Annotated in this window: 63 protein-coding genes, 2 pseudogenes and 1 riboswitch (1 of these 66 only partly in view); of the genes and pseudogenes, 53 read left to right on the top strand and 12 right to left on the bottom strand. The window is 41.0% G+C overall.

The genetic code is table 11. The features are described 5' to 3' along the window. The 6 genes and pseudogenes from IGI67_RS18365 to IGI67_RS18340 form a co-directional block, all read left to right on the top strand. Positions 1-1,442 carry the 3' portion of a glycoside hydrolase family 65 protein gene (locus IGI67_RS18365; protein WP_429958754.1) on the top strand. 694 nt of this gene lie to the left of the window's left edge, so only the last 1,442 of its 2,136 coding nucleotides appear in the window; its start codon lies off the left edge, out of view; the stop codon is at positions 1,440-1,442. Beyond that, a complete protein-coding gene (gene pgmB, locus IGI67_RS18360) occupies positions 1,442-2,092 on the top strand; it encodes a beta-phosphoglucomutase (RefSeq protein WP_429959806.1) in 651 nt (216 codons plus the stop codon). The genes IGI67_RS18365 and pgmB overlap by 1 nt, the downstream gene beginning before the upstream one ends. 119 nt (positions 2,093-2,211) lie before the next feature. After that, the gene (locus tag IGI67_RS18355) at positions 2,212-2,472 is read left to right on the top strand and encodes an AbrB/MazE/SpoVT family DNA-binding domain-containing protein (protein ID WP_207110609.1); all 261 of its coding nucleotides are present in this window, start codon (positions 2,212-2,214) and stop codon (positions 2,470-2,472) included. Next, on the top strand, positions 2,473-2,814 hold the full coding sequence (locus IGI67_RS18350) for a type II toxin-antitoxin system PemK/MazF family toxin (protein WP_429958753.1): 342 nt from the start codon (positions 2,473-2,475) through the stop codon (positions 2,812-2,814). Between the two features lie 119 nt (positions 2,815-2,933). After that, a pseudogene (locus tag IGI67_RS18345) lies at positions 2,934-3,065 on the top strand (family 1 glycosylhydrolase); the annotation flags it as partial. A 147-nt stretch (positions 3,066-3,212) separates the two neighbouring features. After that, the gene (locus tag IGI67_RS18340; protein ID WP_429958752.1) at positions 3,213-4,361 is read left to right on the top strand and encodes a cation:proton antiporter; all 1,149 of its coding nucleotides are present in this window, start codon (positions 3,213-3,215) and stop codon (positions 4,359-4,361) included. A gap of 216 nt (positions 4,362-4,577) precedes the next feature. On the opposite strand, the gene IGI67_RS18335 is transcribed toward IGI67_RS18340, so the two are convergent. After that, positions 4,578-5,732 carry an ROK family transcriptional regulator gene (locus IGI67_RS18335; RefSeq protein WP_207110606.1) on the bottom strand — a complete coding sequence of 385 codons (1,155 nt, stop codon included), beginning with the start codon at positions 5,730-5,732 and terminating at the stop codon, positions 4,578-4,580. 254 nt (positions 5,733-5,986) lie between these two features. Between IGI67_RS18335 and xylA the strand changes: the two genes are divergently transcribed. The 6 genes from xylA (at position 5,987) to xylB (ending at position 14,299) form a co-directional block, all read left to right on the top strand. Next, positions 5,987-7,294 carry a xylose isomerase gene (gene xylA / locus IGI67_RS18330; RefSeq protein WP_207110605.1) on the top strand — a complete coding sequence of 436 codons (1,308 nt, stop codon included), beginning with the start codon at positions 5,987-5,989 and terminating at the stop codon, positions 7,292-7,294. Between the two features lie 123 nt (positions 7,295-7,417). Next, the gene (locus tag IGI67_RS18325) at positions 7,418-9,028 is read left to right on the top strand and encodes a glycoside hydrolase family 43 protein (RefSeq protein ID WP_429958751.1); all 1,611 of its coding nucleotides are present in this window, start codon (positions 7,418-7,420) and stop codon (positions 9,026-9,028) included. Between the two features lie 49 nt (positions 9,029-9,077). Continuing rightward, a complete protein-coding gene (locus IGI67_RS18320) occupies positions 9,078-10,586 on the top strand; it encodes a sugar ABC transporter ATP-binding protein (protein WP_207110603.1) in 1,509 nt (502 codons plus the stop codon). 64 nt (positions 10,587-10,650) lie between these two features. After that, a complete protein-coding gene (locus tag IGI67_RS18315; protein ID WP_207110602.1) occupies positions 10,651-11,619 on the top strand; it encodes an ABC transporter permease in 969 nt (322 codons plus the stop codon). 53 nt (positions 11,620-11,672) lie between these two features. Next, positions 11,673-12,725, top strand: a complete 1,053-nt coding sequence (locus IGI67_RS18310) for a sugar ABC transporter substrate-binding protein (protein ID WP_429958750.1) — start codon at positions 11,673-11,675, stop codon at positions 12,723-12,725. Positions 12,726-12,796: 71 nt separating this feature from the next. Continuing rightward, complete coding sequence (gene xylB / locus IGI67_RS18305) at positions 12,797-14,299, top strand: xylulokinase (protein WP_429958749.1); 1,503 nt, start codon at positions 12,797-12,799, stop codon at positions 14,297-14,299. Between the two features lie 147 nt (positions 14,300-14,446). Here xylB and IGI67_RS18300 read toward each other — a convergent pair whose 3' ends face one another. Next, complete coding sequence (locus tag IGI67_RS18300) at positions 14,447-15,046, bottom strand: YczE/YyaS/YitT family protein (protein ID WP_207110615.1); 600 nt, start codon at positions 15,044-15,046, stop codon at positions 14,447-14,449. Positions 15,047-15,137: 91 nt separating this feature from the next. Here IGI67_RS18300 and IGI67_RS18295 point away from each other — a divergent pair, with 91 nt between their 5' ends. From IGI67_RS18295 to IGI67_RS18215, 17 genes are all read left to right on the top strand, one after another. After that, on the top strand, positions 15,138-15,806 hold the full coding sequence (locus tag IGI67_RS18295; RefSeq protein WP_429958748.1) for a cyclic nucleotide-binding domain-containing protein: 669 nt from the start codon (positions 15,138-15,140) through the stop codon (positions 15,804-15,806). A gap of 356 nt (positions 15,807-16,162) precedes the next feature. Next, entirely contained in the window at positions 16,163-18,796 is a 2,634-nt protein-coding gene (locus tag IGI67_RS18290) for a pectate lyase-like adhesive domain-containing protein (protein ID WP_429958747.1), read from the top strand. 8 nt (positions 18,797-18,804) lie between these two features. Next, positions 18,805-19,197: an LPXTG cell wall anchor domain-containing protein gene (locus IGI67_RS18285; RefSeq protein ID WP_429958746.1), complete on the top strand. Its 393-nt coding sequence runs from the start codon at positions 18,805-18,807 to the stop codon at positions 19,195-19,197. Between the two features lie 40 nt (positions 19,198-19,237). After that, the gene (locus IGI67_RS18280) at positions 19,238-19,897 is read left to right on the top strand and encodes a WxL domain-containing protein (RefSeq protein WP_429958745.1); all 660 of its coding nucleotides are present in this window, start codon (positions 19,238-19,240) and stop codon (positions 19,895-19,897) included. A 31-nt stretch (positions 19,898-19,928) separates the two neighbouring features. Continuing rightward, a complete protein-coding gene (locus IGI67_RS18275) occupies positions 19,929-20,708 on the top strand; it encodes a WxL domain-containing protein (protein ID WP_429958744.1) in 780 nt (259 codons plus the stop codon). A gap of 135 nt (positions 20,709-20,843) precedes the next feature. Next, the gene (locus tag IGI67_RS18270; protein ID WP_429958743.1) at positions 20,844-21,581 is read left to right on the top strand and encodes a WxL domain-containing protein; all 738 of its coding nucleotides are present in this window, start codon (positions 20,844-20,846) and stop codon (positions 21,579-21,581) included. A 67-nt stretch (positions 21,582-21,648) separates the two neighbouring features. Next, positions 21,649-22,734 carry a DUF916 and DUF3324 domain-containing protein gene (locus IGI67_RS18265; protein WP_429958742.1) on the top strand — a complete coding sequence of 362 codons (1,086 nt, stop codon included), beginning with the start codon at positions 21,649-21,651 and terminating at the stop codon, positions 22,732-22,734. After that, positions 22,712-23,470 (top strand): class A sortase, encoded by a 759-nt coding sequence (locus IGI67_RS18260; protein WP_429958741.1) that lies wholly within the window; start codon positions 22,712-22,714, stop codon positions 23,468-23,470. Before IGI67_RS18265 ends, IGI67_RS18260 begins: the two co-directional genes overlap by 23 nt. Before the next feature lie 18 nt (positions 23,471-23,488). Beyond that, positions 23,489-24,079 carry a hypothetical protein gene (locus IGI67_RS18255; protein ID WP_429958740.1) on the top strand — a complete coding sequence of 197 codons (591 nt, stop codon included), beginning with the start codon at positions 23,489-23,491 and terminating at the stop codon, positions 24,077-24,079. After that, positions 24,063-25,505 (top strand): helix-turn-helix domain-containing protein, encoded by a 1,443-nt coding sequence (locus tag IGI67_RS18250; protein WP_429958739.1) that lies wholly within the window; start codon positions 24,063-24,065, stop codon positions 25,503-25,505. Before IGI67_RS18255 ends, IGI67_RS18250 begins: the two co-directional genes overlap by 17 nt. A gap of 114 nt (positions 25,506-25,619) precedes the next feature. Continuing rightward, positions 25,620-26,090 (top strand): MarR family winged helix-turn-helix transcriptional regulator, encoded by a 471-nt coding sequence (locus IGI67_RS18245; RefSeq protein ID WP_429958738.1) that lies wholly within the window; start codon positions 25,620-25,622, stop codon positions 26,088-26,090. A 5-nt stretch (positions 26,091-26,095) separates the two neighbouring features. Then, a complete protein-coding gene (locus IGI67_RS18240) occupies positions 26,096-26,812 on the top strand; it encodes a B3/B4 domain-containing protein (protein WP_429958737.1) in 717 nt (238 codons plus the stop codon). Positions 26,813-26,859: 47 nt separating this feature from the next. Further along, on the top strand, positions 26,860-27,048 hold the full coding sequence (locus IGI67_RS18235) for a hypothetical protein (protein WP_429958736.1): 189 nt from the start codon (positions 26,860-26,862) through the stop codon (positions 27,046-27,048). Between the two features lie 120 nt (positions 27,049-27,168). Continuing rightward, entirely contained in the window at positions 27,169-27,459 is a 291-nt protein-coding gene (locus tag IGI67_RS18230) for an ArsR/SmtB family transcription factor (RefSeq protein WP_429958735.1), read from the top strand. Between the two features lie 10 nt (positions 27,460-27,469). Further along, entirely contained in the window at positions 27,470-27,886 is a 417-nt protein-coding gene (gene arsC, locus IGI67_RS18225; protein WP_429958734.1) for an arsenate reductase (thioredoxin), read from the top strand. 12 nt (positions 27,887-27,898) lie between these two features. Continuing rightward, positions 27,899-28,885, top strand: a complete 987-nt coding sequence (locus IGI67_RS18220; RefSeq protein WP_207109934.1) for a permease — start codon at positions 27,899-27,901, stop codon at positions 28,883-28,885. A gap of 19 nt (positions 28,886-28,904) precedes the next feature. Beyond that, a complete protein-coding gene (locus IGI67_RS18215; RefSeq protein WP_207109935.1) occupies positions 28,905-29,135 on the top strand; it encodes a thioredoxin family protein in 231 nt (76 codons plus the stop codon). A gap of 47 nt (positions 29,136-29,182) precedes the next feature. Here IGI67_RS18215 and IGI67_RS18210 read toward each other — a convergent pair whose 3' ends face one another. Beyond that, complete coding sequence (locus IGI67_RS18210) at positions 29,183-30,016, bottom strand: Cof-type HAD-IIB family hydrolase (protein ID WP_429958733.1); 834 nt, start codon at positions 30,014-30,016, stop codon at positions 29,183-29,185. A 303-nt stretch (positions 30,017-30,319) separates the two neighbouring features. Here IGI67_RS18210 and IGI67_RS18205 point away from each other — a divergent pair, with 303 nt between their 5' ends. The 4 genes from IGI67_RS18205 to IGI67_RS18190 all read left to right on the top strand — a co-directional run bounded on the left by IGI67_RS18205 (position 30,320) and on the right by IGI67_RS18190 (position 32,971). Then, positions 30,320-31,237, top strand: a complete 918-nt coding sequence (locus IGI67_RS18205) for a PhzF family phenazine biosynthesis protein (RefSeq protein ID WP_429958732.1) — start codon at positions 30,320-30,322, stop codon at positions 31,235-31,237. 166 nt (positions 31,238-31,403) lie between these two features. Next, complete coding sequence (locus IGI67_RS18200) at positions 31,404-31,841, top strand: hypothetical protein (protein WP_207109938.1); 438 nt, start codon at positions 31,404-31,406, stop codon at positions 31,839-31,841. 9 nt (positions 31,842-31,850) lie between these two features. Next, entirely contained in the window at positions 31,851-32,480 is a 630-nt protein-coding gene (locus IGI67_RS18195) for a TetR/AcrR family transcriptional regulator (RefSeq protein WP_207109939.1), read from the top strand. Between the two features lie 5 nt (positions 32,481-32,485). Continuing rightward, the gene (locus IGI67_RS18190; RefSeq protein ID WP_207109940.1) at positions 32,486-32,971 is read left to right on the top strand and encodes a flavodoxin domain-containing protein; all 486 of its coding nucleotides are present in this window, start codon (positions 32,486-32,488) and stop codon (positions 32,969-32,971) included. A gap of 56 nt (positions 32,972-33,027) precedes the next feature. Here the strand turns inward: IGI67_RS18190 and IGI67_RS18185 are convergent. After that, positions 33,028-33,123 (bottom strand): annotated as a pseudogene (locus IGI67_RS18185). Positions 33,124-33,490: 367 nt separating this feature from the next. Between IGI67_RS18185 and IGI67_RS18180 the strand changes: the two are divergent. The 5 genes from IGI67_RS18180 to IGI67_RS18160 all read left to right on the top strand — a co-directional run bounded on the left by IGI67_RS18180 (position 33,491) and on the right by IGI67_RS18160 (position 37,915). Continuing rightward, on the top strand, positions 33,491-34,195 hold the full coding sequence (locus tag IGI67_RS18180) for a GntR family transcriptional regulator (RefSeq protein ID WP_429958731.1): 705 nt from the start codon (positions 33,491-33,493) through the stop codon (positions 34,193-34,195). A 165-nt stretch (positions 34,196-34,360) separates the two neighbouring features. Then, positions 34,361-35,701 (top strand): PTS sugar transporter subunit IIC, encoded by a 1,341-nt coding sequence (locus IGI67_RS18175; protein WP_429958730.1) that lies wholly within the window; start codon positions 34,361-34,363, stop codon positions 35,699-35,701. Positions 35,702-35,748: 47 nt separating this feature from the next. After that, positions 35,749-37,116 carry a glycoside hydrolase family 1 protein gene (locus tag IGI67_RS18170; RefSeq protein WP_429958729.1) on the top strand — a complete coding sequence of 456 codons (1,368 nt, stop codon included), beginning with the start codon at positions 35,749-35,751 and terminating at the stop codon, positions 37,114-37,116. Positions 37,117-37,124: 8 nt separating this feature from the next. Further along, positions 37,125-37,355: a hypothetical protein gene (locus IGI67_RS18165; protein ID WP_429958728.1), complete on the top strand. Its 231-nt coding sequence runs from the start codon at positions 37,125-37,127 to the stop codon at positions 37,353-37,355. Beyond that, positions 37,346-37,915 carry an ROK family protein gene (locus tag IGI67_RS18160; RefSeq protein ID WP_429958727.1) on the top strand — a complete coding sequence of 190 codons (570 nt, stop codon included), beginning with the start codon at positions 37,346-37,348 and terminating at the stop codon, positions 37,913-37,915. The genes IGI67_RS18165 and IGI67_RS18160 overlap by 10 nt, the downstream gene beginning before the upstream one ends. Before the next feature lie 200 nt (positions 37,916-38,115). Here the strand turns inward: IGI67_RS18160 and IGI67_RS18155 are convergent, their stop codons facing one another. Beyond that, on the bottom strand, positions 38,116-38,883 hold the full coding sequence (locus tag IGI67_RS18155; protein WP_429958726.1) for a DeoR/GlpR family DNA-binding transcription regulator: 768 nt from the start codon (positions 38,881-38,883) through the stop codon (positions 38,116-38,118). A 212-nt stretch (positions 38,884-39,095) separates the two neighbouring features. Here IGI67_RS18155 and rpiB point away from each other — a divergent pair, with 212 nt between their 5' ends. From rpiB to IGI67_RS18105, 10 genes are all read left to right on the top strand, one after another. Next, positions 39,096-39,545 carry a ribose 5-phosphate isomerase B gene (gene rpiB, locus IGI67_RS18150; RefSeq protein ID WP_429958725.1) on the top strand — a complete coding sequence of 150 codons (450 nt, stop codon included), beginning with the start codon at positions 39,096-39,098 and terminating at the stop codon, positions 39,543-39,545. 15 nt (positions 39,546-39,560) lie between these two features. After that, positions 39,561-40,205, top strand: coding sequence for a fructose-6-phosphate aldolase (gene fsa / locus IGI67_RS18145; protein ID WP_429958724.1), 645 nt, complete (start codon positions 39,561-39,563; stop codon positions 40,203-40,205). Between the two features lie 35 nt (positions 40,206-40,240). Beyond that, positions 40,241-41,014, top strand: coding sequence for a triose-phosphate isomerase family protein (locus IGI67_RS18140; protein WP_429958723.1), 774 nt, complete (start codon positions 40,241-40,243; stop codon positions 41,012-41,014). 3 nt (positions 41,015-41,017) lie between these two features. Beyond that, complete coding sequence (dhaM, locus tag IGI67_RS18135) at positions 41,018-41,401, top strand: dihydroxyacetone kinase phosphoryl donor subunit DhaM (protein WP_429958722.1); 384 nt, start codon at positions 41,018-41,020, stop codon at positions 41,399-41,401. A 25-nt stretch (positions 41,402-41,426) separates the two neighbouring features. Beyond that, complete coding sequence (locus IGI67_RS18130) at positions 41,427-41,849, top strand: Lin0368 family putative glycerol transporter subunit (protein ID WP_429958721.1); 423 nt, start codon at positions 41,427-41,429, stop codon at positions 41,847-41,849. 18 nt (positions 41,850-41,867) lie between these two features. Beyond that, a complete protein-coding gene (locus IGI67_RS18125) occupies positions 41,868-42,209 on the top strand; it encodes a Lin0368 family putative glycerol transporter subunit (RefSeq protein ID WP_429958720.1) in 342 nt (113 codons plus the stop codon). A gap of 30 nt (positions 42,210-42,239) precedes the next feature. Continuing rightward, entirely contained in the window at positions 42,240-43,232 is a 993-nt protein-coding gene (locus IGI67_RS18120) for a dihydroxyacetone kinase subunit DhaK (protein WP_429958719.1), read from the top strand. Between the two features lie 83 nt (positions 43,233-43,315). Continuing rightward, the gene (gene dhaL, locus IGI67_RS18115; protein WP_429958718.1) at positions 43,316-43,960 is read left to right on the top strand and encodes a dihydroxyacetone kinase subunit DhaL; all 645 of its coding nucleotides are present in this window, start codon (positions 43,316-43,318) and stop codon (positions 43,958-43,960) included. Between the two features lie 19 nt (positions 43,961-43,979). Further along, positions 43,980-44,792 carry a transketolase gene (locus IGI67_RS18110; RefSeq protein ID WP_429958717.1) on the top strand — a complete coding sequence of 271 codons (813 nt, stop codon included), beginning with the start codon at positions 43,980-43,982 and terminating at the stop codon, positions 44,790-44,792. Between the two features lies 1 nt (position 44,793). After that, positions 44,794-45,717 (top strand): transketolase family protein, encoded by a 924-nt coding sequence (locus IGI67_RS18105; RefSeq protein WP_429958716.1) that lies wholly within the window; start codon positions 44,794-44,796, stop codon positions 45,715-45,717. 40 nt (positions 45,718-45,757) lie between these two features. Here IGI67_RS18105 and IGI67_RS18100 read toward each other — a convergent pair whose 3' ends face one another. The 3 genes from IGI67_RS18100 to IGI67_RS18090 all read right to left on the bottom strand — a co-directional run bounded on the left by IGI67_RS18100 (position 45,758) and on the right by IGI67_RS18090 (position 47,563). Next, on the bottom strand, positions 45,758-46,213 hold the full coding sequence (locus tag IGI67_RS18100; RefSeq protein WP_429958715.1) for a pyridoxamine 5'-phosphate oxidase family protein: 456 nt from the start codon (positions 46,211-46,213) through the stop codon (positions 45,758-45,760). After that, positions 46,213-46,812, bottom strand: a complete 600-nt coding sequence (locus IGI67_RS18095) for an ECF transporter S component (RefSeq protein WP_207109942.1) — start codon at positions 46,810-46,812, stop codon at positions 46,213-46,215. Before IGI67_RS18095 ends, IGI67_RS18100 begins: the two co-directional genes overlap by 1 nt. A gap of 128 nt (positions 46,813-46,940) precedes the next feature. After that, positions 46,941-47,055: riboswitch (FMN riboswitch) on the bottom strand. 88 nt (positions 47,056-47,143) lie between these two features. After that, positions 47,144-47,563, bottom strand: coding sequence for an N-acetyltransferase family protein (locus tag IGI67_RS18090; RefSeq protein ID WP_429958714.1), 420 nt, complete (start codon positions 47,561-47,563; stop codon positions 47,144-47,146). A gap of 282 nt (positions 47,564-47,845) precedes the next feature. On the opposite strand from IGI67_RS18090, the gene IGI67_RS18085 reads away from it, so the two are divergent. The 4 genes from IGI67_RS18085 (at position 47,846) to IGI67_RS18070 (ending at position 52,359) form a co-directional block, all read left to right on the top strand. Continuing rightward, positions 47,846-48,139 carry a PspC domain-containing protein gene (locus tag IGI67_RS18085; protein ID WP_429958713.1) on the top strand — a complete coding sequence of 98 codons (294 nt, stop codon included), beginning with the start codon at positions 47,846-47,848 and terminating at the stop codon, positions 48,137-48,139. 209 nt (positions 48,140-48,348) lie between these two features. Next, entirely contained in the window at positions 48,349-50,076 is a 1,728-nt protein-coding gene (gene liaX, locus IGI67_RS18080; RefSeq protein WP_429958712.1) for a daptomycin-sensing surface protein LiaX, read from the top strand. Between the two features lie 16 nt (positions 50,077-50,092). Continuing rightward, positions 50,093-50,383, top strand: coding sequence for a PspC domain-containing protein (locus tag IGI67_RS18075; protein ID WP_207109946.1), 291 nt, complete (start codon positions 50,093-50,095; stop codon positions 50,381-50,383). 419 nt (positions 50,384-50,802) lie between these two features. Then, on the top strand, positions 50,803-52,359 hold the full coding sequence (locus tag IGI67_RS18070) for a helix-turn-helix domain-containing protein (protein WP_429958711.1): 1,557 nt from the start codon (positions 50,803-50,805) through the stop codon (positions 52,357-52,359). 166 nt (positions 52,360-52,525) lie between these two features. Here the strand turns inward: IGI67_RS18070 and IGI67_RS18065 are convergent, their stop codons facing one another. The 4 genes from IGI67_RS18065 to IGI67_RS18050 all read right to left on the bottom strand — a co-directional run bounded on the left by IGI67_RS18065 (position 52,526) and on the right by IGI67_RS18050 (position 55,789). Next, positions 52,526-53,281, bottom strand: a complete 756-nt coding sequence (locus IGI67_RS18065) for a response regulator transcription factor (RefSeq protein WP_207109948.1) — start codon at positions 53,279-53,281, stop codon at positions 52,526-52,528. Next, a complete protein-coding gene (locus tag IGI67_RS18060; protein WP_429958710.1) occupies positions 53,278-54,042 on the bottom strand; it encodes a sensor histidine kinase in 765 nt (254 codons plus the stop codon). The genes IGI67_RS18065 and IGI67_RS18060 overlap by 4 nt, the downstream gene beginning before the upstream one ends. A 684-nt stretch (positions 54,043-54,726) precedes the next feature. After that, positions 54,727-55,335: an accessory gene regulator B family protein gene (locus IGI67_RS18055; protein WP_429958709.1), complete on the bottom strand. Its 609-nt coding sequence runs from the start codon at positions 55,333-55,335 to the stop codon at positions 54,727-54,729. Positions 55,336-55,426: 91 nt separating this feature from the next. Further along, a complete protein-coding gene (locus tag IGI67_RS18050; RefSeq protein WP_429958708.1) occupies positions 55,427-55,789 on the bottom strand; it encodes a LytTR family DNA-binding domain-containing protein in 363 nt (120 codons plus the stop codon). A 359-nt stretch (positions 55,790-56,148) separates the two neighbouring features. Between IGI67_RS18050 and IGI67_RS18045 the strand changes: the two genes are divergently transcribed. After that, positions 56,149-57,330 (top strand): NlpC/P60 family protein, encoded by a 1,182-nt coding sequence (locus IGI67_RS18045; RefSeq protein WP_429958707.1) that lies wholly within the window; start codon positions 56,149-56,151, stop codon positions 57,328-57,330. The last annotated feature ends 35 nt before the right edge of the window (positions 57,331-57,365 follow it).

Raw genomic sequence — 57,365 nt, 5'->3', positions numbered from 1 at the left:
ACACGAAATTAGAAGGAGACAGCTACCAAAAAAATCTGAGCTATGCCTTCCAGCAGCCGGAGCATACCGGTCTCAATACGCACTTTTCAAAACTGGTTCAGCTGCAGACACAATTTTTAGAGGCCTTTTGGCAAAGCGCTAAGGTCAAAATCAAAAGTACCGAAATGCTGGAGGAAAGTGTTAATTATAGTACTTTTGCGTTGCTGCAATCTCTAGGTACTAATGGCACAACCAGCATTGCGGCCAAAGGCTTGAGCGGCAGCGGCTATGAGGGTCATTATTTTTGGGATGCGGAGATGTTTGTGTTTCCGGTCTTTTTACACTTGAATCCCGCGTTAGCAAAGCAGCTGTTGACCTACCGCTACACTATTTTGGATAAGGCACGAGAAAATCGTCAGCTTTTTGGATATCAAACGGGAGCCCTCTATCCTTGGCGGACTATCTCAGGCACGGAATCCTCGCCATTTTTTGAAGGCGGTGCAGCACAGCATCATATCAATGCAGATATTGCCTATGCCTTTATTCAATATTATCGCTATACCGATGATCTAGCGTTTATGGCGGATTGCGGGTTTGAGGTGCTGTTGGAAACTGCTCGTGTTTTTACTGAAATCGGCTATATGAAAAACGATCAGTTCCATATCGATAAAATCACCGGACCCGATGAGTACACAGTGCTAGTCAACGACAATTATTACACCAATCAATTGGTGGCTTATCAATTCCAGTGGATCAATCGGCTGGCTCAGACATTGAAAGAGCAGCAGCCTGAGCGCTGGGGCACGTTGATCGAGAAGCTTCATTTACAGGAAGCAGAATTGCAGGAGTTCGCACAGTTTTCTGAGAAAATGGCGTTACCGTTTGATGAGGAAAAAGGCATCATTGCGCAGGATCGCGATTTCTTGAAAAAAGGGCCTTGGCCATATTCAAAGGAAGAAACCAAATACCCGTTACTGCTGAACTATCACCCGCTGACGATTTACCGGTATCAAATTTCTAAGCAGGCCGATGCAGTGCTGGCCTTGATGCTGTTTCCTGATACCTTCGATCAAGCAACTATTGAAAAAAGTATTGCCTATTATGATGCGGTCACGACACATGATTCGTCATTGTCATACTCGACTTTTTCAACAGTTTACAGTCGTTTAGGGCAGGTTGAGAAGGGCTATGACTACTTCTTGAAAAATGCCCGCACTGATTTGGACAATAGTCATAAAAATACCAAGGACGGCATCCATACAGCCTCAATGGGCGGCACCTTTATGACGATTGTTTACGGTTTTTGCAACCTGCAGGTGGTCAATGATGAGCTGGTGATTGATCCGCATCTGCCAGCAGAAATTGAGGAAATCGAGTTTTATACTTATTTCAAAAATCAAAAATATCGGATTTATGTGGATCATCAGAAGCATTTGATTGAAAAACAGCCAGAAGGGAAGTAATTATGAAGGGATTCATTTTTGATTTAGATGGTGTTCTCGCTGATACGGCGAAATACCATTACATTGCTTGGAAACAGTTAGCCGCAGAAATCGACATTACGATTGATGAAGCATTCAATGAGCAGCTGAAAGGGATCAGTCGGCAAGAATCATTGGAGCGAATTTTAGCTTATGGAGATAAAAGCAGCGAGTTTTCTGCGAGTGAACGGTTTGAAATGGCAGAAAGAAAGAATCAGCATTATGTCGAATTATTGGAAGAGCTAACTCCTGAAGACGCCTTGCCAGGAGTCAGAGACTTCTTAAAAGCAGCGCGTAAGCACAACATTCCCTGTGGGGTCGCTTCGGCATCAAAGAACGCACCGTTCATCTTGGATAAATTAGCAATCAGTGATTATTTCGTTGGGATTGCCGATCCAGCCACGTTGACAAAAGGTAAGCCCGATCCGGAAATCTTTATCAAAGCCGCACAATTACTAGCTATTGATCCAAAAGAAGCAATCGGTTTTGAAGATGCACAAGCGGGGATCGATGGAATCAAAGCCTGCGGTATGTATGCGATCGGAATAGGAGAAGTTGAACAATTGAAGGGGGCGGATCGATCCGTCGCTGATCTATCCGAGCTGTCGATTGAAGAATTGATTCGTTTATAGAAGAGGAGACTGTCGATGACAGTCTCTTTTAACTAGGTAGTAATCTCTTTACAAAACGTATATACAAGTATATACTTTTGAGTAGATACTTGTATATACAATTTGAGGGAGGAAACAATATGATTATCAAGGATGTTGAGTTGAAAACATGGGGAAATTCAAAAGCTTTGCGTATTGGTAAAGATGAAATGGCCGCTCTTGGTTTATCAGAAAAACAGTTGGGATTAAGGATGGTTGTTGAAAATGGTAAGATTATCTTGACACCTAAAAAGAGTTACCCTGAAACAATTGAGGAGCTTTTTGCCGATTACGATGGAACGGTATTGAGTGAACAGGATCGCTATGAATGGGATGAGCCAGTTGGAAGGGAGCTGCTTTAGTTGGTAAATAATAAACAATATTTTGAATTACAACAGGGAGACATCCTATTTCTAGATTTTGATCCGACATTAGGTCACGAGCAGCGAGACTATAGACCGTGCATTGTTTTAACGAAATCTCTCAAGTATTTAAATTACATGTTTGGTGTTGCCCCGATCACAAGCAATTCAAGGGAGTTCCCATTACATCTCCCACTACCAGAAGGAATGAACATTCAGGGAAAGGTGCTTCTTGAGCATCATCGTATGGTGGATTTAGAGACACGAAAATTTAACTATGTTGAATCGGCCGGATCGGAATTCACTGAAGAATGTGTAGCAAAACTAAAATTATTGTATTAAGTCGGATAAGTTTTACTTAAGCGAAACAAACTCAATGAAAGTGCAGACAGTGCTTCATATCAGGTGAACCAGTGCAAAAGGAAAGACGGCTATCAACACAATCGGATGACGGAGTAAGAACTGAACGCTACGGTATGATCTACGTGGACCGCAATAGCGATGGCTCGGGTACGCTGGAGCGCTATAAAAAGAAAAGCTTCGATTGGTATAAAGAAATCATCGCCTCCAATGGGGGGACATTAGTTAAATAATCCAGTAAAGGAATCCCGGAATTCATAATCTATGAGTCCGCGGATTCTTTTTCTTTTCTTCTGATTTTTCCGATAGACTTCCTTAGTGGAAACGAATACAATTGCATTAACGCTAGCTTTTTAGTTTGCGATCGTGGAGGGAATGAGATGGAATTTATTGGTGTTTTGTGTCTGATTTTAGTGAGTGTTACCGTAGCAAGTCATTTCTCGCGAAGAATGGGCATACCGGCGGTGATTGGCCAGCTGCTCGTGGGAATATTGCTGGGAAATGGCGGATTGAAAATCGTCCATCCGGATATTCTGGTGAAGGATTTTTCTGAGATCGGGGTCATTTTACTAATGTTTTTGGCGGGTATCGAAAGCAATCTGCCGCTGCTGCGCAAATATTTTCGACCGGGTGTGTATGTGGCCTTGCTAGGCATCCTATTCCCGCTATTGCTAGGAGCCGGAAGCGGCAATCTCTTCGGAATCCCTTTTAATCAGTCCTTTTTCTTTGGTCTGATTTTAGCAGCAACCTCAGTCAGTATCTCAGTGGAGGTGCTGAAGGAGCTGAAAGTAGTCAACACGAAGGAGGGCTCGACCATTCTCGGAGCGGCGGTTGTGGATGATATTTTGGTGGTCCTGATCGTCAGTCTATGTATGCCGTTATTGGGTGTGGAGAATGGAAATGAACCGTCGCTGGCCTTTATGCTGATTGCGCAAGTCTTGTTTTTTGTTGCGGTTTTCTTCTTGATTCGCTGGGGTGCGCCTTATTTGATGAATTTGAGCAAAAAAATCTTTGCCCAGTCTTCTGTCATCATTGTATCGTTGACGTTGTGTCTGAGTATGTCCTATCTAGCTGATCTGATTGGACTTAGCTCAGTGATTGGCGCTTTTTCTACAGGGATTGCGATTGGCCAGACGAATGTTTGGAAGGATGTCCGGTACAATATTGAGGCGATCGGCTATGCTGTATTTATTCCCGTCTTCTTTATCAGCATTGGACTGGAAGTAACCTTTGATGGTTTGACTAAGCAGCTGCCGTTTATCACTGTTTTTACCATAATCGCGATTTTTTCAAAGCTGCTAGGCGGCTTTATGGGGGGAAGACTGGCTGGCTTTGGAAACCAAAGCAGCCTGATGGTGGGCTCAGGAATGGTGTCTCGCGGAGAGATGGCATTGATTATTGTCCAACTAGGCTTTCAGGCACACTTGGTAGTTGGAAAGCATTATTCCTCTATTATTTTAGTTATCCTGTTCACGACCTTGTCGTCACCATTTTTACTGAAATATTTTACGAAACGACTTTATTCCTAAAAGGGCTTCTGCCGCATAGAAAAGTGGGGCAGGGAAAATTCCGATAAAGGGACTCAGGAGTGGCAGTTGACCAGTGGATTCACTGCAATGAGTCATAAAAATTGAAAAGTATCCAGATATTAGAAAACTGCCTCAGGAGTTCATTCCTGAGGCAGTTTTTTTTCCAATAAACAGTGTTCTCGAAAAAAATTAGCCGGTTGCTGCAGGATCAATCATTTAATCTGACAGCTTCACCTGGTTGATATTTAAAAAGCGCTGCAGATTTAACACCAGGCCACCTAAAAGTGTCGCTTTTTCGTTGAGTGCAGTATTTCTAACAATGACTTCATTTGAGAAGCGATTAGACAGAAGCTGCTTCAGCTGTTGGATGATTTCTGGGATTTCCCGATAAAGAGAGCTGTTCAGCACAATGACTTCAGGGTCATAATGAGCGATTAGGTTGTTGATGCCGACGCTTAAATAATGAACATTTTCTTGAATAATTTGTTGTGCATCTTGATCGTGATTTTGGTAGTATTCTCTCAAAATAACAGCATTCACGTAATCCATTGATTTGATTTTTGAAAATTTTTCAAAACAGACTTTGTTTGCTGCGTACATTTCTAAACATCCATGATTTCCACAAGGACATTGTTTCCCATCCATGACAACGATTTGATGGCCGATCTCGCCAGCAAAGCCATGCGAACCAACTTGCAGCTTGCCGTTTATAACAATCCCAGCCCCGATCCCGCTATGCATGTTTATACTAATTAAGCTGGAGGAATCCGAGGTGAAGGTGTATTCTCCTAGCGCGGATAAGTTCGCTTCATTTTCAAGGTAAACTGGATAATCGCTAATTTCTTCAATGATTTCTCGAAAGGCAATTTGGTCTACGTTGTGGTGAGGGGTGAAGATAATCTCACCGTTAAAGACAGGCCCGTGGACAGCAGCTACGACACCGATGACTCCATAGGTTGTGCGCGGTAATTTTTTTTCAAATGAAGCAAAGATCTCAGAAAAATAGGTTTTAATCGTCTTTTCGTCTAACACGATCGGCTTCTTTTGAATGAAGTGAATTTCTTCACCATCGAGATAACTTAACAACGCATTGATGTAATTATAGCCGACATCAATGGAGATCGACAGACCAGCCTTCCCGTTATACTTTAAAATGATTGGTTTACGACCGCCAGTGTTCCCAGAGGTGCCGATCCCTGTTTCCAATACTAAATGATCTTCAATCAATTTTTTTACGATAACAGAGATGGTTGCTTTCGTGAGACCTGTCAAATTAGCAAGATCCGCACGAGAGAGGTTTTGATTATTCATAATAAGCTCGAGGCACAACGATTCATTTGTTGTACGTCGTGCATAACTTAGATTTTTCATAGAAAAACACGTCCCATTAATTTAATAAATTTACTATAGTATAGCGGTAAATTAAATTTTTTGCTAGTTTTTTATTTAATTTGTTTAATAAACATACTAATATGAAATGAAACTCATATACTAGAAAGACATTGAAAAAATTTAAAAAAAAGGACTTGACTATTTTAATGGAAGCGGATACTATATAGACATCAAGTTAGTTAGTATAGAAAACGAACTAACTCGAATAAGATGAATTTTAGGAGGAAACAAGCATGAGTTATTTTCCAAATGTAGAAAAAATTAAGTACGAAGGAACGAAAACAAAGAATCCCTTTGCTTTTCGTCATTACAACCCAGAAGAAGTAGTTGCCGGAAAAACGATGAAGGAACATTTACGATTCGCGGTTGCTTACTGGCATACAATGACACAAGACGGCAGTGATCCATTCGGTTTACCTACGAATCAGCGCACTTGGTTTGGGGCTACAGAGATGGATACCGCTCGTAATCGAGTAGAGGCCTTTTTTGAAATTTTAGAAAAACTAGGTGCTGAATACTTTTGTTTCCATGATGTGGATATTGCTCCAGAAGGAAACAGCTTGGCGGAGTTTTATAAGAACTTAGATGAGATCACGGATTTAATCAAAGAAAAGATGGATCAAACAGGAATCAAGTTATTATGGAATACAGCAAATATGTTCAGCCATCCAAGATATGTAAACGGTGCCGCTTCTAGTAATAATGCAGACGTCTTTGCTTACGCTGCTGCACAAGTGAAAAAAGGCTTGGATATTTCGAAAAAATTAGGCGGTGAAAACTATGTATTTTGGGGTGGACGTGAAGGCTACGAAACCTTATTAAATACAGATATGGCCTTTGAACAAGACAACATCGCACGGTTGTTTAAAATGGCGATCTCATATGGTGAAAAAATCAATCATAAACCACAATTCTTGATCGAACCAAAACCAAAAGAGCCAAGCAAACACCAATACGATTTTGATGCGGCAACAGCCTTACAATTTATTCAAAAATATGGTTTAGAAGGCGAATTTAAACTGAATTTGGAAGCCAATCACGCGACACTTGCAGGCCATACGTTCGAACATGAAATTGAAGTTGCTCGAGCAAACCAAGCGTTGGGTTCATTGGATGCTAACCAAGGAGATATTTTACTTGGCTGGGATACAGATGAGTTTCCAACCAACGTTTATGATGTCACCTTAGCGATGTACGGAGTATTGGAAAATGGCGGAATCGCACCGGGCGGAATCAACTTTGACTCAAAAGTCCGTCGCTCCAGCTTTGAAATGGATGATCTTTTCTTAGCTCATATTGCAGGAATGGATACCTTCGCCAGAGGCTTGAAGGCTGCTGCGAAGCTGAAAGAGGACCGTTTCTTTGATGACTTGAAGGACGAACGTTACGCGAGCTTCAAAGAAGGAATTGGCGCTTCAATCGTTTCTGATAAAGAAGATTTGGAAAGCTTGACCGATTATGCACTGAAGCTGAAGGACATTCAACTGGAATCAAGCCATATTGAATACGTGAAATCTTGTTTAAATGATTATTTAGTGTAAATGATGTGTGCTCTCTATAAGAGAAGCCTGCTAAAGCTCTTACGCCAGTCTTTGTAAGAAACTTGGTACGCTTCAATTATAGAGAGTATCCCTTAAATAAGAAAAAAAGGAATGGAGCTAACGATGAAAATACAGAATCCGGTTTTAAAGGGCTTTAATGCTGATCCCTCAATAGTTCGTGTAGGAGACACTTATTATATTGCCAATTCTACGTTTGAATGGTTTCCTGGAGTTCAAATCCATGAGTCGAAGGATTTGGTTCATTGGCAATTAGTCACACGTCCACTAGCAAATGTTGCACTACTTGATATGAAAGGTAACGCTGACTCTGGAGGAATCTGGGCTCCTGATTTATCTTATGCCGATGGGAAATTTTGGCTTGTCTATACTGATGTAAAGGTAGTTGATGGCGCGTTTAAGGATTGTACCAATTATTTGACTACTGCTGAAACGATCGAAGGACCATGGAGTGATCCGATTCATTTAAATGGTGTGGGCTTTGACGCTTCACTTTTTCATGATGATGACGGGAAAAAATATCTAGTGCAAATGGAATGGGATCATCGCGAATACCATCATGCTTTTAATGGAATAAAATGCACAGAGTATTCGGTGGAGGAGCAGCGATTATTACCTGAAACTGCGACAATTATTTGGCGGGGAACGGACGTGAAATTAGTTGAAGGCCCGCACCTTTATAAATTATTTGGCTATTATTATCTATTTTGCGCAGAAGGCGGCACGTCCTATGCTCACCAAGAAGTTGTCGCACGATCAAAAACACTTCGTGGCACCTATGAAAGTCAGCCAGAAACCTTTTTAACAGCATTCGATGCACCGGACAATCCGCTGCAAAAATGTGGACACGGTTCGTTGGTTGATACGCCAAATGGCGAATGGTATTTTGCTCATTTGACTGGACGGCCTTGGCATCATCCCTATGAATCTGCTCATGATCCTCGCGGGTGGTGCACGTTAGGCAGAGAAACCGCTATTCAAAAGGTGGCCTGGACGGAGGAAGGATGGCCTGAGATTGTTGGCGGAAAACAAGGCAGTATGGTAGTCGATGCACCTAAAGGATCAGAGCCGTTTGAATACGAATCGAATACAGTTAACGATGATCAGTTCGAGCAAAACGAGTTGAACATTCATTTCCAAACACTAAGAGTTCCCTTCAGCGACCGTATCGGAACGATTAAAGACGGTCAGCTATGGCTGAACGGCTTGGGCAGCCTGGCGAATGTACATGAAAATTCATTGGTAGCGCGACGGTGGCAGGCCTTTGATTTTGTAGCGGAAACGAAAGTTCGTTATAGACCAACGACCTTCCAGCAAATGGCTGGTCTTACCAATTACTATAATTCAACCCATTGGTCTATGATCCAGCTAACGTGGAATGAAGTAAACGGCCGTGTCATTGAAGTAACAGAAAACAATCAAGGGAGATTCAAGAGCTATTTGAAGGAAGCGGCGATTGCTGTTCCCGAAGATATCGAGTATGTGTATTTTAAAACGATCGTGTCTACTTCGACCTACTCCTATGCCTACTCTTTTGATGGAGAAAACTGGACAGCTATTCCAGTTCAATTAGATGCAAAAGTATTGTCGGATGATTATGTCAATTCAAGCTACGGCGGATTTTTTACAGGAGCATTCGTGGGCATGGTGAATGTCGATTACTCCGGCTACAACCTTCCAGCGGTCTTTGATTATTTCCGGTATCAGGAAGTGTAGTTCCTTCGCTGCTAATTGATTAATTTTTCAGAAATAGAAGGAGGTTGTCATGGAGAACGAGCTTTTATTTTCAATGACGGATATTGAAAAAAGTTTTGGTCCCGTTCAAGTGCTGAAAAAAGCAAACCTTGAGGTTCGAAAAGGAGAAATTCACGCTTTTATGGGCGAGAATGGTGCCGGAAAATCTACTTTAATGAACATTTTAGCTGGCTTGATTGAGAAAGATGCTGGGAAAATTATTTTTGAAGGAAAAGAAATTCCGAAAATGACGACAGACTTAGCAACAGAGCTAGGCATTGGTTTTGTTCATCAAGAATTAAATCTAGCAGAGGATTTATCTGTGGCTGAAAATGTTTATATTGGCCGGCTGCCTTATAAAAATAAGACCCTTGGGATCGTTGATTTTAAGAAATTGCATGAGGATACATTGTACTGGCTCAATCTTGTTGGAGCCAATGTGAGTCCAGATGCTCACGTAGGTTCGCTTTCTACTGCTAACAAGCAGCTGATTGAGATTGCCAAAGCCCTCAGTTTAAATGCCAAGGTAATCATTTTCGATGAACCGACCACTTCTTTATCGGATAAGGATGTGGAAATACTGTTCATTATCATTCGTCGATTAAAGGAAAAAGGGTTTTCTAGTATTTACATCTCACATCGCATGAAAGAAATCTTTGAATTAGGCGAACGCATCACCATCATGCGAGATGGCAAATACATTGCGACGGATGACGTGAAAAACTTGTCAGAGGATCAGATTATTTCAATGCTTGTAGGGCGTGAAATCAACGATTTATATCCTAAGCAAACAACAGAGATTGGCGAAACTTATTTAGAAGTCGATCATCTTTCCGATCGCTTTGGTCATGTAAAAGACGTCAGCTTTAAAGCAAGACGAGGCGAGGTTTTAGGCTTTGCAGGTCTAGTTGGCAGCGGAAGAACCGAGACGATGCGATTGATTTTCGGCGCAGATCGTGCCAAGACTGGAGAGATTAAGCTTGACGGTAAATCAGTAACCATAAAATCGCCTGTTGACGCGATCCGCAACGGAGTCGGACTTTTGACAGAAGATCGAAAGCATCAAGGATTAATGCTGGGACTGTCGATTAAAGACAACATCACGATTACTCACTTGAATCGGTTCGCATTAAATCATGCGGATTTGAAGGCGACTGCGAATCGTTTCGTGAAGGATGTAAACATAAAAGTCAGTAACATTGAAAACCCTGTTTCAAGCCTCTCAGGCGGGAATCAGCAAAAAGTAGTCTTAGCCAAATGGCTGAATGCGGATAATCAGGTATACATTTTCGATGAGCCGACAAAAGGGATCGATGTTGGGGCGAAATCAGAGATCTATTCGATTATCAATCAGTTAGCCCTGCAGGGAAAGACAGTTCTGATTGTTTCTTCTGAAATCCCAGAACTACTTGGGATTTGTGATCGGATTCAGGTCTTTCGAGAGGGAGAAATTACCGGAGAAATAAATGTTTCTGATTATACAGATATGAAAGATGAAGCGCAGGAAGTCATTATGAAGTACGCAACACTGGGCCAATAATTCAAAAAAATTTGTTTAAGGTCACATTTTGTTTGTACAACTACGGAATGAAGGAGATAAAAAAATGGAAAAAGAAAAAAAGAATCTGGATATCAAATCTCTTTTTATGAATTATTCGGTCTACCTAGTGTTAATCATTTTAGTACTTTACTTTACGATTACAAATGGAGATTTTCTAAGTTCCTACAATATCGAAAACTTTTTGCAGCAAATTCCACCAGTAGGAATTTTGACCGTTGCTTACTCGATGATTTTAATCTGCGGAAATGTGGATTTGTCGATCGGTTATGTAGGTATGGCAGCAGGGATGGTGGGGCTTTATGCTTCGAATAGCGGCTTGCCGGCACCAATTGTAATCGCTATCTCATTAGTAGTCGGAGCTGCTTTAGGAACGATGAATGCCCTTTTGATCAAAAAATTCGACTTGCCCTCTTTTATTTTGACTCTTGGTACGAGCTACGTCATTAAAGGGATGCTTGGTTTCTTTACGGATGAGCAGTTTATCGGTTCTGAAAAGGAATGGTTCAACAAGCTGGCGAAAACACCGATTGGAACAGACATGGTCAAAAGTAATGCGTTGATCTTCATCATTGTGATTATCATTTTTGTTTTTGTAATGAAGAATACACGACTAGGCAGATATACGTACGCGGTAGGTTCAAACCCGGAAGCCGCACGGTTATCGGGAATCAATATCGATTTGCACATTGTCAAAATCTTCATGATTGAAGGCATGCTTGCGGCAATTGCGGGCTTGCTGATTGTTTCTAACCTGAATGGAGGCGCTTCGAAAGACGCGAACGGCTTAGATTTGTTTGCGATGGCGGCGGCGATCATGGGAGGAACGTCCTTTAGCGGCGGTATCGGTACGATAGGCGGCGCGGTCGCAGGGATCTTAACATTGCAGGTCTTTAAAAACGGTTTGACACTCATGGGCGTCAATTCATTCTTGCAAGACACGGTTACCGGTTTGGTCATCATTTTCGCGATTATCGTTGATTACTTTAAACGTAGAGCAAGTCGACAATCGTAGAAACAAAAATAATTTTTATAAAAAATGTGAAGCAGGGAAAGGAATGTGCAGAAATGTTTAAAAAAGGAAGAATCGTACTGATTGGCATGTTGATCGCGGCATTATTTTTAACTACGGGATGTGGTAAGGGGAGCTCCGCAGATGGAGACGCTAAAAAGACGCTATATTTTGTTCCGATCGTTGATACAGGCGCTTACTGGAACCCAATGAAAAAAGGGGCTGAAGATGCAGCGAAAGAGTTGGGGTATACATTGGTTACGAAAACCTCGCCATCTGCTGAACCTAGTAAAAAAGAAAAACACATGGGCTTCATTAAAGAAGCAACACAGAAGAATGTCGCAGGGATTGCGGTTGCACCAATCGAAAAGAAATCCTTTGTGGATCCGATAAAGGCAGCAGGTGACAAAGACATTCCGGTCATCACGTTTGATGCGGATTTAGAAAATCCTGATGATCGCACGGCTTACGTAGGAACGAATAACGTATCTGCTGGTGAAGAGTTAGGAAAACATGCAGCAGAAGAAATGAAGGAAAAAGGCATCACCAGCGGTTCTATCGCGATTGTGTGTGTGGATGTGGCGCAGCCGACCATGATTGACCGCGAAAAGGGAATAAAAAAAGGGTTCAAAGAAGTTTATGGTGAAGAGGCTAAAAACTTCAAATTTTTATCGACGATTCAAGACAATGACCAACCTTCTGAATCAAAGAAACAGCTAGAGGGCTATATCTCTGCCAACAAAGATTTAGTAACGGTATTTTCATTAGGCTCTGAAGGCCCCGATGTTGGTGTCATGAGTGCTCTTGAGTCGCAAGGAAAAGCTGGAAAAATCCTTCACTATGGATTTGATTACACGAAAACTTGGGAAAAAGGAATTGCCGACGGTCGAATCACTGCAATCGTTGACCAGGATGCTTATCAAATTGGATACCAAGTAATTGAAAATCTTGTCAAAGCCATTGATGGAGAAAAAATCGATTCTACGATTCCAATCGACGTAAAATATGTTAAGGCTGCAGATTTGAAGAGCTATGGTAAAGAAAAGAATAAAGTGAAAACAGATTCTGTTGATGATTCAGCTGAAGAAAGCACAGACAGCACAAAATAAAGGAACGATCATAGTAATGGGAGATAAAAAAAGCTTATCTCCCATTACTTCTTTATCAGAGAGGTGAGAAGATGACTTACGTATTAGGCTTGGATTTAGGAACAAGCGCGCTTAAAGGACTGGTAGTTGATAAAAACGGACAAGTGGTGGCAGAAGCTTCCCATTCTTATCCTATGGATACCCCTGAGATTGGCTACAGTGAACAAAATCCGCTTTCCTGGATTGAGGCGGCGGATCAGGTGATAAAGGATCTAGTCTCAAAACTTCCAGAGTTAACAGATTCATTAGAAGGAATCAGCTTTTCAGGGCAGATGCATAGTTTGGTCCTTTTAGATGAGAAGCATGAGCCCTTACGACCGGCAATTTTATGGAATGATGTTCGGACAACGAAGCAATGCAAAAAAATCAATGAGACAATGGGCGATACCATTCTTAAGCGCGAAAAAAATATCGCTTTAGAAGGCTTTACCTTGCCTAAAATTTTATGGGTTCAAGAAAATGAACCTGAAATTTGGAAAGAGGTAAGGCAGATCCAGCTGCCGAAAGATTATTTGCGCTTTTGGCTCACAGATAATTTTGCGATGGATTATTCGGATGCGGCCGGTACCTTAATGTTAAATCAGGACAACAAAACATGGGATACAGAGTTATTAGAGGAGTGGGCTGTTCCAGCGTCCATTTTGCCTCCGCTGGTAGAATCCTCCGCTGTTGTTGGTGTGATGAAGCCAGAACTAAAAGAGCGTTTTGGTTTTTCACGCGACATCAAAATTATTGCTGGTGGGGCGGACAATGCCTGTGCTGCGCTAGGCTCTGGTGTGGTCAAAGCCGGAACGGGACTGTGTTCCATTGGGACAAGCGGTGTCTTTCTTAAGTATGAGGACAAGGTCGATAGAGATTATCAAGGCAAGCTGCATGTTTTTTATCATGGGATGGAAAATACGGCCTATTCAATGGGGGTTACTTTGTCAGCGGGAAATAGTTTGAATTGGTTCAAAAATACCTTTGCAAAAAATCAGCCCTTTGAAGAGCTGTTGTCAGAAATAGATACAGTGCCGATTGGCTGTGATGGCCTGCTGTTTTCTCCCTATATCGTGGGAGAACGTACGCCATATACCGATAGTCAAATTAGAGGAAGCTTTATTGGGATCGACACCCATCATCAATTAAAGGATTTTACTCGCAGCGTGTTAGAAGGAATTACTTTTTCATTAAAGGATTCCCAGCGAATAATGGAAGCAGTAGCTGATGAAAAAATAGAGAAGCTTGTATCCGTAGGCGGGGGAGCGAAAAACAAGAGCTGGCTGCAAATGCAGGCGAATATTTTCGATACGCCAATCGTTACATTAAAAACCGAACAGGGACCTGGACTAGGAGCAGCGATGCTTGCCGCTGTAGGCTGCCGATGGTTTTCCGATTTACGGGAATGTGCGGATCAATTTGTTGCTTACAAAGAGGCGGTTCAGCCTCAACCTCAGCAAGTCGAAAGGTATAAAAAAGTCTATGCCCGTTACCGCAAAATGTACAGTGCGACCAAAGAGCTGTGCCATCAGTATTTTTCTCAGATGGAAAATTAATCACGAGCATTGTTCTAAATTTTTTGATAGTAAACGAAGCTGCTCGGCAGCAGCATTATTACAATTCATAAGTTGCGTTGAAGCAAGCGTAAAAAGGTCTGAGAGAGTGAAGCTGTTCATTCTCTCAGACCTTTTCCGCTTTTTTCGCTACTCTTTGGCCAAAGCGATCACTGGGGATAGTAGGAGAAAGCTGATTACTGTGCCTTCTCGCACCATCAAGGTCAAATGAAAGGCAAAAGTCAGCAGCAAAGCGGCCATGATACAGAGTAAATCAATGCTGTAGCGATAGAATTTGAAGCTTCGCGTGGTTCGTTCAGATAAAAACAGACAAAAGGTCTCGATGGGAAATTTGAGCACCTGATATTTCAAAACTCGTCCCGTCCCGATACCGGCAATGATCGTTCCTAGAATAAAGAGCAGGCATTTCAAAAGATAGGAATGCAGGGTAAAGAGAGGAAAAATGAAATACGTAAAAAGATTGATTGTCGAACCAAAAAACAGCAGAGCAATCCCCATCGTCAGGTAGTTTTTTAGTTTACGCTGCGGGTCCAGCAGCAGGCAGCTGATCAAAAATAGGAAGTTCAAGGCCGCGGTGATGGTGCCAATTTTGATGTGACTGAACTCAGCCAGCGTAGCATTGAGGGAGTTGAAGCTGCTGACACCAATGCTGGCCTTCAGCGTTAAGCTGATCCCAAAAGCACTGATCAGGTAGTATAAAAAAGAAAGAGTGATATTTTTTCGATTCATCATGATTGTTCCTCCGATAACTAATTGATAGGATAAGTATGACGGAAGTAAAAATTTACCACTAGGAGATATAGCCTAATAGGAGAAAAAAATGAAGAAAGAAAACTATCACGAATCAAACAAGTTTTTACTCAATCAGCTAGACCTGCCATTCTTAACGGAACCAATCTTAAAGCAAAGCTTTGTGATCCGCTATGACAGCAACGAGAAAATTGTGAATCAAGGGACGAAACTGAAGAACCTCTATGTATTGCTAGAAGGAAAAGCCCGAATCATTCAACAAGAGCCGAATGGGAAAAGTCTGATCCTGCAGTTTCTCGAAACCGGTGATTTTATTGGAGAGCTGACCTTGGTCAAGGCGGAGGCCGCACCAAAAGATGTAGTCGCGATCGATTCAGTTTGCTGCTTAGCGATTCCGTTAAGCGTTGTAGATGACTCGTTAATGAAAGGCCCTGATTTTCCGATTTTTATCGCGCAATATATTGGGAGAAAGCTGTTGCTGCGGATGGAGCATTTTTCCAACGCTCAAACCTTTGAATTAAAGTATCGTCTAGCGGCATTATTGTTAGAGGTTGCCGTAAATGATCAATACAATGAAAATAATACGCAAATTGCTGATTATTTAGGAGTCAGCTATCGGCATTTGACTTATACCTTCAAATACTTGCGGGATAATGGTTATATTAAAAAAAATAAAGCGGGCTATTTGATCGATCCGCAGAAGCTGCGCGAGCTGGTCCAGGCAGGAAACAATCGTTAACAACGAAAATATCAGCATAGAAACCTAAAAATTAAGAAATTTTTAGGCTTTTTTTGTGCTGTGAAAATTATTTTTGGTATATATAAATTATTTATTTTTTTAGATTAGAATAATTGTAAAAAGCATGTTATTTAAGTTCGGTTTTTTTATTAGGAAAGTCATTACTTTTTTTACGTTTATTTGTAATGTAACATGCATTATTTTTTTAATAAAAGTTAGCGATATGTTCTTTTGGTTTTTACTTTAATGTGTTAATTGCAGGTTCATTATAAGTTAATTATCAATTTTTTTAAAAATAATTATAAAAAATGGGTTTTCGTTGTGTTAGGCTTTTGGATGTGAAGGAGGTGAGAAAAATGAAACGACGCAGAATAACTTTTTTCTTATTACTAATCATTTTGCTCCCCAATGCGAATGTTTTTGCGATGGAGGCTAAGGAGACGAGCAGTTCTTCCAGCATTGGATCTGAGGAAACCACTCAAAGCAGTGAGAACGACTTACCTTCGAGCAGCTCAGCTAGCACGACGAAGGACAGCGACCCCTCTGAAACACAAGAAACGACAGAGACTTCGGAGCCTTCAAAGTCAGCGGATGAAGAGACGGAAGATTCGGAGTCGGATAGTGAAGAGATCAAAAGGGCGGATAGTCGATTATTGGCCGCTAATGAAGCAGAAGTGAGTGCATGGTCTGAGTTTGTCAGTGCCATTCGAAATGAAGATATTACAAAGATCATTCTTACAGCAAGCTTTGAAAATCCTAGTTCATCGGATTCAAGTCTTTCTACGTATGTTAGAAAGAATGATTTAGAGATCGATGGACAGAATTATCGGGTAAATTTTAAGAATTCCTCCATCTATTTAGGGTCGCCCCAAAATGCTACGGGATCATTCCATATGCATGACATTGTTTTAAATCAAAATTATGGAGGCGCCTACTCGGAAGATATCGTGGGCACACGGTTGAACTATACTTACGGAGCGAAATGGAAGTACCGATTCGGAAATATCACGACAGAACCCGGTGTGCAGCGGTTGGCTAGAGCGTCTCATTCAGAGGTAACGGTTTACGGCAAGATGGATATTGATACGCGAGCGGAAAATTTTTATCTGGGAAGTCTCATTATGGAGGACGGAACGCAGTATAAAGGGAACGTAAATAATTACGATTTTTCGGTATTCTGGTTTAACGTGGCAGCCAGCGCGGGTTCAACTGGCGCTTCCCGAGAATTTACGATTGGGAAGAATTGTCGGGTCGATGCTGGACAAACACAAACTGTTGGCCGAACGTTTCCGGCGGTGTATCATCATTATCTTTCATTAAATGTTGGTGAAAACAGTGTCTTCAACGTAGATATGCCGGGAAATGCGGTGCGATTTGACGATGCGGGCGCTGGGATGACGATCAAAAAGGGTGCTGTCGTGAACTTGACGAGTAAACAAACATCCGGATCGGTCGTGGCATTTAGTAATAATAATACCTATTTAAATGCAGAGCCCGGCAGTTATTTTTATGTCATCGGAACGAGTAATCAACCCTTGATCAACTTAGCAGCAAACGGTCTAGGGACAGCCAGTGTAAGCAGAAATGGGAATTCCATGACGTTAAATAGTCCGGCCCAATACGATTTGCGAAACTTAAATGATAGTCGAACAGCTGTAAATATTGCGTATGGGAACGAAGCGAATAACAGCTTCTCCATTCTCGATTCGGATATTGATTTATGGAAGGTTGGAGTACCGGTTTTGGGTCCTTCTAACGAAACCTATGCAAAAGTTCCGAGTTTGCAGGTAACTGGAAGCGGAACAAGAGAAACGGTGACGACATCAGTAGCTGGCTTGGATCAGTTCAAACAAGCCAATTATCGGCGAATCTCAGGAATGAACCAGGACCCGAGGATTGAGTGGGTACCAGTCACGGATGCGGATAAGACGATCAAAGGGCGTGTAGTCATTGGAGAAGTTCCAGATAATAACGGACTTGTCAGCGGCGAGATCAAATATATTCCCGTCTATGCCTCAGAAAATCAAGCAAAAATAACCCTGACGGATACACATGGGAATGTCCGACCGGATCTATCAACAGATGCAAATGGGTATGTTTCTTATACAGATACCAATGACCCAATTCAGTTTCAAAAAGCCAGAGAAAAAATTTCAGGTATTGCTGAACGAGGCCCTTGGATCAGTCCTGAGCCAATCGAAGCAACTGTTATTGATGCTACACCGCCAGAACCCGCTAAAGTAGATCATTCGGACGCCATCCAAAGTACTACTAAAAGATTAACGGGAACTGGGGAGCCTAACAGCATTATAACATTAACCGTCAATGATCAGCCATCGGGAATCCCGGGTCAGCTGGTTGGCGCGGATGGAAAATGGGCGATCGATATCTCCAGCTTGAGTCTTGTAAAAGACGATGTGCTTCAATTCTTTTTACAGGATCAAAGCGGACAGATCACTGAGCTAAGTGAAGCCGATCGACCAAGTACGAACAATGCCATTGGAAATATCAATCCCAAAGCAGATACGGTTTATCGAGACGCGACCTTCAAAGCAGCAACAAAAGCTACAGTGGTGGGCTATTTATCCTTAGCTTCGGTTCCTGATGGACTTGAGTTTGGCGACAATCAGGTATCAAATAAGACCGAAAACTATCGTCCAACGATTAGTGGTGATTTAGTCGTTTCAGATACTCGAGGCGGGGCAAGAAAACCATGGCGATTGACCTTGAACCAATCAGAAGAACTAAAAAACGGTACGATTTCACTGGAAGATGCGCTTTATTACACTTCTCAATTAGGTGAAAAGCAAATTACCACGGCAACACAAATCGTTGAGTCGGGCGAATTTACCTCTGATGGGTCAAAAAATATATCCGCTGATTGGCTAGACAGCAACGGATTTAAGTTGACAGTCCCTGTCGAAAAGCAGCGTGTAGGCGACTATACAGGAAAATTGTCATGGAAACTAGAAGATGTCCCAGGAAATTAGGTGAGTAGATGAGACGATTAGTGATAAATAGTTTGTTGATTCTGTTGACGCTCTTTACTGCTGTGCCAGTCTTTGCGACAGAAGCGAACTATGATAGTAACGGGGTAACAGCGTTTTACGGAAAATATGACTATCCAAAAGAAGAACAAAAAAAGGAACAGCCGGAAAAAAACGATGAATGCGACAAGGACGCTGTAAATGAAGAGATGCAAGGAGCTGTATCTGGAACAACAGCGAATCTGGCAAGTGCATTGCCTTCTTATAAGGGAGAAGGAGCGATTCTTCCCGTGACCGGAGATACCTCCAATGTGTGGACTACATTGATTGGGCTTGCCTTGTTGGCACTTGTTCTTTTTAAGCTGAGGGAGGTGGAGAACACTGAAGAAAATAACGCAATTTAGTTTTCTCCTTCTGCTCCTTTCGATTTTTACCGGTGGAACAGTGGCGCGGGCCGATGATACGGATACTCACATGAAGTATCAAAGCGGAGGCGGCACAGCCATTAAGCCGCTTGATCCTATGCTGCCGGATCCGGCCAAGCCGGTAATTCCAGTCGATCCTACCAATCCAACTGGGCCGCCGGCTGGCACTGGTGGAAGCCTTTCCATTGATTTTGCTTCTGGCTTTCAATTTGGAAATCAAGCAATTTCTACGAAAAATCAAACCTACTATGCTATTCCTCAAGAATATACCGACTTTGACGGAGTAAAGAAAAAGGGCCCTAATTATGTTCAGGTCACTGATATTCGAGGAACAGGCGCAGGGTGGCAATTGAGCGTGAAGCAAAATGGGCAGTTTCAAACAGCCGAAGCACAAACGCTTGAAGGGGCCGAATTGCAATTCAAAAATGGCGAGATGATCTCAAACCTTTCAACTACCTTTGCGCCGAATGCCAGTGGGACGGTTCAAATGCCGTTGGATACGGAGATCGATGTCGTCACTGCCAACAGCGAGCGTGGAATTGGCACATGGCTGTATCGATTCGGCTCCGATGAGTCTAGCGGCGGGCGTTCAGTCCAATTAACTGTTCCCGGCAGCTCAGTAAAATATGCAAAAAAATACCAAACCTCCCTGACATGGAGTTTAAAAAACGTACCTTAAAGAAAAAGCGATATTGCGAGGAGAAAAAATTATGAAAAAAGTGAAACTTATGACCGTAGCAACCTTGGCTGCACTCTCTCTATCTACAGTTGGAGCACTGACTTCACAGGCGGCTTCTGTCGATTACGATTCAAACGGCGTCGTCGAATTTATTCCGAATACGGATCCGACAAAACCAGTCGATCCAACCGATCCAGATCCAACGAATCCCGTTGATCCCGTCGATCCGACTGATCCAGATGGTCCAAACCCAGGAACAGACGGCCCACTATCGATCGACTATGCCTCATCTTTAGACTTTGGGGTAAATAAAATCACCAATAAAGATGAAGTGTACTATGCAAGAGCGCAACAATACAAAGATGGACGCGCCGCTACACCAAACTACGTTCAAATCTCTGACAACCGCGGAAATAACGCCGGCTGGACATTAAAGGTGAAGCAAAATGGTCAATTTAAAGCGACAGGTACATTGAACGATACATTGACTGGTTCAGCAGTGAAGCTGGTCAGCCCAACAGTCAACAGCAATTCTACCGCTGTTTTTCCGACAGCAGCGGCAACGATTGAGCTAGATCCGGCTGGTACAGAAAGCTTGGTTATGTCTGCGAAGGTAAATCAAGGGGCAGGAACGTATACCAATCGTTGGGGGACAGTAGAAACAGTCAAAGAAACCGATAAAGATGGAAACGAAGTCGATGCAGATGTGACGAAGGCAGTTACATTGGCAGTACCCGGCAGTACACCAAAGGATGCGGTGAAGTACAGCACTTCACTAACCTGGAGCTTGTCAGACGTACCAGGTAACTAATAGTAAAAGAATGATCGAAACATGGGTTGAAAGCAAAAGCACAAAGGATTTTGCTAAATCAAAACTGAACGATTTCGTTGGAGCGTATCCGACAGGAGAAATGAATCGGTTTATATAAAAAAGGAGAGTAATACAATGAAAAAATTTGGTTCTTTATTTTTAGCAACAGCTATTTTAGCAGGACTTACGGCAGCACCTGCAGTATCACTGGCAGCAGACGGAGGAAATTATGACTCAAATGGTGTGATCACCTTTACACCAAATACAGATCCAACAAATCCAGTCGATCCAGTCGACCCGACAGATCCGATCGATCCAATTGATCCAACCGATCCGACCGGTCCAAAGCCAGGAACATCAGGCCCATTATCGATCGATTATGCGTCAAGCTTAGATTTTGGTACACAAAAGATCACTTCTAAAGATGAAGTTTACAAAGCGAGGGCCCAAAAATACCTCGACAAAGACAGCAATGAAAAGATAGGACCTAACTTTGTCCAAGTAACCGATAACCGCGGAACAGAAGCTGGCTGGACATTGCAGATGAAGCAAAATAGTCAGTTTGCTACAACAGATGCGGATGAACTAACAGGGGCTGAAATCACCTTCAAAAATGGGAATGTCGTGACTGCCTCTGATTCAGTAAAACCAACAGGCCAAGCGACGATCGTAGCCGACCCATCAGGAGACTTAAAGGATGTTATGTCAGCAAAAGCAGGTCAAGGAGCAGGAACTTACTTGCTTGATTGGGGTACGGATGCGGCTACTGCGGCTGAAAGTATCGAGTTAAGTGTCCCTGGTTCAACTACGAAATATGCGAAAAAATACTCGACGACATTTACTTGGGTTCTTAGCGACGTTCCAGGAAACTAATCAATTAGAAGGATGAAGAAGGGATGTTCTCAGCATCCCTTTCTTTCACTGAGAGGATAAAGAGACGATGAAATTTAGAAAATTCACGATACTGGCAATCACTGTTTTAAGTAGTTTGATGATGGCAACACCAAGCTTTGCTTCGGAGTTCAATTTTGCGGTTACCCCAAAGCCCTCAGAAAACCAACTCGATAAGCAAAAGACGTATTTTGATTTGTTGTTGGCACCGAATCAGGAAGATACATTGACCGTTGATTTGCGAAATGATACGGACAAAGAAGTCGTGGTAGAAGCTCAGATTCACAGTGCAACCACCAATGGCAACGGCGTTGTTGAGTATAGCAAAAATGAGATCAAAGCGGATAAAACGTTGAAATACGATATAAAAAATTATGTAGAAGCACCAGAGGAAATCATCTTAAAGCCGCAATCGGCAGCTGAATACAAAGTAAAAATACATATGCCAAACGAAAAATTTGCCGGCATCATTGCTGGCGGTATCACATTTAAAGAAAAAAAGGCCGATCAAACAAGCGAGTCGTCGGATAAAAGCGGCAAGGGATTGGCGATCAAAAACGAATATTCTTATGTTGTGGCGCTGCTGATGAGACAAACGACAGAAAACGGCGATCCAGACCTGAAGCTGCTAAGCGCAAGCCCAGATCAACGCAACGCCCGCAATGTGATTCAAGGCAATCTGCAAAATCCTAACGCGACCTACCTGAATCAGTTAGCCACCAAAACGACGATTACAAAAAAAGGCAGCTCGGAAGCACTTTATACAGATGAGCAGTCTGAAATGCAAATGGCACCGAATTCCAACTTCAATTTATCAGTTCCATTAAAAGGGGATCGGCTAAAAGCTGGAAAATACACGATGAAAATTGACGCTTATGGGCAAAAAGACCAAAAAGGCAGCTATCCCTTCCAAGCAAAAGGCAGTCAAAAAGAAGAAAATTACCGTTACCATTGGAGCTTGGAAAAGGACTTTGAAATCAAAGCCGATGTCGCTAAGAAATTGAATGATTCAGATGTTACGATCAAAAAGGATTACACTTGGATCTATATCTTGATCGGTGTTCTTTTATTATTAGTGATCATTCTATTCTTAATCTGGCGCAAGAAAAAAAATGACCAAAAAGCTTCGGTTTAGCCTTATCCTGATTTATTGTTTAGCGATTTCCTGTCTATTCGTGCCTTTTATAAAACAAGTGCTGATTATTTATCGGACGCAAAATGTTTCGATTAAAACGAGCGAAACGATCAGGTCAGCGGAGGATGTTCCGCTGGAAGCAGTGCAGCCGCCTGATTTATCCGATGTCCTAAAGTTTGAACAAAGACAAACCTTCGATTCAACCGGCCAGATTGTTATTCCGGGGATCGAAATCAGCCTGCCGCTTTTTTCAGGTGTAGTCAATGATCAGCTTTTGGTTGGTGCAGGGACTCTTTTTCCCGAGAGGAACCCAGAAAAACAAAACATGGTCGTGATCGGTCATCATCTAGGTCAAAATAATCTGTTGTTTGGCAAGCTGCTGGATGTCGCTGTTGGCGATGCCATCTATCTGGAATACCAGAGCCAGTTTTATCAATACAGGGTCAGCCAAACTCAGACGATTCAGCAAACCGAGCTGCACGTTTTAGAGAATAGAAGCAAAGCCGAGATCACACTGATCACCTGTGATAAGCCGACCCATACAGAGCAAAGATTTGTCGTCAAAGGCCGCTTAGTTACGCCAGCGAAAGGGATCAAGCACAGAGTAGCACAGCAGAGGCGCTTGATCGAAACAAAAAATCAACAAAGAAATCTGACCTACTGTATCGTTGTAATGCTTCTCTTTCTAGTCAGTTTGGTGATTGGAATACGAATCATTACTAAGATCAGTAAGTAACAAAAAAGGAGTGATGGGATGAAGAGAATGTGGACACGTTCATTAGTGGTAGCTATTGGGGCTTCGATCTTTCTATATTCAGAGCATGTCTTTGCCACTACTGCCATTTATGACCCGCTAGATCCGCAAAACACAATTACTCCAGTACCCAATGAGGATCATGAGATGAGTGATTATTTGCTGGATGATTCTGCAGCGGTAGAATCTTCTGAAATTAATGCATCAAAAGACCAAAAAGCTGAAGTGATCTTGGAAAAACCAGAAACGGATGAGAGCAGCAATGATACGGCTCAAGCTGAAGACCAATTGGAAGGTCTGCTGCCTGATAGTAAATTGAAACAAAAGGAGGCGGGGGATGTTTTTTTGACGCCCTCTCCTTATCTGCCTAAGCTGGACGGCCATCCAAAGAATCAAGTCCTGATGCTGGACGATGACTTTTTCTTTTCAATGAATACCGTAGTAGTTCCGCCGGATAGTGGAGGAGGTTCTGCTGGTGCCCCCAATGATTTTTCGGATCTTGCTCAAAGCGCGTATCTGTTGTCAGGTGTTGTCTTATATGGTGAGGCCAGTGGGAAATTGACACCAAGGGTGAGTGATCACTTTGCTTGATAATTTATTAGCAAAAGAAGAATGGCGGAAGTACCAGCTTTTAAAGCGGTTGGAGCGGAGCTCTTATTTTGCGTTATCCAAAAAAGAAATCATGGATCACTTAGAAATTTCCAATTATGTTCTTAAAAGCACCATTGAGCAGCTGATCCAGGATCTTGAAAAATATGGATTGACTCAAGAAATTCACGTTTATTTGGAGGAGCCCTTTGTTCAACTGGAGATTACCGGGACCGCCAGCTCAGAGACGCTTTTAGAAAAATATGTCGAAGAATCCATCGGCTTCAACATTTTGTCAGGGGCTGTTTTAGGCAAGTATAAATCATTGAATGAGCTTTCTGAAAAGGCCGTGATCAGTTATCCGATCGCCTACAATAATTATAAGCTGCTGAATGAGTATCTCACCGGATATGGACTTAAGATCGATAAAAAATTTCGACTTGTCGGCGACAGCGAAAAAAATGTTCGTCTGTTTTTGACGGAGCTGTTTGTCCGCATTTATAAATGCAATTACGTTATTTTTGGGCAAACAAAAGGAAGTCTTGTTCAGGCCAAGCAAGCGGCACTGGAAAAGACCAAAATGACTGTCCATCAAAAAACCGCGCTAGAGCATTATTTATACGTGACTGATTTAAGAATTCGTCAGCAAAAGTATGTCGAAAAGGATGTCAAAAATGTTTTAGCAATGGAGGATGTCAGACAAGCAATGAGCGATCGCTTCTTTGAACGGGTTCCGGTTGAAGCGCGGGAGGCAGAGGCTAGAGCTTTCTTGAATTATTACTACTCTTGCTCAGAGGAGTTAGGTAGAAAACTGACATTGCAGGAAAACAAGCAGATAGTGAACTGGAGCCAAAATTTACTGTCGAGCTTGATCGAAGGCTTTCCTAAACTGACAAGGATTCCCGAGAAGTATGAACGCTTTTTAGAGCAAAGTCATTTTCTGCATTTTCAATTATTGGAAACTAGTCAAGCCAGTGAAACCATTCAGCCTGAAATCAATATCGCATATTTTCAGCAGAATTATCCAGCGGTTTTAGATTTTTGCCGAATCTATATCGCACGTCTGCAGCAGAATGAGCCAAAATTATTTAATAAGAAGAAGCAGCTTCTCTTTCAATACTTATTTCTGATCCTAGAGACCTTTTCAAAAGATGCCCTCGTAGAGACGATCAACGTTTATGTCGATTTTTCTTTAGGCAGCTTGTATAACCAATTTATTACGGATAATCTGAATTTTTTCCATTTAGTTGGGACGAGAATTGTTACAGATATTGAATCGGCCGATATTTTATTGACCGATTCTAGAGAGATGGGAAGAGCGTATAATCTTGACTGCGTCGTATGGCTGTCCCCGCCACGCCCGCTAGACTGGGCCAATCTTGGGCAAAGGATCATACAGAAAAGAAACGAAAAAACAAAAGAAGCATAGGAAAACTGACCCGTTTTTCTATGCTTCTTCTGTGTTTTTCAATAAATGGTCTTTTTTGTTGCATTTGCAACAAAAATAAATTATGATAGGCGTGTCTTAGATAGGAGGGATGAGATGACCGATGTTCTTAGAGATATTGGAAAGATAGCCCGAGCCTTAGATTCTATCGCCAATATTGAATTTAAAGATTACCAGCTTTCGAAGGGGCAGTATTTATATTTGAGCCGAATTTATGAAAATCCCGGCATCATTCCTGACAAATTAGCTGAGATGATCAAGGTCGATCGAACAACGGCCGCTCGAGCCATCAAAAAGCTGGAGGAAAAAGGCCTTATCGAGAAGAAGGCTGATTTGGAAAACAAAAAAATCCGCCGCCTATTCGTTACCTCTGAAGGTGCCGAGCTTGCGCCCATTATTCAGCTGGAAAACGAGTATTCCAACCAAATGGCGTTGCATGAGCTCTCTCCACAAGAAGTCGCCGCTTTTTCCCAAGCCTTGAAAAAGGTCGTGGCGAATATTGATAAAGAATGGCTATCCGTTAAAAAGGGAAATAAAAGATCGTATTTAGAACAAATAAAGGAGTAAATCACATGACAAAATTTATTGCAGATCCATCATTTTGGGAAGTTTTCCCCGAGGCGCAAATCAATGTGCTGATCGTAAAAGGAATTGCAGACAATCAGGCAAAGACCGATGATTCCTACTTGCTTGAGTTATTAGCGAAAGGAAAGGAAGCAGCGAAGGGCTATCTTCAAGAAGAAACCTTTAGCCAAAATCCGGTTCTTGCCCAGTGGCGCGGGGCTTTTAGCCAGTTTAAAACAAAAAAGGGTGCCCGTTCTTCTATTGAAGCGCTATTAAAAAGAGTCAGTCAGGATCGGGCGTTTTCTCCAATCAACCCATTAGTAGATATCTATAACAGTATTTCGCTGGAATTTGCAGTGCCATGCGGTGGAGAGGACCTACAAAAAATTGCCGGAGAGATTCACTTAGGTCAAGCAGCTGGCGGTGAAGCCTTTTTACCTTTGGGCGCGGAAGCAGATGCACCGGCTTTACCTGGTGAGATGATTTATTATGATGACGAAGGAGCAATATGCCGCTGCTTGAATTGGCGGGAGGCGCAACGAACGATGCTGACGGAAACGACCAAAGACGTCATCTTCTTTATGGAATCAGTCAACGCTGAGCAGGCTCAGCGCGCCGATCAAGCGATGCTGGAATTAAAGAAACGGATCGCGGATTATTTCGAGGTGGAAGGAACCGATTTTGTTGTGAATGCTGAAAATTCACAAGTGACTATTGAAGGCTGAAAGCAGGGCTCTTTTTAGAGTCTTGCTTTTTTTAAGGTCCTGATCTGATGGGCGAGGCGATCCAGAATAGCAAAGCTCTTTTCGCGATTCAAGCAATGTATCTGTATGTGCCGATGATTTTGATTATTTGTTCGATCATCACGATGCTGTTTTACAATTTGGATAAAATCTATCCGCAACTAAAAGCTGAGTTAGAGGAACGCAAAGATCTCGAAAACGAAGCAGATACCCTTTAGAAATTGGAACGAGTTGGATCTTTTGATCAGCTCGTTTTTTTGTTTAAAAACTGATTGACTTTATATAGATAAGTGTCTATATTATAGATAGATAAACATCTATGTAAAGGGGTGAAACATTTGGATTATGAAGGATTATCCATAATTCTGAAGGCTTTGGGAGATCCGAAGCGTTTGAAAATCATTAATTTGTTATCAGAGGGAGAATTGTGCGCTTGTGATATCTTGGCTCATTTTGATTTTACACAGCCGACACTTTCGCACCATATGAAGCTATTGGAGAACGCTGGATTGGTGACGGTTACTAAACAGGGACAGTGGCATCACTATTTTTTAAACCGAGAAGTTGTTGATCCGTTTTTGAAGGATCTGGAAAGAATGACAAAGAAGACAGCAGTTCAGAAAAATTGAGGAGATCATCATGAGTAAAATCTATTTTTTATGTACGGGAAACTCTTGCAGAAGTCAAATGGCAGAAGGCTTCGCGAAGAAATACTTTCCTCCAAACTGGAAAATTCGAAGTGCCGGGGTAGAGACTCATGGATTGAATCCCCGCGCTGTTCAGGTGATGAAGGAGCTGAACATTGATATTTCAGCCAATACCTCTGACCTGATCGATTCCGATTATTTTGATCATTCAGATATCATCATCACTTTGTGCGGCGATGCTAAGGACAAATGTCCTATACCGCCAAGTCAAGTCCGCTCTCTGCATTGGGACCTGACGGATCCGGCTAAGGCAACAGGAACAGAGGAAGAGATGATGGCTGAATTCAGAAAAACAAGAGATACCATCGAAGAAAAGATGAAAAAGCTGGTTGCTGATTTTATAGAATAAAAGGAGAACATTATGTGGAACTGGGTGAGTGATCAGGTATTCAAAATGTTATGGCTCAACGAATTAGCGGGTAAATTGGTTGAGCTTGTCGGCTTGTCACTAAAAAGCAGGCTGGGAAGCAGTCTGCAGTTTTTTATTTTTGATACGATCAAGATTTTTATCCTTCTGTCAGTTTTGATCTTTACGATGGGCGTGATCCAATCCTTTTTTCCACCTGAAAAGACAAAGGTGCTTTTAGGGGGATTAAAAGGCTGGAAGGGAAATATTTTAGGCGCACTTTTAGGAACGATAACTCCGTTTTGCAGCTGTTCTAGTATTCCGATTTTTATTGGCTTTACGACGGCAGGACTGCCTTTAGGTGTGACCTTTTCCTTTTTGATTTCTTCGCCAATGGTTGATATTGCATCGATTATTTTGTTAATGTCGTTTTTCGGTGTGAAGGTGGCCTTGCTATATGTTGCCGTTGGGCTGGTTTTAGCAGTAGTTGGCGGAACGATCATTGACAAGTTGGGGATGGAGGATGAGATTCAAGATTACATCAAAAAAATGGAAGCGTCTGCAGCTTTTGTCGAGGAGCTGGCATGGAAGGATCGGGTTCGTTTTGGCCTTGATCAAGTAAAAGAAGTTGCTGGGAAAGTATGGCCCTATGTAATTATCGGGGTAGGAATCGGGGCTGCCATCCATAACTGGATTCCTCAAAGCTTTATTCAAAATGTCTTAGGAGAAGGGAATCCGTTTGCTGTCGTTTTGGCTACACTCATTGGTGCGCCAATCTATGCGGATATTTTCGGTGTTTTGCCGATCGCTGAAGCACTTTTTAGTAAAGGCGTTCCTATTGGTACATTGATGGCCTTTATGATGTCTGTCACCACTCTTTCACTGCCTTCAATGATTATGCTGAGTAAGGTGGTAAAGCCTAAACTATTAGGAGTGTTCATTGGGATTTGTCTGGTGGGCATTCTAATGATCGGTTTTGCTTTTAATGTTTTACCAATATAAAAACGAGAGGATGAAGAAAATGATTATCAAGGTTTTAGGTCCAGGGTGTAAAAATTGTCAAAATCTAGAGAAGAATGTGAAGGAAGCGTTGACTTCTGCCAACACAGAGGCGGAAGTGGTCAAGGTCACCGATATGGTAGAGATACAAAAATATGGCATTATGAGGACGCCCGGCTTAGTCATTGATGAAAAGGTCGTAGTCTCTGGCCGTGTCCCTAAAGCAAAAGAAATTCAGAAGCTGCTTTCATAATGATACAAAAAACAAGCTGAGTCTCATGACTCAGCTTGTTTTATAGCTTAAAGATATTTTTCTAGTCCCACTGCGATCCCATCCTCATCACAAGTAAGCGTGACATCGTCTGCGACAGCCTTCAACTCTTCAACAGCGTTGCCCATCGCAATTCCGATCCCAGCATATTCAATGATCGAGCGATCGTTATGCCCATCACCGAATGCGATCATATTATAAGAATGAATGTCCAGATCAGGAAAGACAGTGTTCAAGGCTTTGGCTTTATCGATTCCTTTGTCTGTTAGCTCAAAATAAAAAGGAGCAGAAAAAGCGGCAGTAACCGTCTCGACAAAAGGCGCATGGATTGCCTCAGCATATTCCTGCAAATAATCAGGTTGACCTGCTATCAAGATTTTATTGATGGGAAATGTTGCGAAGGCTGCCAAATCATCGATCTCGCAAAGCTTAAAATTGCCGCCGCGAGCTTCATATTCAATAATATTGAAGTCGCCATCAGGCAAATGCAGCGTATTGTTGTAAACGTCATTTACATAAAGATAATCTTCCCTGTCAATCATCGGAGTAACATCAAATTTTTTCAGATGATCTAAGATTGCCTGTCCCGTTTCAACACTCATCGCTTGATTGAAAACAACCTCCTTCGTTAAACAATCCGTTACGCGTGAACCATTATATGAAACGAGATACCCTTCATATTTTGTCATTTCCAGCTCTTCTGCAAGCTCAAACATCCCTGTTGTAGGTCGACCAGATGCTAAGATTACCTTGATGCCTTTTTCTTGTGCCGCAATTAAGGCTTGCTTGGTCTTTTCAGAGATGATTTTTTCAGAGGTTAGTAACGTACCATCGATATCTAGTACGATTGCTTTGATAGCCATTTCATCACATCCTATCTTGTATTACTTCAAGTCTACTATCGGCCGAAGATGATGTAAATGGTTTCATTTGTAAACGGCGTTGGAATTTGCTTCTGTCAGAATCAAGGCTGAAAAGAGTCCTCCGACTTTGCTGGAGTTGTGAAGAATAAAATAGAGAACAAATAATCAAAAAGTATTTGCGGCTGCATTCATTGCATCTCCTCAATAAGAAGTAAGGGCTTAAGCTACTTTATTCGCTTTTATTGCTCATTCTAGGTACCATCAATTGTGAAGAAAGCATTGAATCCATTTGGAGGCGATTTTTTGAGGAAATTTGATTATGAGCTGATCGATGTGTTTACAGATGAGCCATTTGGCGGGAATCAATTAGCCGTTTTTAAAGATGCGGCGAAGTTAACAGACGAAGAAATGCAGCGAATCACCAGTGAATTGAACTTATCAGAGGCAACCTTTATCACCAGTGCAGCGCAAGACAAAGCGACGGTGAGAATCTTTACTCCGAATCGAGAAGTGCCGATTGCTGGTCACCCGACAATTGGTACAGGGTATGTGTTGGCAAGAGATGGACTGATCCAAACGGTTGAGGGGGAAAATTCTTATCTATTCAAAGAGCTGGTAGGCGAGATTCCAATAAAACTCTATAAAAAGCATGGGGAAATTGAAATAGTTGAGATGATCCAGCCGATTCCTGATTTCAAAGCTGTTATTGCAGATAAAGAGTCTGTTAGTGCGCTGCTATCAATTGATGCCATAGACATTTCAGATAGGTCTCCCATGCAGATCGTTTCTGCAGGAGTGCCGTTTCTATTTGTCCCGATCAAGGGTTCAGCTGCAATGAAGCAAATAAAATTTAGACAAGATGTTTGGGAAAAAGAATTTTTAGCCAAAGGATGGGAAGTGGACATCTTCGCGTTTTCACTAGAAACACTGGATAAGAAGGCAACGGTCCACAGCCGGATGTTTGGCCCAACGATGGGAATTTCGGAAGACCCAGCTACTGGTGCAGCCAGTGGACCTTTAGGTGCTTATTTAGTCCATTATGGGCTAGTTTCTGAAGAATCAGAAGGAAACTATTTAATAATCAGCGAACAGGGAATCGAAATCGAGCGGCCAAGTCAAATCAGGATAACCATAAAAAGCAAAGAAGGAAAGATAAACCATGTTAGTATTGCTGGCTCATCAGTAGACATCGGGTATGGGACGATCGTATTAAAGGAATAGGATAAATATAATAAGCCTTCGTAATCATTGATTTATCAACGGTTACGAAGGCTTATTTCATTTTTATCTTTACAAAAGAGATCAGAAGGTATTGACAGGCTAACGATTGTTCGCTAAACTGTAGAAAAGAGAACGATCGTTAGCTAAAGTTCGAAAGGAGAGCACAATGAACCTCTATTTTGGTGATGCAATCAGCATCAAAACAACTGTTTTACTAGTGATTTTTCTAGTCTTTCTTGGTGGGATAGTAAAGAAGAGGGCAGAAGTTCGTCATTGGGGACGGTTTGTACTAGGTATTTGTTTGGTCGGTTTGTCTATTTGTATTTTAGGAGCGACCAGAGATGGCCTGCACTTCACCGTTCAGCAGGCGATTGATGGTTCAGTTGAGCCAGGTCTTTTTCCGCTAGTTAGTGCACAAACGATTGTTGGAGCAGCCTTAGGAATCGTGATTGTCATTTCGGCTATTCTTTGTCTATTTTTGAAAAAGCAGCGTGCTAGAGAAGCCTTGTTTTTCATTATTGCAGGGAGCATACTTTTAAAAATTGTTATGATCGAAGCATCCAGAATCATGCTCGTTCTCGCTTCAGCAAATCTATTTTTATAGGAGGAAGTTATGTCAAAGCAAAATACAAAGGAAAAAATATTACTTTCTGCTCTAGAACTCTTTTCAACAAAGGGCTATGAAGGAACCTCGGTCCGGGACCTTGCGAGAGCAGTTGGCATACGAGAAAGCTCGCTTTACAAGCATTTTAAGAATAAACAAGCGATATTTGATGCGATCTTAGCGTACATGGAGAGCTATCACAATGAAAAAATGAAGGAAATGGCGATGCCGTTAGGACGGTTTGAAGAAATAGCAGGTGATTACAGTGAGCTTTCACTCGATCATTTGTATCAAATCAGCTCAGCATTATTTTTAATGAGCTTCAAAGATACGGTGGAAATTCAATTCAGACGCATGCTGACAATTGAACAATTTTCAAATCCGGAAATAAAAGCAAGCTACAAAAAATATTTTATCTCTGATATTTTACACTATCAAACGATGCTTTTTTCCGAAATGATCCAGCAAGGGCGCTTTATCGAGTGTGACCCAAAAGTTCTTGCTCTACAGTTTTACTCACCGATTTACACCTTACTTGCTTTATACGAGGGACAGCTGGAGAAAGAAGAAGAGGCGCTAGCCATTCTAAAGGAACACATTTTTCAATTTGATAAAAGATACAGCAGTGAAGGGAAGTGAAGAGTATGAATACGTTGATTGTCTATGCATCGCAAAAAGGCAGCACTGCCGATTGTGCTCACTACTTGAAGGAGCAATTGACGGGAGAAGTCACTGTGGTGAATGTGAAGGAGAAGATCCCCAAGCTGGATGAGTTCGATACGATCATAGTCGGCGGGTCTGTTCATATGATGAAGATCCAGAGAAAGATTGCCTCTTTTTGCAGTCGCTATAAAAAACAGCTGCTTGAGAAGAAGCTTGGATTATTTGTTTGCTGCTATACCACAGAAGGAGATGCCAAATTTTTTGACACCTTTTTTGATCAACGGTTGTTGACCCATGCTAAAATTACTAGTATTTTTGGTGGGGAAATGAGGTACGATAAATTGAACTTCGCCTACCGCAAGCTGTTTCAATCGTTGAACAAAATTGAAGATTTTCGCAAGGAGTTTGTGGAACCAGAAATTAACTATGAAGAGATAGCTAGATTTGCGCAAGCCATCAATGGATAAGAAATGAAAGAAAGAACAAAGGTATAAATTACTGCCTTTGTTCTTTCTTTATACAACGTGGATGGCAGGATTCGAACCTACACCTCGTATTAAAATGAAACAAACCGTCGTTTTCAGTCCCACTTCTGAGTCTAAACACCAAGTTCATCCACAAGAAGACTCTACGATAGTTAGCTTATAGAAAGCTTAAAAGCGTGGTAAGAAATTTTAAAGTCAAAATATAGCATAACGAAGCTGTAATGGCTTTTGATTTCATCAAGAATTTTTCCATTAGTGGTCAAAACGTGCAGCTGCTTCAATGTTGCAAACACAGTGATGGATTTTCCTTCAATTTTGAGCTTTCGATCAGCCCAATTGTCTGTGGGCTAGTTAACCCTGACATTCTTTAATCGAATTCCTTTGTCAGAGCACAAAAATATTTCCGCCATAAGCAATTAAATAATTTGTATATATTGTTTACAACAGAATCTATTTACATTAATATATAAGTATATACATATTTCGAAGGGGAGGTAAATAATGCCTAAATACAAAGAGATCGCTATGGCGCTTAAGGAGAAAATCATTGAAGGTGATTATAAAGAAGGCGAATTATTGCCGGATCAGGAGACGTTAGCTAAGACCTTTGATACGAGTCGAGTCACTGTGAGAAAAGCCATTCAGGTTCTTATTGATGAAGGATTATTGTATACACGACGCGGATCGGGTACTTATGTACGAAATAATATAAAGAAGGACAATACAAATGTCACTCAGATTAACAGCGTTTTTGGTACTTCTGCTCAAGAAGGGGCTGAGGTAACGAGCAAGGTTATTCGGTTTGATGTTCGATTTCCGACAAACTATGAGGCTGAAGCGCTGAAAATCAAAAGCGTTGATCCGGTTTATGATATAAAGCGGGTAAGGTACGTCGGCGATGAAGCAAGGAGCATCGAAACTTCTATTATGCCATTAAGATATATTAGGGACTTAGATGAAAATATTTTAAAGGGCTCCATCTATAACTATATAAGAGATGATTTAGGCTATGTTATCAGCGCAGCTCAACGTGTGATCATTGCCTCAAAGGCAAACGAACTAGATAGTGAAGAGTTCAATATCGAGATTGGCGATCCTATACTAGAGACCAACCAGGTTGTTTTCTTTGATGACGGAACACCGTTCGACCTTTCCAAAACAAGGTATCCGTATACATCTGGTAAAATTGTTGCAGATATAAATTGAGAATTTTTAAGAGATTTCAGCTCAAACACATGTGACTGAAGTCTTTTTTTTAATCCTTTTAAATATTAGTGTATACTAATATAAATTAAGTATTTACAAAAACTTTTTCAAGTGATATCATATTTTCAAAGCTAACGCGTAGCTAAAAAATTGGAGGTAAATACAATGAATGAGGAGAAGAAACAAAAAAGGGAGGCCATGATGGGAAAATTTGTCATGACTGCTCAGAAAATTGGAAATCAAATTTACTTAAGAACGCTACGAGATTCATTTGCGACGATCATGCCCTTATTTATTTTAGCTGGTATCGCAATTTTGGTTAACTCTGTGGTATTAGATTCTACCGGCTGGTTTAAAAATATCATTAGCGCTGAAACAATGAATACTTGGCAAAGTTGGGGAAATATCATTACTAATTCGACATTGAATATTACGGGGATTATTCTTACTATCTCGATTGGCTACTTTTTAGCAAAAAATCGTGATTATGACCATCCTATTGGAGTAGTGATTGCAGTAGTTCCGGCTTTTCTGACGTTATTGCCGATGATGATTGACGTAACACCGATGAATGCGGAAAAAGCAGTTGCGATTAATGGTGTTATTAGCTATGGCAATATTGGCTCAAAAGGAGTTTTTGCGGCTATTATTACTGGTTTATTAGCGACAGAACTATATATTCGTTTAACAAGATCAAAGAAGCTGAAAATTAATCTTGGCGACAGTGTTCCTCCAGCAGTAGGAAAATCCTTTAATACAATGATTCCGTTGATTATTGTAGTTTCTCTATTTGCTTTTGCATCTTTTCTAATTCAATTGACTGGGAATGATTTTATGGCGATGATTGAACAGTTTATCCAAGAACCTTTACGAGGAGTGGGAACTTCATTACCTGGGTATTTGTTTTTAGTTTGTTTAGGAAACTTGCTGTTTTCATTCGGTATTCATCAATCGGTCATTACCGGGCCAATCCTTGATCCACTATTGATGGTGAACATGAATCAAAACATGGACGCTGCAGCGGCTGGACAAGCTGCTCCTCATATCATTAATTCTGCTTTTCATCAGGTATATGGTGCCTTGATGGGGGGAACGGGGTCAACGATCGCGCTCATCCTAGCAATTCTGATCTTCAGCCGCTATCGCCCATATAGGGACTTATCTAAATTATCGCTGGGTCCGAACATCTTCAACATTAACGAACCGGTAATTTTTGGACTACCTATCGTATTCAATTTACCGATGGTTATTCCATTCGTTTTATCACCGATTGTTGGTACTGCTATCGGTTATGCTGCAACAGCGACAGGATTAGTGAATCGCTGTGTGGTAACAATTCCATGGACAACACCTCCGTTTTTAAGTGGATTTTTAGCAACAGCAGGAGATTGGCGAGCGATTATTGTTCAAGCAATTATTATTGTTGCGTTGATCTTCCTTTATCTGCCATTCCTAAAAATTAGTGAAAGAGTTGTTCGTGCGAGTGCGGAGGAATCACTATCCTAATTTGAAAGGCGAAAGTTACTTCAAGAAAAGAGGATTGGACTGAGAAAATGGAAGATAAGGATTTTTTCTGGGGGGATTCTTCCTCCAGCATGCAGACAGAAGGAGCATGGAATGAAGGAGGAAAAGGCTTATCCGTATATGATGTGCGCGAAGCAACGGAGACAACCTCGGACTGGAAGCACGGTATCGATCGCTACAATCGGTATGAGGAAGATTTAGATTTGATGCAAGAAATGGGAATGAACTTTTATCGTTTTCAAACTTCTTGGTCGCGAGTAAACCCAACTGGTGACGGCACATTCAACGAAGAAGGATTTCTTTTTTATGATCGCTATATCGATGCGATGCTGGAGCGAAACATTGAACCGATGCTGTGTTTGTATCATTTTGATATGCCGTTGCATTTAGCAGAAAGTTACGAAGGATTTATGAGCAAACATGTTGTGGATGCTTTTGTGGAATATGGAAAAAAGGTAGTGGACCGCTACAAGGATAAAGTGAAATACTGGGTGACCTTTAACGAACAAAATCTGTATTCGACTCCATTAGCATTATTATATGGTGGTACATTAAGAACGCCTGATACTACCAATAACATCCATCAAATTGCCCACAACGTCATGGTGGCACATGCTAAAATTGCCAATTATATCCATGAAATAACAGATGGTAAGATCGGCGGAATGTTGGCCTATTCCAACATCTATCCTGCAACGAACGATCCTAGGGATGTTTTAGTTGCCCGAGAATGGGATGAATTTGTGAATCAAAATCTGTTAAATGCATTTTGTGGTCGAGGATACTCGCGTCAGGTTAGGCATTTCGAGAATAAACATCTAAATCTAGATATTTCAGAAGAAGAACTGATGGAAATTGAAAAGGTTAAAAGTGATTACCTAGCCTTCAGTTATTATTGCTCTGGCTCAATCAGTCACCAAAATATCCCAAAGGAAAGTGCACCTAATTACTATTTGAGCTTTGGTGAGGTGGAAAATCCATTTGTTAGCGAAAATAAATGGCAGCTGGGAATTGATCCCCTTGGATTCAGAGATATCATCAATAAGATGTATCAAAAATACAATGTTCCAATTTTCCCGGTTGAAAATGGCATCGGTACGCAAGAAGTCTGGGATGGTGAAAATCAAATCGAAGATGACTACCGAATTTATTATCATGAGCAGCATATCCAAGCGATGAAGGATGCGATGGAAATCGATGGCTGTGAGGTTTTAGGATATCTTGGCTGGGGATTGATTGATTTGCCGAGTTCAAAAGGGGACATGGAAAAAAGGTACGGGATGGTTTATGTCAATCGAGGAAATCATGACTTGCGTGATATGAGACGAGTATCAAAGAAAAGCTTTTATTGGTTTAAAGAATTTCTGAAAAAAGAAAATAATAGTGACCATAATTGAGGTGAAAAGTGATGGAAGCATTACTCGTACTGGATGTCGGCGGTACATCAGTAAAATATGGTGTTTGGAAAAATAACCGGCTAGGGAATTGCGCTTCTTTTGAAACTCCTAAAACTTGGGCAGCGATGAAAGCAAGGATTCTTCAACTGAAAGAGCAAGCGGGTAAAAAAACTTGCAGGTGCAGCGATTTCTTCACCAGGAGCAGTGGATATAGAAAAGGGAATCATTTATGGTTCTAGCGCGATCGATTATATTCATCAGTTTTCCAATTCGAGAAGAGCTGTCTGAGCTTTTGAAGCTGCCGGTCTCCATTCAAAATGATGCCAATTGTGCGGCGTTGGCCGAAGTTTGGCAAGGTAATGCTCAAAATGTAAATAATTCTGCGTGTCTGATTATTGGTTCTGGGATTGGCGGGGCCGTAGTTGTAGATAAAAAGCTGATATCAGGCAGTCACTTATTTGGCGGTGAATTCGGTTTTATGATCATTGATTATAAAAAGAATATCACGTTAAGCGGAGCAGGCTCTCCAGTGACGATGGGGAGAAATTTTTCAAACGACCGAACCGATGGAAAATACTACAGTGGCGCAGACGTTTTTGCTCTAGCCGAATCACAAAAGGCAAAAGACTATGTAGATGACTTGCTTCAGGCGATTGCTGTTGGCGCGTATAATTTGGCAGTCACCTTTGATCCTGAAATTATTTTAGTAGGCGGGGCTATTTCTCAAAATCAAAAAGTTATTCTTGAAATTAATGAGCGACTGGATTGGTTCCTGTTGTCAAACCCTGTAAGTTTCTAAATAGAACCAACATGTTGGGTGCAGTATATCAGTTCTATTTGGAAAACTCAAAATAGAATGAAGAAATAAGAATGATCGATAAGGGATTAAGAAAAACCTTATCGATCATTTTTTTGTTTAATTTTTTGCCCTGAGTTTCTCGGCAATAAGAATTACTTGGTATCTAGAAAGCTAAATGATTTCAAAAAAAACATCTCATTTTAATTAAGGAAAGTCACGACTGAACCATAGTACTGTTTGACCTCATCTAAGATATCCTCATCAGTGATTAGTCCAGTCAGCTGCGGCAAAGTCGCAAATGTGGCAATCGATTTTTTCTCAAATTTCGAGCTGTCGATCAATGCGATAGTTTGCGAAGCTAATTCGACCATCCGTTTTTTAAGCTCCACTTCATAAAGATTGAAATCAGATAATCCTTCAGTCGCAGATATTGCATAAGCAGATGTGAACAACGTATCAATATTTACTTTTTTCAAAATTTCAACACCCAATATGCCTTCGACAGCATTTGAGCTGCCTTTTACGACACCGCCAATCAAAACGACCGTCAAGTTCAAATTCTCCTTCAATAAAGAAGCTGTCCGAAGGCCATTGGTCAAAACAGTGATTCGAAGATCCGACTGGCTGATCAGCTTAGCTAACTCATAGCAGGTTGAACTGGCATCCAGAACGATGCATTCACCGTTTTCAATTAATTGGAAAGCTTTTTTGGCAATCTCCGCTTTCTTTTCAATATTCTTTTGCTTTCGAATATCATAATTTTTATCGATTTTCAAGGTTTCGTCTTCTTTCGAACGAGTGGCGCCACCATGCGTTCGGATCAGCATATTGTTATTACTTAGATAATTCAAATCTGATCGGATGGTTGCTTTTGAGACTTTTAGCTCTTCAGTCAGTTCATTAACAGAAATAGAATCACGATCCTGCAGCATAGCAAGGATTTTTTCTCTTCGTTGGTTTGTATACATAATATTTCCCTCCACAGTTCTCATTGGAATTAGTATATAGTAAATAGAAGAAAAAAACAATAGATAATCATCTTTTTGGTTTCGTTTGTAATCAAAAAATCTGTTTTATTTTCGGTAAACAAAAGAAAAACGAAAATAAACGAAAATAAAGATTGACAAAGCGAAAACCGGCAGTTATTATGAAAGTACGAAAAGAAAAAGGAGAGATAAAAATGAAGATCGGGATTGGGTCAGACCATAACGCATTTGAGATGAAAAGACAATTAATGGCATATATAGAAGAAAAAGGTTTTGAGGTGAAGGATTACGGCTGCTATTCGCCGGATGAAGTCGATTATCCAAATATCGCGTTTGGCGTGGCAAATGGCATAGTAGATAAGGAAATTGATCGAGGGATTCTCTGCTGCGGTACCGGAATCGGCATGGCAGTGGCAGCGAACAAGGTTCCCGGTGTACGGGCGGCGCAAGTTCATGACACGTATTCAGCAGAGAGGGCTCAATTAAGTAACAATGCTCAAATTATCACAATGGGTTCGAAAATCATCGGTGTTGATGTGGCAAAGAAAATTGTCGATGAGTATCTTTCGGTTACTTTCGAAGGCGGCAACTCAGCTCGAAAAATCGATCAAATCATGGACATGGAAGCAGAACACGTGAAATAGGAAAGAGGGAAAATAATGAAATTCTTTTTAGATACAGCAAACGTTGAAGAAATCAAACGAATCAATGCACTAGGCTTAGTAGATGGTGTAACAACCAATCCAACGATCATTTCAAAAGAAGGACGAGATTTCAAAGAGGTTATCACTGAGATCTGCGGATTGATTGAAGGACCAGTCAGTGCGGAAGTCATCGCACTCGACACCGAAAATATGGTTAAAGAAGCCAGAGATATAGCGACTTGGGCAGAGAACGTGGTTGTTAAGATTCCTATGACGGAAGATGGTTTACGAGCGGTCAACATCCTGTCCAAAGAAGGGATTAAAACGAACGTGACTTTAGTCTTCACCGTAGCACAAGGTTTGATGGCAGCTAAGGCTGGCGCGACATTTGTCAGCCCGTTTGTTGGCCGACTTGATGATATTGCTACAGACAGTTTAGCGCTGATCAGCAACCTGAAAAAAGTTTTGACGCAATATGGCTATCAAACAGAGATTATTGCTGCCAGCATACGCAGCTTGAAACATGTGGAAGATGTTGCTGAACTTGGTTCGGATATCGCAACGATACCAGGGATTTTATTCCCGAAACTGTGGTCACATCCATTAACAGACGCCGGAATCCAAGCATTCTTAAAGGACTGGGAAGCATTTAAAAAATAATAGAATAGAAGAAAAATGAAAAGGGGGGAACGATCATGCGAAAACCAACTGTTGGGATCAGCTTGAAGCTTTATCAAAATCAGATCGACAAAGCGAGAGACTTTGCTCACGCGATCGTTGAAGAAGTTGGTGAAGAGAAAAGAATTGAACAATTCATGTGTCCTGGAATGGGTGTCCTTTATCCTGTAGCAATGATTTTAAAGGAATCAGAGATCGGACTGGGTTCACAAAACATCGCTCCTGCAGCAAATGGTGCTTATACTGGAGAATTTTCTATCGAATCCTTAAAGGAAATGAAGGGCAGTTATGCGGAAATCGGCCATATTGAACGTCGCACGATTTTTAATGAAGACGATGAAATGATCAATCAAAAAGTGCGGCTAGCTTTGGATTATGACGTGACACCGGTTCTATGTATCGGAGAAGTCACAAAAACCGATGACTATCAAGAAATCAAAGACTTAATGAAGAAACAGCTATTTCTTGATCTTTTCCAGCTCGAAGGGAAGCAAGTTGAAAAGATCATTCTTGCCTATGAACCAGCTTGGGCAGTAGGAAAGACCTGTGCTGCTAGTGCAACCCATGTCCATCAAGTGCATGGTTTGATTCGTGAATGTATTAAAGAACTGTATGACATTCAAACGGCTGAAAAGATCCGAATCATTTATGGCGGCTCCGTTTCTCAAGAAAATGCGAAGCTGATCGTCTCTAATGAAAATGTCGATGGTGTGTTTGTTGGACGTTTCGGGCATAATCCTAAAAACTACGCGACGATTGTTGAAACGGTAAGGAAAGTAAAGGGGGAATAAAAAATGTTTGGAATCATTCTTGTTTCTCATAGTCAGAAAATCACTGATGGGACGAAAGAAATGATTGAGGAAATGACTGGAACTAGTGATGCGGTACGCATCATCTCAGCTGGGGGAACTGGTGATGGCCGGTTGGGTACAAACTCAGTCATGATTATGGAAGCAATCGAGGAAAATGCGGACTGTGATCACATTCTTATCTTCTGCGATATTGGAAGCGCTATTCTAAGCTCTGAAACAGCGATTGATCTAATTGATGATGAACAACTGGCAGGAAAAACGGAGATCATGGATTGTCCATTGGTAGAGGGGGCTTTCGCAGCAGCAGTTCAAGCAACGGTTTGTCAGGAAAGAGAAATGATCATTCAAGAGTTGGCACAATTATAATTTATATAGAAAAGGAGCGAAAAAAATGAAATTTCTAAGAAGTATGGTAGGGTACATGATTGCTGGAGTTATTGTTATGTCAGTTTGGAATGAGCTGGGCAGTTTCGGCATCTTCGGTGGGTATTTAGCAGCAGGTATTATTATTGGACCAATGTGGTTTATGAATCATTATGTAAATTTGACCGGTAACGAAGATGATGCAGCCTTCGTAGACATGGGGCTTGCGATCGGTGTTTGCGGGATTGCTCGGGATTCATTTATGCAAGGTGCTTCGGCATTTACTGCTTCATTGCCGACGATTGTGTTAGTTATTTTGGGTGCAGCAATCGGCGGTGTCGTAGCGGCAGCATTTGAGAAGAGTGTGGCAAAAGAAGAACTACGTGAAGAAAAAGCTCCAGAACCTGGCATGACTGAAAAAGAATTAGATCGTTTAGTTGGCGAAGATTAAGGAACGGAGGAAAAATAAATGACTTTGGGTTTAGGATTGGCAACATTGTGCGGTGGATTTTTGTTTCCTTTTGTAATCCGCATGGCATGGGGAAAGATGGTGGATAATTGGGGTCCAATCGGCGGTTGGATGGCAGCACTATTTATTGTTGGAACGGTTTGGTGTATCAATCATGGGATTTCCACACCGATGATCACGCAATCAGGAGCAGCTTGGGTCGATCAAGGGCTGGCAGCTGGCGTTGGTGTTTGGGTGGCTTCCGCATTAGTTGGCGGAAACGTGAAGAAATCATTTCCGAAAATTGCAGCCGCGGTGATCGGCGGACTGTTGGGCGGCTTTTTACTATCTTTGTTCTTATAAAAATAAACATAAAAAAAGGAGAATGGGAATATGAAACGGTTAATCAATGACGGCTATGAAGTAGTAGAGGAAATGTTAGAGGGATATGCGGCGGCAAACAAAAATTATGTATCATTAGATCTTGAGAATCGCGTTGTTATCAGTAAATTAATGAGTGAAGAACCACGTGTACGAGTGATCGTCGGCGGCGGATCTGGGCATGAGCCGATGTTCTTGGGCTATGTTGGGAAAGATTTCGCAGATGCGGCTGTAGTGGGGAATGTGAATACCTCGCCTGCACCAGACGCTTGTTACGAAGCGGTGAAGGCGGTTGATAGTGGAAAAGGTTGTCTTTACTTATATGGGAACTACGCAGGCGATGTCATGAATTTCGATATGGGTGCTGAAATGGCGATGGAAGAAGACGGCATTCGTGTTGAAACTGTAACGACGACGGATGATGTTTATTCAGCTAAAGATAAAAAAGACCGTCGCGGGGTTGCAGGAGATTTGCCAGTCTTTAAGGTCGCAGGAAGTGCGGCAGCTAAGGGCTATGATCTGGATCAAGTCAAAGCAGTGACAGAAAAAGCCAATGATAATACGTATTCACTAGGTGTAGCCTTATCTTCTTCTACGTTGCCAGTTACCGGTGAAGTGATTTTCCAAATGGATGAAGGCGACATGGAGATCGGTATGGGGATTCACGGTGAACCTGGAATCGAACGCCGTAAAGTGGAAAAAGCGGATGTAATCATTGATGAGATTATGGAGATCATCCTTGAAGATTCTAAAATCGCTGATGGTGATGAGGTATATGTCTTGGTAAATGGACTGGGAGCATTACCAGTGATGGACCAATATGTCTGCTATCGCCGTGTCGATCAAATTTTAAATGAAAAAGGGATCGAGATTCATCGGACAGACGTAGGAAATTTTGCAACTTCAATGGATATGGCTGGAATGTCAGTGACTTTAGTCAAGTTGGACGATGAGATCAAAGAACTGCTTGATGCGCCGTGTGACACACCGTATTATAAATTGTAAGAAAAGGCTTTCGTTCTGATTCTCAGATTTGTTCAAAGTAGGAATGAAGTTCTTTTTCAAGAATAAAAAAAAGAGGTGTAAATATGAGTGAAATGGTGTTAGATAAACAATTCTTTGCAGATAGTTTAGCAAAGATGGCAGAACTCGCGGAAGAAAATCGTGACTACTGGACAAAACTAGATTCAGATATCGGCGATGGTGATCACGGAATCAATTTAAGTATCGGTTTTCGAGCAGTGAATGCCAATTTGCAGGACAATTTGGAAAAAGCTGATGATGTGACCACCTTATTGAAGAAATCGGGCATGTTGTTGCTAAGTAAGGTCGGGGGAGCTTCTGGTCCTCTGTATGGCAGTTTCTTTATCAAAATGGGGAAAGATGCCGCAGGAAAGGCTGAAGTTTCATTTTCTGAATTCGCTGATATGTTAAAAAACGGTGTCGAAGCCGTGCAACTGCGGGGAAAGGCTGAAATTGGCGACAAAACAATGATCGATGCGTTACAGCCAGGAATCGATTATCTGGATGCACACAAAGATGATGCTGATCCAGTCGCTGTGATGGAAGAAACGGTAGCGATCATGAAGCAAGGTGCAGAATCGACCGTTCCTTTGATTGCCAAAAAAGGCCGGGCGATGCGTTTGGGTGAACGTGCGGTTGGGCATAAAGATCCGGGATCGGAATCTTCTTGGATGTTGATGAATGTCTTTCTCGAGGAAATGAAAAAATAGAGTTGAATGGAAGATGAAAATGGAAAAGTTAGAAAAAAAGGCACTTGAACTGCGAGAATGGATCATTCGAGCTCTAGCTTCCGCTGGTTCAGGTCATCCAGGCGGCTCATTATCGGCGATTGATATTTTAACCGTCCTATATTATCAAGAAATGGATATCACATTGGACAATTATGATCAAAAGGATCGCGATCATTTTATCTTATCAAAAGGGCATGCGGCGCCGGCGCTTTATACGGTGTTGGCGGATAAAGGCTTTTTCCCTAAAGAAGATTTGCTGGATTTGCGAAAATTCGGTTGTCATTTACAGGGACATCCGGATCGGATCAAAACTCGGGGTGTCGATACTTCCAGCGGTTCTTTAGGCCAAGGATTATCGATTGCGAATGGGTTAGCTTTAGCGCAACGCTTAGATAGGATTGAAAAGAAAGTATATATCCTGCTTGGCGATGGTGAGCTGCAGGAAGGTCAAGTGTGGGAAGCGGCTATGACTGCGGCGCATTACAAATTGAATAATGTCATAGCTTTTGTTGATAATAACGGGTTGCAGATCGATGGAACCAATGATGAAGTGATGGGCGTTCAAAATATTGGCAAAAAGTTCGCGGCCTTTAATTGGAACGTTCTGACAGCCGATGGACATGATTTTGCCTCATTGACACAAGCAATCAGTCGGGCGAAAAACTATAATGAAGGACCAACTGTCATTGTTTGCCAAACGAACAAAGGAAAAGGCGTCAGCTTTATGGAAGACCAGGTAGGCTGGCACGGAAAAGCCCCTTCTCAAGCAGAAGCGGAACAAGCATTAGCAGAGTTGAAGGAGGCGTTTTAACGTGAAAAAAGCGACAAGACAAGCTTACGGCGAAACGCTGGTGAAGCTCAAGGATCATAAAGATCTCGTAGTGCTGGATGCAGATCTGTCAGCGGCTACCAAAACAGATATTTTTGCCAAAGCGGCACCAGAAAAATTTTTTAATCTTGGAATCGCGGAAGGTGATATGATCGGAACAGCTGCAGGATTAGCGCTAGGTGGAAAGCGTCCTTTTGCCAGCAGCTTCGCGATTTTCGAGGCAGGCCGAGCTTATGAGCAAATTCGTAATGCGGTTGCCTACCAAAAATTGAACGTGACAATCGCTGCGACCCATGCTGGAATCACTGTCGGTGAGGATGGTGGTTCGCATCAGGCGATCGAAGATATTACACTGATGCGGGTGATTCCCGGAATGACGATCCTTAATCCAGTCGATGATCTGGAAACAGAAGCGGCAATTGAGACGATTATGGAACATGAGGGTCCTGTTTATCTAAGATTAGGCCGATTAGCTGTTGAAAGAGTTCATGAGACGAAACAATCATTCGTGATTGGTAAGGCTGAGACCTTGGTAGATGGAAATAATGGTACGATTATCGCAACAGGATTGATGGTGCAGGAAGCGTTAGCCGCTGCGAAAGAGCTAGCGGAGCAAGGGATCAACGTTCGTGTATTGAACTTTTCAACCATCAAACCTTTGGACGAAGAAATGGTTTTACAAGCAGCCAAAGAAACGCCTTGGATCATAACTGCAGAAGAGCATAGCGTAATTGGTGGACTTGGCAGTGCAGTTTCTGAATTCTTATCAGAAAATCAGCCAACGAAAGTCGTTAAAGTTGGTGTTCAGGATCAGTTTGGGCAATCAGGCAATCCGGAGTTGCTGAAAGAACATTATGGATTAACGGCAAAGTGTATTGTTGAAAAAGCGAAACAATTGGATCGTTAATCAAAAGGAGATCAAACGAAATTTCGTCTGATCTCCTTTTCTAATCATAATTCACAATCTCAGCTTTTTCCTGCTCAAAATCAATAAACAGTTGAAAGCCATTGTCATCTTTGTCTTGATCCCAGATTTCTACCAATTTGGGTACCACTTCGATTAGAATTTCACTGTCCTTGTGAGGATAGGCATTGTAGCTCTTTTCCCAGTGTTTTTGATACAAGGTTTGAAAAGAGCGGTCCTCTTGGTCGACAACTAATCCATGATTAATGGCGATGCCTTCGATCTGAACGCCCCAGTGACAGATCGCCACTTGGGGATTTTCGAGCAACTGTTTGGTTTTACGAAAGTTCTTATCTGTTTTGAATAAGATTTTCTGATCATGGATAATGACGCTGACATTCCGAACCATGACATGATCATTCAGGCTGGTAGCCAGAGCCATGATCTTTTTTCTTCCGAGCTTCTGATAGAAGAGCGCAACTGCCTTTTGAAATTCCACTATAAAAACTCCCGTCTAAGAAAAATTGCTCGCAGGCGATCCAGAGAAAAATAGACGACTGCGGTAGTGACGCCGTATTTGATCAAATTAAACGGTATGATCCCGATTATGACTAATTTCCACACGCTGTCTACCATCGGATTGACTGCTTGGGTCATCGCGATAATCGCTTCCATCGACAAGCCATACAGCTTCGTGTAAAAAGGGATGATAAAATATACATTTGATAAGCAGGCAACAAAAGTCACAACAGCAGTACCGGCTAACATGCCCTTTAAGGCGGATCCCTTGTTCATTGAACGCTGATAGATCCAACTAGCGGGTAAAATAAAGCTGACACTCAAAAGAAAGTTTTGGATTTCTCCAGTAAACATCGAAGCCGTTCCGACTGTGGCTAGTTTGATCATGAGTTTGATCAATACGATGAAGATACCCGAAACAGGTCCCAGCAGAAACGTTCCTAATAATTCAGGAACACCCGCCAAATCAAAATCCATAAACGGCGGCATGAACGGCAGCGGGAACTTGAAGAGCATCAACACATAGGAGAGCGCCCCAAAAATCGCGATCATCACTAATTTTCTTGCAGTAAATTTCATTTCAACACACCTTTCTTAAAACATAAAAAAGAACCTTACAACAACATTTGCAAGGCACAGTCAAAGTAGAAAAAGGGTGTATTGATTCGTCAAATAGCGTTTGTTATCTGAACGATCAACAAACACACGCTTTTCTTCTTCCATCCAGACTGTACTGTCGGTCTCAGAATTGCACTGAGTCAGCCAAAAGGCTCGCGGACTATCACCGCCGGTCGGGAATTAAACCCTGCCCTGAAGAACTTATTGTGTTTATTTTCACATGTTTTTAATCCAAATGCAAGCGTTTTTTATGTCTGAATTCAGATAAGTTGGATTTTTACGGAAGAAATGGCTAACGATAAATCATGTTCCAATACGCCTCATGGTCGTTTACTTCCTCGAGCTTTTCCCAGCCTTCCTTTTCATAAAAAGTCAAAGCCGGGGTGTTTTGTGATACGCATTTCAAACTCATCGGACGTTTTAACTGCTGTTTGGCTTTTTCCAAGAGCTGGTGTCCCGTTCCTTGTCCTTTAAAATGAGTGTCGACAAATAAGCAATGAATGAAATTATCTGGCAGATAGAAGGAAATGAAGCCAAGAATTGTTTTATCTGCCTCTGCGACAAAAATCGATTCGTCCTTTGTATCGCGGTCGAAATCTGTTAGGTGCATTTGTTTCGGATCACTCCAATAAAAGGTTTTTTGGCGACTTTCCAAGTAAAGCTTCTGCAGTCTTGGCTTATCTTGTGGTGTTATTTCGCGAATCTGAATCAAGCAAACATCTCCTTCTGATCATAAAAGCTTTCATTGATTAAAAAGCATTTTAACAGTTTTTTGATAAATCTCAACAGTTAGGCATGATCAAGGAGCGTTATCATACTAAATAATTAGAGCAAAAATACGTCTTTCGCCCTATGACGAAGTAAAGGAAATTCTGCATAATAAGGACATAAGATAAAAACACATCGCAAGTGGGAAGATCGAAATGAACGAAATCTAAAATAAGATGGGATTCTCGAAAATAGTGTTTTTGGAAAATAAAGGAAGAGAGTGAACATGATGAAAAAAATGACGAAATCACAAAACAATCGAGTATTGACAGGAACAATAGCGGGAGTCGCGGAATATTTTGGGATCGATCCTACCATTGCACGAGTGGCATTTGTTTTCAGCAACTTTTTCTTAGACGGCGCACCGATTTTACTGTACTTCGTATTAATGGCAATCATGCCAAAAGCAGAAAGCCGCAATCAATCTTACGAACGTCCGTATAGTCGTCCGGAGCGTCAGCCTAAGCGTCAACCCAAGCAAGCAGAGACAACTGCTGACGATGCGTGGAGTGACTTTTAATTAGAAAAACAAGGATTGTTTACCATCAATCTTACTATATAAATTGAAAGAGTGGGCTGCTAAAAAAGCGATCCACTTTTTTTTATGAGTCGGGCAAGGGGCAGCAGGTGTTGAGAGAAAGGAAGAAAGATAGTCCTTTCGACCCATGACGATTAAAAAAGGAATGTGCATAATAGAGTTACAGAACATTTCGTTGAGGAGAGATTAGCATGAATGAACGGGAAAAAATCTTAGAATCGATTAAAAAAGGCATCCTTTCTCCAGAAGAAGGGTTAGATTTGTTAGAAAGTCTAGGTTTAAAAGACACAGAGACCCAAACGAAAGAAACAGCAGAGGACGTAGTAGCCCCCGTAGCTGAATCAAATGAACCGATAGAGCTGGAAAAAGCTGTTGAATCTGAAGAGATACCAGAAACTGAAGCAAGTACAGCTTCTGAAGAGAGCTTCGCAACCGAAGAAGAACCACAATCAGAAGAGTTCACCTATGAAGAAACAACTGCTTCATCAGAAGTACCAGAATTTAACGAGACTTCTGAACAGGAACCTGAGATGGAAGCAGAAACCGTTGAAGAAGCGCTCCAAGAAAATAATCAGCCCTCCGACAGTGTGGCCAGTATGATTGATGAATGGGAGAACAAGGCGGAGCCTGAAACGAAGGAAACAGATCCCGTCAGATCGAAAATCGATGAGTTTGATCTGGCACTGCAAACTAAAATTGAAGCTCTTCGAGAGAAAAAGGAAGAGTTTAGGGAACTAAACCTTGAGGCTGAATTAGGAATTATCTCTGCGGAGAATGAAGTGATATATAAGCAAATGAAAATTGAGCTGAAGGAACTAGAGGAAGAAATCGAATTGCTGAAGCACGAACGAAAAGCAATCGACGAAGACCTTTTCGCATCTCCAGAGAGACCATATGTCTCAGATGGCTTTTTTGAAGTACCTGATGATTTTGAGGAACAAAAGTATCGTCCGATGGATCGCCCTCAGGTGGAACCGAATGACTGGGCAAGCCGTATCGGACGGGTCGTAAACAAAGCGGCTGGAAGAGTCTCTGATAAAGTGAACAATGATTTTGATTGGAAAAATATCAATCAAAAATTTTACGGGACAGCCAAGACACACTTCAGTCATCAATTTACTTTTGAAGATATCGACGCGAAAACCATCGATATCAAGCTTGCCAAAGGAAAGATAATTTTGAAGACGTGGGAAGATGAAACAATCAATGATGTCAAAGTAGAAGCATCCGCAGCTTTGCTTGGTCAAATGGATGAGCCGGATCCGCTTGATGCATTCTTAGAGCGCAGCCGAATCGATGTGAACAACTACCAGATATTATTCCACGTACCAAATAAAAGAGTCGATGCGAAGTTAACTTTCTATTTGCCAAAACGACAGTACAATAATTTATCGCTGCGCTTATTGAATGGAGACTTGATGATTGACGAGCTTGCCGCAAAAAATACAGCAATCAAGGCGACCAACGGGACGATCCTAATCAAAGAGCTCGATGCTTCGATGCTTGAATTTGAAGGAACAAACAATCAGGTTGAAATCCGCGAAGGTCAAATTTTAGACGCATCGATCGAGACTGTGACTGGAACGATTATTTCAAGAGCAGATGTCGTTCGATCGGAATATTCACTGATCAACGGGGACATTAAACTAACGGCAAAAAATGACGACTTGAAAAAAATCGAGGCACAATCGGTCAATGGGGACGTCAAAGTATCATTGCCGCAAACCGTTGGGATTGAAGGTTCTGCTAAAACAGGAATTGGAACCATCAATTACCGCTTTGCCAATTGTGAAACAGTCCAGGAACGAAGCGGGGACACACAAAAAGTTTTGCATTTTCAACGAGCCGCAGGAGGAGCGGCCCAAATCGAGGTTTCTTCTAAGGCAGGAAATATTTTCTTGAAGGATTATGATAAATAGAAGGGAACAACCAAAAATGAGAAAAAGAATGACGAAATCACAAACGAATCGCATGCTGACAGGTACGATTGGAGGGATCGCGGAATATTTTGGAATCGATCCAACCATTGCCCGAGTTATCTTTGTATTCCTCAGCCTGGTTTTAGCTGGAATGCCAGTCTTCTTTTATATACTGCTAGCACTAATCGTGCCAAGAGCAGACAGTCGCAATGCTTCTTACCAACAAAGTTATGAGCGGCCTAAAAAAACAAAAGCGCAGCGTAGACGGGCAGAAGCAGAAGAAGAGGAAAATTGGAGCGACTTCTAGTCCAATATCTTATGCCCAACAATGAATCACGGCGTTTCACAGGACATCCTTAGTTTTTAGGGATGTCTTTTTTTGTTCTTTTTAAGATGAAAAGTGAAAAAAATCAAACCAAGCGGCCATATAGAACATAATAAAATTAATGCTTCCCCTCTGTTAGATTATTCATAATTAAAATTCAATTAACAATATATAAGTTCTTTAATGTTGAATTTAATAAAATTATTGCTAACTATGTTTGAAAAACACTAGGTAGATGGATAGAAAAAGGGTAGAATAAAAATGATATGGGCACTTCCAAATAAAACACTACCGTTATTTTATTTGTTTTAGAAAGAATATTGTTAGTTTTGACGTAAGGACGTTTAAGAGCATAGTCACCATATACTCATATCAACTTTAGTTAATTTGGAGGAGAAAGAATGGATTTTCGCCAGGTTTTAGGAGTAAGCAATCGACGTAGATTAAAATTGATTGAGCTATTGTATTATAACCGAGATGGCACACCAAGTGAGAAGCTCACCAGTGAGTTGAAATGTTCATTACCGATTTTATTGAGTGACATTAGTTTGATAAATGCGCAGCAGAATAAATATTTTTTGGTTGAAAAGGACAATGGCTTGTACCAAGTTAAGCTCATGGAGGACATCAGTATTGGAAAACTCTACGCTGAAGCGCTGACTCATTCGCCAGAATTTCAAATTGTTGAGAAGCTGTTGTATGAGGAGCATGACAACATCAGCACTTTATCAAAATCACTGTTTTTGAGCTCATCCAACGCACAACGCTACTTAAAAAAACTAGAGCCTTCTTTAAAAAAGGCAGGAATATATTTATGTTATCGACCACTGCGGTTGGAAGGTGAAGAAAGCACAATACGGCACTTTTACTACCGCTACTTCATCGAAAAGCATTATTCCTTGAAGACCGTGCTGCCTAATTTGAATGATTTTCAGCTGCGGTCAATTGAAAAATTTGTACAGGAATTTGTTTCGATTAACGGTTTGTACAAAAAGCATATTTTTCAAAAACGTTTGACCTACACGATTTTTATCAGCCTATGGCGAATGAAGAATGGGCATTATTTTCCTGCAGAAGCCTTGCGGACAGAAGGCTTATTGTTGCCGGATAGTGAGACGATCATCCCTTTTAAAAGTCTAGTGTCTGATGTTTTTGGTCTATCACTAACGGATGAAGTCATGCGGGATTGCTTGTGGCTGTCCTATTCAGATGCAGTCGTCTTCAGTAAAGCCCACAGAGAACAGGCTCTAGCGGATAATTCACGGTATCGTCAATTGTTTAAGAAGCACCTGACGCTGACGAATGCGTTTATGAAATTAATGGGAGATTCCCCCGAGGAAGAACGAGTGCTAGAATTAACCACGACTCTAGTAAATGCTGTTTATCTTTATGATGAGAGGGGCGAGTTTGTCTCCATCCTTCGAAAAAATCGAACGATCTTTTTGAAAATGGTGGAGATCATGCATCAGCACGCAGTAGAGAAGGTCACAGAAATCACGAAAACCTTTGTTCAAACCTATGGCATCTATCAAAATAAGGACTTCATTACTAATTATGTCTATCTGCTGCTGACAGCCGAAGTCGATAGTTTGGAACGATTGGCTTCTCAGGATCAGATCCTTCATCTGTTGTTGATTTCGGATCTTTCGCCAACGGAAGAGGAATTCATCTCGAAGGTCATTACCCAGATTGTTTACGGGAACTTTGAAATCCATCATTTTGAGGACATTTGGGATGGCGATGAAGAGCTAATAGAAAAAATCTTGACCTACGATGGCTTGATTACCACCGGATCAAGGGAAGGATTGCCCAAAGAATTTCCTTTAGTTTCGATGGACCCATATATCACACCACAATCAATTGTCGCGATCCAAAACCTAGTCAATGAATTGTCCGAAAAGCTGTTTAAAAAATCCTTAGCAGAAAAAGAAAGTTTTATGCGAGAAATGGCTGATTAAGGGATGAGAGGTACTAGAAGATAAGAGCTTCTACCGATTGGTGAAATCTACGACTTAAAACAATTAAAGCCGAACGACCATATACTATCATAATGGATAGGAATAAGGGCGTTCGGCTTTTGTTTTGTTAAGTATTTTTCAATCAGTTAAGAGAAACTATCCCGTTTTAACTGTTTAAAAAAAGATGATTTATAGCGTTCATTTTCTCAAGTGCCGGCTTTATTCTTCTGCGAGAAATCGCACAGGAATGAATCATATCGAAATAGACGGCTCCTGCCGCGCGATCAATCTGAACAATGTTTTCCAAATTCACGACGTAAGAACGGTGTGCTTTAAAGAAACGCTCGTCCAATTTCTCGATTTCTCCAAGAGTGGCATAAAAATTAACTAACCGAGATTTACAAATAAGACGGATCTTATGAGAAATATCAGTGGTCTCGAAGTAAAGAATATCCGAAAAGGGTACCTGGAAATTACTGTGCTGATTGCTAAAAAGAAACATCTCTTCCTTTTTCTCAGTCGCTTTAGTATCCAAAAGATTTTCGAAGCAATCAATTAAATGCTGCTTAATTTCGTCTATTGGACTGTCTTTAGCAATAAAATCATAGGCGGAAACTTTATAAGCATAAGTAATTGGTGCAAATTCTGAATGGGTCGTGATAAAAGCAATGACGCCATGAGGATCCATTTTCCGAATCTGACTAGCAATCTCTAATCCCATCTTCTTTTCGCCGTTAATCTCAATATCTAGAAAATAAATATTTTGATCCACGGTTTCTTTTACCTTTTTTAACAAGCTATCTGGTCTATCAGTAGTAACAATCGACTTTGCTGACCAACGTTTTTCTAGCAAGATTTCTCGAATAACCAGCTCCAAACGCTGTTGGTGTAAAATGTCATCCTCTAATAAAAAAATATTCATCTTGGAAGATCCTCCTTGATCATCAAAATTTGTCGAAATATGCCATCCTGATACTCTGTTTGTAACGAGAGGTTAGTGTAGTTCTGAAGAATTGATTGGACAGTCGCTAAACCAAATCCTCGATTTTTCCCTTTTGTGGAGTAATCCTTATTGAAAATCTTGACGATATCAATGGATTCATCAGAACAAGAATTTTCAATCGTAAGTTGGATTTCTTGATTTTCCTCGTTTTTCAAAAAAACAATCGTCATAAAGGGACTGGCTGCTTTTTCAGCTGCCTCGATCGCATTATCCAACAAGATGGAAACCACCCGTACATAATCCAAAATCTCAATAGGCTCCTCTTGAATAATATCATCAATCTCAAGATGGACCGAAATGTTTTTCTGAAAGGCCTGAATGATATGAGTCGAAAAAATTCCTTTTATCGGCAGAGTTTTTAGGTTGTTCAACTTAGCCAACGCGAAGTGTTCATCGTCTAATACAATGCCTTCCGTAGTCAATACTCGCTTATACGTATCCTCAATGACCGTTAAATCCTTTGTTTTGATACTCTCATTTAAACTGATCAACACATTATGATAATCGTGTCGAAACCCTCGCAATTCCTCATACATCGTTTCGATTTGCTGGACATAAGAAGTAAGGTCAGCTAACTGGCTGTCCTTTAATCGTTGGATACGCTGTTTGTCGAGCTGCCGAGTTTTCATATTCAAGTATTTTAACAAGACCATAATTGTCAGGATGAAGAAAACAATCATATATTCTCTTATCGGACTGTTTCCATCAAAGTAGTTAACCTCTATCCAATAGCTTAAAAATTGAACTGCGCAACATATGGATAAAAGTATGTTGAGTAAAAGTAGGAAACCTTGATTTAACTCTTCAATATGAACTTTTAAAAAATCTAAACTGGATCTCATTAGGTGTATGAGAAAAGCATTGCATAAAAAAGCTAATAGGGGAACAACAGTTGTATTGAGTAGAGAAGTATTAACTTCAAAAAAACTATTCAAATAAGCAAAATTATTAAACAGGTTAACAAATAAATACCCAAATAAAGAAGTTGAAAATATCGAATAAATACTATAAAAGTACAATAAGTTCTTATTCTCATTTTCACGCGTAAAGTATCCATACATATAAAGGCAAAAGACATTTGGAATAAAGAGAAAATATCCCAAAAGTGCATTTCCAATAATCATAATTACATAGAATATTAGTATAAATGGGATGGAAATTTTTGTTTTTGAAATGCACCAATACACAAAATAGAAAGAGAGAACTTGTGCAAATATCGTCAAGAAGTCTATGACTATTTCTTGCATTTATTTAAATGCTTAATTTTTGGATTGGTAGGCTCAAAAAAGCCGAATGGACAGTGGGCAAAAACTGTAAAAGCGAGTGAACTGACAAGTAATTTTGAAATAATTTTTAGTAGGTGGTTATGGTTGGTTTTGATAGTTTTCATAGTTTTTATAGCTCCTTTTATTTATTTTATATAATAGTGGGTGAATCATAATGATTTCCACTAGTAAACCCGTAATTAGTAAAGTGCTTATTTGGCTATCTGCAAAGAAAAGAGATATACAAATAATAGATATGGCACTGATTAAAGCCAATGTTTTTTTCCTTTTTCGTTCGCTTACGCTAACTAAAGGATTCTTTTCTGTGTCCGCTGGTGCATAGCGAAAGACGCACCACAAAATAATCAGAGACAGAACTAGTATCCAAAAAGTAGGAAATATAAAATTTGTTTTTTGAAAAATTAAAGGGATGCCCACGAATGTAACTATCCCGAAAATAGAGCAGTTAAGAGAAGATTTTGCGTGCCATCCATTAGCGTGCCATCTCAAAAGAACGTAGGCCAAGTTCATAATAAAAGTTTCAAAAAGTAAACCTAATAAAAAGGAAATAAGGTAAACCTGAATACTTTTGAAAATATTACTTAACAAGATTTCTAATGAGTATTGGACGTTTTCAAACTCTTCCTCAGTCATAAAATTTTGCGCTCGCAATTTATCTAATATAAATATTGTGAAATTATGTGTCATTCTCAGCTACCTCTTGTGATATAGTCCTCATTACTTTTTGATTGTAATCCATTTTGTGATTTACTACAATTCAAATCCCATTTACAGATAGCTATAACACTTCTTGTTCTGTAAATAAAATTTCCTTCAATGATTGCTTTAATGGGACATATTTTCTCCTTGAGAAGGGACAATTATTGTTAGAAGAGTCATCCAAAAAGTAAACCCGTCGTTCGTACTTATTGATTTCGCGAATAGTTAACAGGTTAACGACAAAGGAGCGATGACAACGAAATAACCAGTTCTGATCTGCGTCTTCGTAATTGTTCAAATCTCCTGTACAATAATGTGTCCCTTTTTTAGTCACGAAACATAAAGAATGATCCTTTGTGTCATCTACTGTGATATAGAGTAACTCTGTAGCTTGTATAATAATAGTTCCTGTTTTTGTTTCTAGAATAATCGGTGCTTTCATATGAAGAGACCTCCTTATCAATGATTTTAAAGAATTTCTTTCACTTTGATAAGGGGTATGTCGTGAATGGTCGGAAATCAGTCGCGAACGGTCACGAATTATCCTCAAAGGCGCTCAAAATATATTATGGATGCTTGGAATTAGTCCGATTTTCAAAATTTGAGAAGTCCGAATGAAGAAAATTGAGTAAGCAAGGGGGTGAAAAGACCGCGTATTTGTTGTACAATAGCTGTTGTAATTAGTTATTTTATATAGTTGAAAGAATTGAAAGGTTTGGATTATTGATTTAGTTAAATCGATAAACATTCAACTACTACTATTCCGCTAATTAAGTCTATAATAAAAACAGGAGTTATTTTATGAAAAAATATTCAGGCCTATGCTTATTTACTGCTACGTTATCAGCACTCAGCTGTATTACCTTGGCGACCACAGAGCTTGCGAATGCTGAGGAAAATATACAGACAGAGACAAGTACTGCAACCAGTTTGAGTACCGAAGAGAATACGAGTAAATTAATTAATTCAGAACAAACCACCAGCTCTGCCAATCTGTCTGATGAGAATAATCAGCAGCAGGGGAAGGCGGCATCAACATCAAATGAACTGGAAGAAACGAAAGCTGCACAAGCCGGTTTTTCCCAACAACAATTTGAACAGATTATGAATATTCCTAAATTAGCCGCTGCGGATCTACCTCCAATGCCGCGAGCGACAGGTCAGCAAAATTCTGTTGTCTCTAAAGCAAGAGAGCAGATTGGCAAGCCGTATGCCTGGGGGGCTTCGGGTCCTAACGCATTTGATTGCGGAGGATTGGTCAAGTATGTTTATAAGCAGGCTGTGAATGTTGACCTGCCGATGGGGACGATTAATCAGGAGAAGTACGGGACAGAAGCAAGTATGAGTGATCTGCAGTCAGGAGATCTGCTTTTTTATGGCAATCGCGGCGCGACCTATCATGTGGGAATTTATATCGGCAATAATCAAATGATTCATTCACCGCAACCAGGACAAACGGTTACGGCGGTTGATATTAAATATTTTTATCCCAACTTTGCCAGAAGAATTCTAAAATCTGCTGGTACTGATCCCAATGTTTATCCTTCGACAGACGGGCAGGCTTCAAACGAACGCTTTATTTTTAGAATGTATAACAAAAATGATGGTCAGCATCATTATACGCAGTTAACCGGTGAAGCGGTCAATTTGATTAATGTTGGATGGAATTATGAAGGTGTCGGTTGGGTGTCACCTGCAACAGGTGCTTCTGTTTACAGAATGTATAATCCTAATAACGGCAGACACCACTATACTCCCCATGCTTATGAAAAGGATAATTTAGTAAAAGTGGGCTGGAAATATGAAGGTGTTTCCTGGTATACAGGTGGGAATGTTCCTGTTTATCGTTTATATAATCCCCATGCGGCACCAAGAGAGGACAGCCATCATTATACGCCATTCGCTTACGAACGCGACAGCTTGGTTAAGGCTGGTTGGAAATCTGAAGGTACTGCGTGGTATGCAACAAGAGTGTTAAACTAACTCAATTTATCAAGCGTCTGCGATGACGAAATCGC

Origin of the sequence: Enterococcus sp. AZ196, assembly GCF_050498845.1 — a bacterium.
Classification (GTDB): Bacteria; Bacillota; Bacilli; order Lactobacillales; family Enterococcaceae; genus Enterococcus_A; species Enterococcus_A murrayae.
The sequence above is the reverse complement of the archived record's forward strand: the minus strand, read 5'-3'. Positions and strand labels throughout refer to the sequence as shown.

Coding starts and splice junctions, on each gene's coding strand:
- IGI67_RS18355 (WP_207110609.1), top strand. CDS start 2,212: ATGATTATCAAGGATGTTGAGTTGAAAACATGGGGAAATTCAAAAGCT.
- IGI67_RS18340 (WP_429958752.1), top strand. CDS start 3,213: ATGGAATTTATTGGTGTTTTGTGTCTGATTTTAGTGAGTGTTACCGTA.
- IGI67_RS18335 (WP_207110606.1), bottom strand. CDS start 5,732: ATGAAAAATCTAAGTTATGCACGACGTACAACAAATGAATCGTTGTGC.
- xylA (WP_207110605.1), top strand. CDS start 5,987: ATGAGTTATTTTCCAAATGTAGAAAAAATTAAGTACGAAGGAACGAAA.
- IGI67_RS18325 (WP_429958751.1), top strand. CDS start 7,418: ATGAAAATACAGAATCCGGTTTTAAAGGGCTTTAATGCTGATCCCTCA.
- IGI67_RS18320 (WP_207110603.1), top strand. CDS start 9,078: ATGGAGAACGAGCTTTTATTTTCAATGACGGATATTGAAAAAAGTTTT.
- IGI67_RS18315 (WP_207110602.1), top strand. CDS start 10,651: ATGGAAAAAGAAAAAAAGAATCTGGATATCAAATCTCTTTTTATGAAT.
- IGI67_RS18310 (WP_429958750.1), top strand. CDS start 11,673: ATGTTTAAAAAAGGAAGAATCGTACTGATTGGCATGTTGATCGCGGCA.
- xylB (WP_429958749.1), top strand. CDS start 12,797: ATGACTTACGTATTAGGCTTGGATTTAGGAACAAGCGCGCTTAAAGGA.
- IGI67_RS18300 (WP_207110615.1), bottom strand. CDS start 15,046: ATGAATCGAAAAAATATCACTCTTTCTTTTTTATACTACCTGATCAGT.
- IGI67_RS18295 (WP_429958748.1), top strand. CDS start 15,138: ATGAAGAAAGAAAACTATCACGAATCAAACAAGTTTTTACTCAATCAG.
- IGI67_RS18290 (WP_429958747.1), top strand. CDS start 16,163: ATGAAACGACGCAGAATAACTTTTTTCTTATTACTAATCATTTTGCTC.
- IGI67_RS18285 (WP_429958746.1), top strand. CDS start 18,805: ATGAGACGATTAGTGATAAATAGTTTGTTGATTCTGTTGACGCTCTTT.
- IGI67_RS18275 (WP_429958744.1), top strand. CDS start 19,929: ATGAAAAAAGTGAAACTTATGACCGTAGCAACCTTGGCTGCACTCTCT.
- IGI67_RS18270 (WP_429958743.1), top strand. CDS start 20,844: ATGAAAAAATTTGGTTCTTTATTTTTAGCAACAGCTATTTTAGCAGGA.
- IGI67_RS18265 (WP_429958742.1), top strand. CDS start 21,649: ATGAAATTTAGAAAATTCACGATACTGGCAATCACTGTTTTAAGTAGT.
- IGI67_RS18260 (WP_429958741.1), top strand. CDS start 22,712: ATGACCAAAAAGCTTCGGTTTAGCCTTATCCTGATTTATTGTTTAGCG.
- IGI67_RS18255 (WP_429958740.1), top strand. CDS start 23,489: ATGAAGAGAATGTGGACACGTTCATTAGTGGTAGCTATTGGGGCTTCG.
- IGI67_RS18245 (WP_429958738.1), top strand. CDS start 25,620: ATGACCGATGTTCTTAGAGATATTGGAAAGATAGCCCGAGCCTTAGAT.
- IGI67_RS18240 (WP_429958737.1), top strand. CDS start 26,096: ATGACAAAATTTATTGCAGATCCATCATTTTGGGAAGTTTTCCCCGAG.
- IGI67_RS18235 (WP_429958736.1), top strand. CDS start 26,860: ATGGGCGAGGCGATCCAGAATAGCAAAGCTCTTTTCGCGATTCAAGCA.
- arsC (WP_429958734.1), top strand. CDS start 27,470: ATGAGTAAAATCTATTTTTTATGTACGGGAAACTCTTGCAGAAGTCAA.
- IGI67_RS18220 (WP_207109934.1), top strand. CDS start 27,899: ATGTGGAACTGGGTGAGTGATCAGGTATTCAAAATGTTATGGCTCAAC.
- IGI67_RS18215 (WP_207109935.1), top strand. CDS start 28,905: ATGATTATCAAGGTTTTAGGTCCAGGGTGTAAAAATTGTCAAAATCTA.
- IGI67_RS18210 (WP_429958733.1), bottom strand. CDS start 30,016: ATGGCTATCAAAGCAATCGTACTAGATATCGATGGTACGTTACTAACC.
- IGI67_RS18200 (WP_207109938.1), top strand. CDS start 31,404: ATGAACCTCTATTTTGGTGATGCAATCAGCATCAAAACAACTGTTTTA.
- IGI67_RS18195 (WP_207109939.1), top strand. CDS start 31,851: ATGTCAAAGCAAAATACAAAGGAAAAAATATTACTTTCTGCTCTAGAA.
- IGI67_RS18190 (WP_207109940.1), top strand. CDS start 32,486: ATGAATACGTTGATTGTCTATGCATCGCAAAAAGGCAGCACTGCCGAT.
- IGI67_RS18180 (WP_429958731.1), top strand. CDS start 33,491: ATGCCTAAATACAAAGAGATCGCTATGGCGCTTAAGGAGAAAATCATT.
- IGI67_RS18175 (WP_429958730.1), top strand. CDS start 34,361: ATGAATGAGGAGAAGAAACAAAAAAGGGAGGCCATGATGGGAAAATTT.
- IGI67_RS18170 (WP_429958729.1), top strand. CDS start 35,749: ATGGAAGATAAGGATTTTTTCTGGGGGGATTCTTCCTCCAGCATGCAG.
- IGI67_RS18160 (WP_429958727.1), top strand. CDS start 37,346: ATGGTTCTAGCGCGATCGATTATATTCATCAGTTTTCCAATTCGAGAA.
- IGI67_RS18155 (WP_429958726.1), bottom strand. CDS start 38,883: ATGTATACAAACCAACGAAGAGAAAAAATCCTTGCTATGCTGCAGGAT.
- rpiB (WP_429958725.1), top strand. CDS start 39,096: ATGAAGATCGGGATTGGGTCAGACCATAACGCATTTGAGATGAAAAGA.
- fsa (WP_429958724.1), top strand. CDS start 39,561: ATGAAATTCTTTTTAGATACAGCAAACGTTGAAGAAATCAAACGAATC.
- IGI67_RS18140 (WP_429958723.1), top strand. CDS start 40,241: ATGCGAAAACCAACTGTTGGGATCAGCTTGAAGCTTTATCAAAATCAG.
- dhaM (WP_429958722.1), top strand. CDS start 41,018: ATGTTTGGAATCATTCTTGTTTCTCATAGTCAGAAAATCACTGATGGG.
- IGI67_RS18130 (WP_429958721.1), top strand. CDS start 41,427: ATGAAATTTCTAAGAAGTATGGTAGGGTACATGATTGCTGGAGTTATT.
- IGI67_RS18125 (WP_429958720.1), top strand. CDS start 41,868: ATGACTTTGGGTTTAGGATTGGCAACATTGTGCGGTGGATTTTTGTTT.
- IGI67_RS18120 (WP_429958719.1), top strand. CDS start 42,240: ATGAAACGGTTAATCAATGACGGCTATGAAGTAGTAGAGGAAATGTTA.
- dhaL (WP_429958718.1), top strand. CDS start 43,316: ATGAGTGAAATGGTGTTAGATAAACAATTCTTTGCAGATAGTTTAGCA.
- IGI67_RS18110 (WP_429958717.1), top strand. CDS start 43,980: ATGGAAAAGTTAGAAAAAAAGGCACTTGAACTGCGAGAATGGATCATT.
- IGI67_RS18095 (WP_207109942.1), bottom strand. CDS start 46,812: ATGAAATTTACTGCAAGAAAATTAGTGATGATCGCGATTTTTGGGGCG.
- IGI67_RS18085 (WP_429958713.1), top strand. CDS start 47,846: ATGATGAAAAAAATGACGAAATCACAAAACAATCGAGTATTGACAGGA.
- liaX (WP_429958712.1), top strand. CDS start 48,349: ATGAATGAACGGGAAAAAATCTTAGAATCGATTAAAAAAGGCATCCTT.
- IGI67_RS18075 (WP_207109946.1), top strand. CDS start 50,093: ATGAGAAAAAGAATGACGAAATCACAAACGAATCGCATGCTGACAGGT.
- IGI67_RS18070 (WP_429958711.1), top strand. CDS start 50,803: ATGGATTTTCGCCAGGTTTTAGGAGTAAGCAATCGACGTAGATTAAAA.
- IGI67_RS18065 (WP_207109948.1), bottom strand. CDS start 53,281: ATGAATATTTTTTTATTAGAGGATGACATTTTACACCAACAGCGTTTG.
- IGI67_RS18060 (WP_429958710.1), bottom strand. CDS start 54,042: ATGATTGTTTTCTTCATCCTGACAATTATGGTCTTGTTAAAATACTTG.
- IGI67_RS18055 (WP_429958709.1), bottom strand. CDS start 55,335: ATGACACATAATTTCACAATATTTATATTAGATAAATTGCGAGCGCAA.
- IGI67_RS18050 (WP_429958708.1), bottom strand. CDS start 55,789: ATGAAAGCACCGATTATTCTAGAAACAAAAACAGGAACTATTATTATA.
- IGI67_RS18045 (WP_429958707.1), top strand. CDS start 56,149: ATGAAAAAATATTCAGGCCTATGCTTATTTACTGCTACGTTATCAGCA.